Genomic DNA, 57671 nt, shown 5'->3' on the forward strand with positions numbered 1-57671 from the left:
TGCCTCCACCGGAGGCGCCCCGCGCGCGGCCCGGGTCAGTGCGCGGTCATCAGCACCGGGCGCAGCTCGGCCGCGATGTCGGTGTCGCCGCGCCGGTTCAGCCGGTCGAGCAGGGTGCGCGGGTCGGCGGTGGAGTCCTCGCCGTCCTCGCTGATCCGCCGCGCGATGATCTTCAGCGCCTCCTCGGTGGGCGCCGGCGCGGTGTAGCCGATCAGGTGCAGCGCCCGGCTCGTGGGGCCGTGGTCGCTGAGGTCGGCGGCCGGCAGCCGCCGCGCGTCGAGCCGGTCGCCGTTGACCGTGATGAACACCCGGTCGCCCGGCTGCGCCGACAGCCGGCGCAGCAGCGGGCGCAGCGAGTCGAACGCCGCCTCGTCGCGCCAGACCAGCACCAGCAGGTCGGCGCCCGGCGCGGTCAGGCAGAGCAGCCGGCCCGGCTGCAGCCCCAGGTGCGTGGCGTAGCCCGGCGGCACGGTCACCGGAGCCCCGTTGAGGTGGTCGCCCGTGACGTCCACCCGGTGCCACCAGCGGCCGTCGGGCGCGCGGAAGCACCGCGCCGCCGACGCCACCCGCGGCGCCGGGTCGGGCCGCGGCGCGGCCGCCGCGCCGGGCCGGCGGCGGATCGGCAGCCCGTTGGTGGTGGTCGACCCGGCGACCTCGGGAGCCACCCCGGAATGCCCGCCGAACCCGGCCGCCGGGGCCGGCGCCTCCATCGGCACGGCGGGGTCGACCAGCACGTGGCCGTCGCGGATGCTCACACCCGGCGTGCTCAGCAGCCACGCCCGCAGCGACTGCTGGCGGATGCCGATGCGGGCCAGCCGCAGCCCGGCGTCGGTCAGGCTCGGGGCGTCGCCCAGCATCTCGCGGGTCTGCCAGCGCAGGCGCTGGGGGTCGTCGGAGACCAGCCAGCCGTTGTGCATCCGGCGGTCGGTGAACAGGGTGATGACGACCCGCCACAGCGGCGTCCCCAGCGACGGCACGTCCACCGGGTGGTCGGGGTGCGCGCTGATCAGGTGGTCGATGGTGGTGACGCTGCCGAGCTGCTCGGACAGGTCGGCCAGGTGCTGGGTGATGCCCTCGCCCTCCGGCGAGGCCAGCCACCCCAGCAGCCGCTCCTCGACCGTGCGCTGGGCGTTGCGGATGGCCGCGAGGTCGACGTTGAGCTGGTCGGCGAGGAGCCGGATGCTGATGGGGTCGGCCGCGAACAGGCGCTCGGCGGCGACCATGCGCTCCAGGTCGGCCCAGCCCCGGAACAGCTCCTCCAGCAGGTCGACCAGCGGGTGCCGACCCAACTCGGGCGGCTCGGGCGCCGCGCCGGCGGGGTCGTCGCGCACGCCCTTGGGCGGGCCGAACGCGGGCCGGCGCAGTGTGCGGCCGGGCCCCAGCAGCGAGCTGCGGAACCGCCGGGCCGGCCCCTCGGGGTCGCCCGGCACCGGGGCGGCGGGCGCCTCGGCCGCCGCCTGCTGCTCCTCCTCGCGCTGCGCGCGCAGCGCCCGCAGCGTGCGGATGGCCCGCGTGGCCGGGCTCTGCGGCGCCTCCAGGGCGGGGTCGTCCAGGACGGGCGGCGGCGCGCCGTCGGCGGCGGTGTCGGCCCCGGTGGCGCTGGTCAGGTAGGCCAGCGCGTTGTGCACGTGCTCGGGGGCGGCGGCCGGCATCCAGTTGGCGATGGTGCGCACCGCCTCGACCACGAGCACCGGCGAGGGCGCCGGCGCCCGGCCGGTGTCGCCGGTGAACGGGTGCACGGCGCGCCAGGCGACCGTGCTGGCGATCTCCAGGACGCCGCAGCCCGGCGGCAGCCGCCACGCGGCGATCGCGTCGCAGCTCGCCGACAGCAGGCGGTCCCAGTCGCCCGCGGTGGCCAGCACGGCGCCGCGCACGGGTTCGGCGATGTCGTCCAGGTCGACCCGCACGGCGCGCAGCGCGGGCAGGAACTCGCCGAGTTCCAGGTGGCCCCACTGCTCGGCGGCGAGCCGGGCCAGGGCGTTGGCGAGCCAGGTGGGGCCGGCGAGGTCGAGGACGCGGGGGAGCGGCAGCGACCGCCACCAGCCGTCGAGGAGGCGGGCGTGGCGCAGCACCGGGCCGACGGCGGCGGGATCGCTCCAGCGCAGCGCGGGCGCGAGGTCGGTGAGGCAGATCGGGGAGACGGCGTTCATCTGCGGAAGACCTCGACCTCCAGGCATTCGGCTCGTGAACAGGGGCGAACCGCACGGGCATTCGGTCAGTGCCCACCACACTACGTCCACGTCGCCGGGGCCGGGGGCAGGACGGCCGTCCCGGTCGCGACCGGTCGGCGCAGCGGTGCGCGCTTCCCCGAGATCGTACGTGCGACCGGCCACTCTGGGTAGACCCGGGTGGGCGAAATACGTGCCGGTGACCGCACCGGCGCCGGGGCCGGCGGCGGCCGGGCGCGGTGCCGCGGGGACAGCCCGCGTCCGGCCGTGACGTCGCACACACGCGCGGGGCCGGGCCCGGCCCGCCGCCGCGGCCGCGGTGACCGGGGGCGGCCGCTCCCGCACCGCCCCGTCGTCGGTGCGCGGCGGTATGCTGGGCCGCGTACGCCGTGTTCGTGCCTGTCCCCGCCGACTCCGGTCCCCGGGTGGTGCCGAAGGTGACCGCGGCTCCTGTGAGCACCCCCGCGTCCCCCGCCGCACCCCCGGTCGGCCGGGCGCCGGCGGCCGAGTTGCATGATTGGTTGACGTGACTGACCTGGAGATGAATCCCCCTGGAGGCGCTCAGGCGGAGAGCCCGGCGGTCATTCGCTCGTACGTCGCGATCGGTGACAGCCTGACCGAGGGCCTCGACGACGTCGGCCCCGACGGCGAGTACCTCGGCTTCGCCGACCGGCTCGCCGCGCACCTCGGCTCCTTCGCCCCCGACTTCCGCTACGCCAACCTGGCGGTGCGCGGCCGCCGCGTCCGGCACATCTTCGGCGAGCAGCTCGACCAGACCCTCGCGGCCGCCCCCGACCTCGTCACCGTGCACGCCGGCGGCAACGACGTGCTGCGCCCCGGCACCGACCTCGACGCGCTGGCGGCCGAGGTCGAGGCCGGCATCACCCGGCTGCGCGCCGCCGGCATCCGGGTGGTCATGCTGTCCGGGCACGACACCGGCTGGGTGCCCGTGCTGCGCATCTACCGGGGCCGCATCGCGGTGTTCAGCATGCACCTGCGCGCCATCGCCGAGCGCTCCGGCTGCGACATCGTCGACCTGTGGTCCATGGGCGCGCTCAACGACCCCCGCGCCTGGAGCGTCGACCGGCTGCACTTCAATGCCGACGGCCACCGCATCGTCGCCGCCCGCATCGCCGAGATCCTCGGCCTGCCCATGGGCCCGCGCGACGTGTGGGCGCGGCCCTGGGACACCCCGCCCGCGCGGCTGCCGCGCATCCTGCGCCGCCGCGAGAACCGCAAGTGGGCGCGCGAGCACCTGGTGCCGTGGCTGAGCCGCCGCGCCCTGGGCCGGTCCTCGGGCGACGGCCGGCTGCCCAAGCGCCCCGACCTGCTCCCGCTGCTTCCCCCCGCCGACACCGACTGACCCGCGCGGCCGGCCCGCGCCGCGCGCCCCGGCGGCCTCAGCCGCGCGCCAGGCTGCGGATGAGGTCGCCGACGTGCACGATGCCCGTGCACTGGCCGAACTCGTTGACCGTCACCAGGTCGTCGTAGACCCGTTCGCGGTCGCTGCCCGCCGCCCGCAGCGCCGGCATGGCCCGCACCCCGCGCGGTACCGTCCGCGGCGGGTCGGCCAGCCGCCGCGCCGGCCGCTTGGCGTGCAGCGCGTGCCCGTAGGGCCCGGTGATGGCGAGCAGGAAGCGGGCCCGGTCGATCAGCGCGAGCGGCCGCTCGGCGTGGTCGATGAGCACCACGCTGTTCAGCGCGGTGTCGTTGGTGAACGCGTCGAGGACCTCCTCGGCGGTGGCCTCGGGCGGCATGGCCACCGGCGGCAGCGCGAACTCCGCCACCGCCGGGCCCTCGTCGCCGCCGGACCCGGCGGCCGAGGCCACCGCGGCGTCCGGAACGGGGCGGATGCGGTCGCCCGGCTGCCAGGTGTCGTCGGCGAACAGCGGGCCGTGGGCCAGCCGGATGCCCAGCTCCCGCAGGCGCACCACCTGCTGTACCGACGCCACCCCCGCCGCCAGCGGGAAGGTGCCGGTGCCCCGGCCGATGCGGGCCAGCCCGTCGACCACCGCCGTGCGGCGGTCGTCGCCGGGGACGCCCGAGGTGATGTCGGGGTCGATGCGCACCAGGAACGGGTCGGCGTCCAGCAGCAGGTCCGGGGCGATCGCGGAGGTGCCGAACGCGCACCGGAACCCCAGCTCGCGCACGCGGGCGATGCCCCGCACCAGCGCCCGCCGGGGGAGCGCGCCGACGTCGGCGCCGAGCATCAGGGTGACGTCGCGGGGCCGCCGGCCCGCCCGCCGCAGCCCGTGCTCGACCATCCGGAACACGTCGGGGTCGGCGGCGGCGACGGTGGCGCCGCGCATGGGCAGGACGAGCGGCAGCAGCGACTCCAGCTCGGTGACCCGGCGGGTCAGCCGCGCCAGCCGCTCGGCCTGCGCCGCGGGGTCGTCGGGGCCGGCCGCCGGGGTCTCGACCTCGACGGCCAGCACGGCGCCGGAGTCGAGGTCGACGACGGGCCGGTAGAGGGGGGTGTCACCGGAGCCGCCCGCCCGGACGTCGCTCCGGGCGGTGCCGTGGTCGGGGGTTATGCCGTCGGACGCGAGGGACTGGGGAGACACCCCTCCATCTTCACCCGCGCGTCGTCGCGGTGTCAGGGGACATGGTGTCGAGTTTCCGCGAACTTCGCCACCCCGCCCGCGGCCGTTCATCGCCCGCCGTCGACCGGCCGTGGCACGATGTGCCTGGTCAGACACGTGTGGTGCGGGCGGGGGGACCAGGTCGCACCACACGTCGCCGTGCCCGGACGCCGACGGCCGCGCCCCCGGGGGGACGCGGCCGTGCGGACCTGCGGAAACGCCGCCCGCTAGACGCGGCGGAACGCCAGCGCGATGTTGTGGCCGCCGAAGCCGAACGACTCGTTCAGCGCGGCGACGGCGTCGGCGGGCATGTCGCGCACCTTGTCGCGGACGATCTCGACCTGGACGCCGGGGTCGAGGTTCTCGATGTTGATGGTGGGCGGGATGACGCCCTCGTGCAGGGCCAGCACGGTGGCGATGGACTCGACGGCCCCCGCGCCGCCGAGCAGGTGCCCGGTCATCGACTTGGTGGAGCTGACGGCGACCCGGTCGGCCGCGTCGTCGCCCAGCGCGGTGCGGATGGCCACGGTCTCGCCGACGTCGCCCGCCGGGGTCGAGGTGGCGTGCGCGTTGACGTAGGCGATGTCGGCCGGCTTGAGGTCGGCGTCGGTGAGCGCCGCGGTGATGGCGCGCGCCTGGCCGGCGCCGGCCGGGTCGGGCTGCACGATGTCGTGGGCGTCGTTGCTGTAGCCGGCGCCGGCCGCCACCGCGTAGACGCGGGCGCCGCGGGCGCGGGCGTGCTCGGCGGACTCCAGGACGACGATGCCGGCGCCCTCGCCCATGACGAAGCCGTCGCGGTCGACGTCCCAGGGACGGGCCGCGCGCTGCGGGTCGTCGTTGCGGGTGGACAGGGCGCGCATCGACGCGAACGAGGCGATGTTCAGCGGGTGGATGGCGGCCTCGGTGCCGCCGGCGATCACCACGTCGGCGCGGCCGTCGCGGATCATCCGGATGGCGTCGGCGATCGCCTCGGCGCTGGAGGCGCACGCGCTGACCGGGGAGTGCGCGCCGGCGCGGGCGGTGAACTCCAGGGCGACGGCGGCCGCGGGGCTGTTGGGCATCAGCATCGGCACGGTGAACGGCGAGACGCGCTGCCAGCCGCGCTCACGGAACGTGTCGTACTGCTCCAGGATGGTGAGGATGCCGCCGATGCCGCTGGACACCACGGCGCCCAGGCGCAGCGGGTCGACCTCGGGCGTGCCGGCGTCGGCCCACGCCTCCTGCGCGGCGATCAGCGCGAACTGCTGGGTCCGGTCGAGCCGGCGCAGGCGCTGGCGCGGCAGCTTCTCCTTGGGGTCGACCGCCGCGTGGCCCGCGAAGCGCACGGGCAGCGCCTCGGCCCAGTCCTCGGTGATGGCCGTGATGCCGGACCGACCTTCGAGCAGCGCGGACCAGGTCGTGGCGACGTCACCCCCCAGCGGGGTGGTGGCGCCGAGGCCAGTGACGACGACTTCGGTGGTACTCATTGGCCTGATCGCCCTTCTCGTCTCGTGGTCGGGCCCGGTGCGGGGCCGGGGGGTGGTGCGGATGGGGCCGGGAGGGTGCGGTGCGCCGGCCGCGGCCCGCCGCGCGCCGGGGCGCGCGGGGCGGCGGTCGGCGCACCGCGGCGCGCCCTACTTCTGGATGAAGTTGATGACGTCCTGGACCGTCTTCAGGTCCTTGAGCTGGTCGTCGGGGATCTCGACGCCGAACTTGTCCTGCGCGGCGACCGCGATCTCGACCATGGAGAGGGAGTCGATGTCGAGGTCGTCGACGAAGTTCTTGTCGGGGGTGACCTCGTTGGCCGGGACGCCCGCGATCTCGTCGATGATGTCGCCGAGGCCGGCCAGGATGTCCTGCTCAGTGTGGGTGGCCATGGAAAACTACTCCTGATTTCTTCTCGATGTCGTGACGCCGCGGGGCCGGGGCGCGGGCGCCCCGGACGTGGTCCGCGGTTGACTAGGGGATCTGCAGCACCTGGGCCGCGTAGGTCAGCCCCGCGCCGAACCCGAGGGTCAGTACGGTGCTCCCCGAGGGCAGCTCGCCGCGGCCGACCATGCGCGACAGCGCGAGGGGGACGGAAGCGGACGAGGTGTTGCCCGCGGTGACAATATCGCGGGCGATGATCGCCTGCGGCGCCCCGAGCTTGCGGGCGATCGCCTCGATGATGCGCAGGTTGGCCTGGTGCGGGACGAACGCGGTCAGCTCGGTGGGGGCGACCCCGGCCCGCCGCAGCGCCTCCAGCGCCACGTCGGCGAGTTCGGTGGTGGTCCACCGGAACACGGCCTGGCCGTCCTGGTACAGGTACTTGTTCTCGCGGAGGAAGATCTTCTCGGCGCGCTCGCCGGAGCTGCCCCACACCACCGGGCCGATGCCGGGGGTGTCGGCGGCCGACACCACGGCCGCGCCGGCGCCGTCGGCGAAGATCACGCAGGTGGACCGGTCGTCCCAGTCGACCCACTCCGAGAGCTTCTCCGAGCCGATCACCAGCACGTTGCGGGCCGACCCGCCCCGCACGGCGTCGGACGCCACGCCCAGGGCGTAGCAGAACCCGGCGCAGGCGGCGTTGACGTCGAAGGCGCCCGGCGCCCGGATGCCCAGCCGCGCGGCGACGCTGGCGGCGGCGTTGGGGATCTGGTCGGTCTGGGTGCACGTGGCGACGATCACCAGGTCGATGTCGTCGGGGGAGACGCCGCCGGCGGCCAGCGCCTTGCCGCCCGCCGCGACCGCCATGCTGACCACGGTCTCCTCGGGGCCGGCGATGCGGCGCTCGCGGATGCCGACACGGGACCGGATCCACTCGTCGGAGGTATCGACCCGTTCGGCGAGGTCGTCGTTGGTGACGACGTTGCTCGGCTGGTACTCGCCGAGTGCGACGACGCGTGCGCCGCCCGCCGCGGGGGACAGGTTCATTCAGGCACGACCTTCCGAGTCGACAGCGGTGCTGCCCGCGTGTTCCTTGATGAGCTCGCGTGCCGCGTCGAGGTCGTCGGGGGTCTTGACGGCCAGCCGCTCGACGCCGCGCAGGGACCGCTTGGCCAGCCCCACCAGGGTTCCGGCGGGGGGCAGCTCGATGAGCGCGGTCACCCCGAGGTCGGCCAGGGTCTGGGTGCAGGCGTCCCAGCGGACCGGGGAGCTGATCTGGGAGACCAGCCGGTCGAGGTACTCGCGGCCGTCCGCCACCACCGCGCCGTCGCGGTTGGACAGCAGCCGGGTCCGCGGGTCGGCGGCCTCGGTGGTGGCGGCCACCGCGCGGACGCGCTCGACGGCCGGCGCCATGTGGCGGGTGTGGAACGCCCCCGCGACCGAGAGCGGGCGCAGGCGGGCCCCGGCGGGCGGGGCCTCCGCGAACGCGGCGAGCTGCTCGGTGGTGCCGGCGGCGACGAACTGGCCGGAGCCGTTGTCGTTGGCGGCGGTCAGCCCGGCGGTCTCGATGGCGGCCAGGACGGTGTCGCGGTCGCCGCCGAGGACCGCGGTCATGCCGGTGGCGGTGGCGGCCGACGCCTCGGCCATGCCGCGCCCGCGCTCGGCGACGAGGGCCAGCGCGGCCTCGGGGGAGAGCACCCCGGCCACGCCCGCCGCGGTGAACTCGCCGACGCTGTGCCCGGCGACCGCGTCGGCCGAGGCGGGGGCGTCGGCCAGGTCGCCGAAGAGGGCGGTGGCGGCGGCCAGCCCGGCGCCGACGAGCAGCGGCTGGGCGACCGCGGTGTCGCGGATCTCCTCGGCGCCGGCCTCGGTGCCGACGCGCGCGAGGTCGAGCCCGGCGACCTCGGACCAGCGCGCGAACCGGTCGGCCATGCCGGGGAGTTCGAGCCATGGGGCGAGGAATCCGGGGACCTGGGCGCCTTGGCCGGGAGCAACGATTACAAGCACGACATCCACCTTGCCCTGTAGAACATCACCAGCTTGATGCGGACAAGCACGAAGTTTAGAAGGCGGCGTTTGTCGGAGACCTACAAGATGGGTGGTTCTCGGCGCCGATCGGGTGGGACACGTCACGTTGCGGCCGCCGGGGGAGGGTTCGGCGACGGCGCGGTGACCGACGGTGACGTGCGGGCGGCGGGTGGCCGCGTCGTTTCCGCACGTCGCCTGATGCCACCCTAGGGAGGTGTGAGCACACAATCGGAGGAGCCGCGCGGGGCCGCGGCCGAAGGCGCCGACCACGGCGACGCCGTGCGCGCCGAGACCGTGCAGCGGCTGGAGCGCGCCATGGGCACACTCGGCACCGCCGCCGTCGCCCGGATGGAGAGCCGGCTGTCCTGGTTCCGCCGGATGTCGGCGGCCGACCGGTCCTGGGTGGGGCTGGTGGCCCAGTCGGGCGTCGCCGCGTTCGTGGACTGGTTCCGCGACCCCGGGCGGGGCCGGCCGCCCATCACCGTCGAGGTGTTCGGCACCGCGCCGCGCGAACTCACCCGCTCGGTCACCCTGCAGCAGACCGTCGACATGATCCGCGTCGTCATCGACGTGGTCGAGAACCAGGTCGAGGAGCTGGCCGCGCCCGGCGGGGAGCAGCAGCTGCGCGAGGCCGTGCTGCGCTACACCCGGGAGGTCGCGTTCAGCTCGGCCAAGATCTACGCGCGCGCCGCCGAGGCGCGCGGCGCGTGGGACGCCCGGCTGGAGGCGCTCGTGGTCGACGCGCTGCTGCACGGCGACCGCGAGGAGGGCCTGGAGACCTGGGGGTCGGCGCTGGGCTGGTCGCGCACCCCGGTCGTCGCCATCGCCGGGGGCCTGGGCGGCCAGGACCGCGACAGCGTCCTGGAGGACCTGCGGGCCGCCGCCCGCCGGGGCGGCCACGACGTCATCGCCGGGGTGCAGGGCGAGCGGGTGGTGGTGGTCCTCGGCCTGGCCGAGAACACCGCCGCCGACGACGGCGGCGCCCGCATGCGCGCCGCCGAGCCGCTGGCGGACACGTTCGGGTCCGGTCCGGTCGTCGTCGGCCCCCCGGTGGCCGACCTGCGCGCGGCCGGCGGCTCGGTGCGCGCCGCCGTCAGCGGGCTGCGCGCCGCCGTGGCCTGGCCCGACGCGCCCCGCCCGGTGGCCGCCGAGGACCTGCTGCCCGAGCGGGCCCTGGAGGGCGACCCGGCGGCCCGCCACCAGCTGGTCGAGCTGATCTACCGGCCGCTGCTGGGGGCCGGCTCCCCGCTGCTGGACACGCTGTCGGTCTACCTGGAGCACGCCTCCTCGCTGGAGTCCACCGCGCGCATGCTGTTCGTCCACCCCAACACCGTGCGGTACCGGCTGAGCCGCATCGCCGAGCTGACCGGGCACCTCCCCTCCGACGGCCGGGGCTCGTTCGTGCTGCGCGTCGCGGTGACGCTGGGGCGGCTGTCGGAGCGGGCGGGCACGGCCGGGCGGTGACCGGTCGGCCGCGCCCCGCCCGGCCGCGCACCGCGCGGGCGATCGGGGAACTCCGGGCCGCCGCGGGGAGTTAGCGGGGAGGGGGATCGGGGAGGGTACCGGACGGGTCCGACCGCCGTGCGGTCCCGCGCGGAGCCCGACCGTCCCGCCGGGAAACCCGCCGCCGCGGCGCGACAACCCGAGGGCGTCCCCGCGCGTCCAGCCTGTGGGGGATCACCCGGTGTGCGAACACCGAAAAGCGGATAACGTGTGCGGTGAGCGATCCGTCACGACCCGTACGGGTGCCGAGGTCGCGCGGCCGTGCGCGGTGCCCGGAGCGGGCCGGGGATCCCGACAGCGAACCGGTCGTTCAGTGCGCGATTGTTTGGGGGGTGGCATGGCCGTGGTGGTCGTCGGTGCCAAGAGGTGGTTCGAGAGATTGTCGGCGGCGGTGCACCGTCCCACCGAGGCCGGGCGGCTCTGGCGCCAGGTGCTGTTCTTCCTGCCGGCCCCGCTGCCGGTGCTCGCCGTGGTGGCGCTCATCGTCGGCGGCGACTGGTCGGCGCCGGGGGTGACCATCCTGCTGTCGGGCTCGGTGGCGGTGGCGTCGCTGCTGCTGGCGGTGGTCGTCCAGCCCACGCCGCTGCCCGAGGGCCTGTCCGCCGAGGCGTCGGTGCGCCGGTCGCTGCACCGGTTCCGGCAGATCACCGCGCTGCGCATCGCGCTGGCGCTGACCCCCGTGGCCGTCGGCGCCGGGGCCTCGATCGCCGGCGGCGGCCTGTTCCCCCTCGCCGCGGCGCTCGTCCTGGCCTGGCCGCAGCTCGTGCTCGCCTCCCCGATCTTCTTCACCATCACCCGCGCCCGCCGCGCCATGGAGGCGTGGGGCACCAAGGCGTACCTGTGGGCGGCCCTGGCCCAGCCGGCGCCCGTCACCTGGCCGGTGGTCACCGCCGCCGCGGCCCGCTACCGCGAGTGGAGCGCGGCCCGCCGGGGGACCGCCCCGGTCGCCGAGGACACCGGCGGCTCCGCCGCCGCCGACGACGAGGCCGACCCCGCCGCCGCGGCCGCGGTCGACGCCACGGGCCTGCCCGAGCGGCTGGCCGTGCCCAGCGCCGAGCCCCGCGTCGAGCCCGCCCACCTCATCCCCGGCTTCCCGCTGGCGGGCGGCGCCCGCCCGGCGCGGCCGATCCTGCGCAGCGGCGCGGCCCGGCGCAAGGCCCGCCCGGCCCGGCCGGCGCCGCGCCCCAAGGCCAAGAACTAACCGGGTCGGCGCCCCGCCGCCCTCGCCGCCTTCCGGGCCCCGCGGTCGCGACCGCGGGGCCCGCGGCGTGCGCGCGTCCGGGTGGTCCGGGCTCAGCCGGTGCCGAGGGCGGTGAACGCGTCGAGGAGCTGGCGCTCGGCGTCGTCGAAGTAGACCGCGAGCGCGTCGGCCGCCGCGCCGTGCCGCCCGGCCGCCAGCAGCCCGGAGATCTCCCGGTTGCGGTCGAGGTAGGGGGCGTGGAAGTCGCGGGGCGCCGCCATCACGTGGAAGACCAGGCGCAGCTCGGCGAGCAGCTGGCGCATGGTCTCGTCGGCGCGCGGGCTGCCCAGCAGGGCGCCCACCGCGCGGTGGAAGTGCATGTTGGCGGTGCCGATGCCCCACCAGTCGCCGCGCTCGCGGGCGGCCTCGCCCGAAGAGACCGCCTCCTGCACCGCCGCCACCGCGCCGGGCGGGGCGTCCGCGGCGCCCCGCAGCGCCGCCAGCTCCAGGGCGCGCCGGAACCGGAACAGGTCGGCGACGTCGTCGGCGTCCGGCTTGGCGACCGACACCCCCCGGTTGAACTCGTGCACCAGCAGCCGCTCGTGGCCGAGGAGGCGGAACGCCTCCCGCAGCGTGTTGCGGGAGACGCGGAACTTGCGGCTGATGCGCTCCTCGGACAGCCGGGTGCCGGGGGCCAGGGCGCCGTCGATGATGTGTCCGCGCAGCATGTCCGCGACCCGCTCGACCGTGCTGGAGCGCTCCAGTGCCACGTCGGGAAGCCGGTCGATCCAGTCGCCCGCTGTCGCCACACCCACTCCTCGGTTCCGCGTCGCCGGACGGCACCCGCCCGCCCCCATTGTCCCGGATCGCGGTGCGGCGCCGGAGGTGCGGGTGGGCGCGGCCGCGCGCGGGGGCGGTGGCCGCCTCACCCCGGCGCCACGCGTTCTTTACCTCGGGAGACGTGGAGGAAATCGGGGGATTGAAGTATTGTTCCACAATCCAACGACAAAGTGGTCGCGGTCACCCCCATCCCCCTCTCCACCCGCGGAGGACAGCATGAGTCGGACCCCCGAGACCCCCGGCGCGCCGCCGCGCCCGCGGGCGCGGCGCGTCTTCCTGAGCAGCGGCCTGCTCGGCGCCATGTTCCTGATGGCCACCAGCGCCATCGGCCCCGGATTCATCACCCAGACCACGAACTTCACCGCGACGCTCGGCGCCACCTTCGCGTTCGCGATCCTCGCGTCGATCCTCGTCGACATCGCCGTCCAGCTGAACATCTGGCGGGTCATCGGCGTGGCCGACGCGCGCGCCCAGGACCTCGCCAACCGGGTGCTGCCCGGGGCCGGCTACGTCCTCGCCGCGCTCATCGTCTTCGGCGGGCTCGTCTTCAACGTCGGCAACATCGCCGGCACCGCCCTGGGCCTCGACGCCCTGGCCGGGGTGGACGTCAAGATCGGCGGCGCTGTCTCCGCCGTCATCGCGATCGCCCTGTTCCTCATCAAGCGGGCGGGCGCGGCCATGGACCGCATCCTCATCGTGCTGGGCCTGCTGATGATCGGCATGACCCTCTACGCGGCCGCCGTCTCCGACCCGCCCATCGGCGAGGCGCTGCGCCAGTCGGTGCTGCCCGACCGGCTCGACGGTGACGTCTTCCTCGCCACCGTCACCATCATCGGCGGCACCGTCGGCGGCTACATCACCTACGCCGGCGCGCACCGGCTGGTCGACGCGGGCCTGGGCGGCCCCGACAGCGTCAAGCAGGTCACCCGCACCTCGGTCACCGGCATCCTCGTCACCGGCCTCATGCGCATCCTGCTCTTCCTCGCCGTCCTCGGCGTGGTCACCGGCGGCGCCGCCATCCTCGACGCCCCCAACCCCCCGGCCGAGGCGTTCACCCAGGCCGCCGGCGAGGTCGGGCTGCGCCTGTTCGGCGTCATCATGTGGGCCGCCGCCATCAGCTCGGTGATCGGCGCCTCCTACACCTCGGTGTCCTTCGTCGCCACCTTCCACCCCTGGCTGACCAAGTACCGCTCCTGGCTGGTCGCCGCGTTCATCGCGGTCTCCGCCGCCATCTACCTGATGCGCGGCGAGGCGCCGACGACCCTGCTCATCCTCGCCGGGGCCATCAACGGGCTCATCCTTCCCGTCGGACTGGGCATCATGCTCTGGGTGGCGGCGCGCCGCACCCGCGACCTGATGCACGGCTACCGGTACCCGCGGTGGCTGCTCGCCGTCGGCGTCGCGGCCTGGCTGCTCACCGTCTACATCGCCGCGAACTCGCTCACCGGCATCGCGGACCTCTGGCAGTGACCCCGCCGGCGGCCTCCGGGCCGCCGGCCCGACCCGCAAGGAGCCGGGCGTGCGCATCGACATCAACTCCGACCTCGGCGAGAGCTTCGGCCGCTGGGAACTCGGCGACGACGACGCGCTGCTGTCCATCGTGACCAGCGCCAACGTCGCCTGCGGTTTCCACGCCGGCGACCCCACCGTGCTCCGCCGCACCTGCGAACGCGCCGTCGAGCGCGGCGTCGCCATCGGCGCCCAGGTCGGCTACCGCGACCTCGCCGGGTTCGGCCGGCGCTTCATCGACGTCGCGCCCGAGGACCTCGCCAACGACGTCGTCTACCAGATCGGCGCGCTCGACGGCTTCGCCCGCATCGCCGGCGACCGCGTCCGTTACGTCAAACCGCACGGCGCCCTGTACAACGCCATCGTCCACCACGAGGAGCAGGCCGCCGCCGTGGTCGAGGCCGTCCGCGCCTACGACCCCGCCCTGCCGGTCCTGGGCCTGCCCGGGTCGGCCTGGCTCGACCTCGCCGCCAAGGCCGGGCTGCGCACCGTGCGCGAGGCGTTCGCCGACCGCGCCTACACCCCCGAGGGCACCCTGGTCTCGCGCCGCGAACCCGGGGCGGTGCTCGACCGGCCGGCCGAGATCGCCACCCGCTGCCTCGACATCGTCCAGGGCCGCCCCGTCACCGCGATCGACGGCACCCCGGTGCGCATCGAGGCCGACTCGCTGTGCGTGCACGGCGACAGCCCCGGCGCGGTGCGCATCGCCCGCGCCGTCACCGACCGCCTCGTCTCGGCGGGCGTCCGCGTCGCCCCGTTCACCGGGGACGGCGCGTGACCCCTCCGATCGCGCCCGTAGGGCCGCGCGGGGCGCCCCCGGGCGGCCGCGCGGCCGCCGCGCGCCGCGCGGGAGGCCGGGCGTGAACGTCCTGCCCTGCGGCGACACCGGCGTCCTCGTCGAGGTCGCCGACCTCGACGCCGTCCTCGCCCTCCAGGCCGCGCTCGCCGACGACCCGCCCCCGGGCGTCACCGAGGCCGTCCCCGCCGCCCGCACCGTGCTGCTGCGCACCGCCCCCGGGGCCGACCCCGCGGCCGTCGCCGCCGCCGTCCGCCGCCTGCGCCCCCGGCCCGGCCGGCGGGCCGGGGGCGAGGAGATCACGCTCGACGTCCACTACGACGGCGCCGACCTCGCCGACATCGCCGCCGCCACCGGCCTCACCGAGCGCGAGGTCGTCACCGCCCACACCGGGGCGGCGTGGACGGTCGCCTTCTGCGGGTTCGCGCCCGGCTTCGGCTACCTCGTCGGCGACGACCCGCGGCTGCGGGTGCCCCGCCGCGCCGAGTCGCGCACCCGCGTCCCGGCGGGCGCGGTCGCGCTCGCCGGCGAGTTCACCGGGGTCTACCCGCGCAGCTCCCCGGGCGGCTGGCAGCTCCTCGGCCGCACCGGCGCCGACATCTGGGACCTCGACCGCGACCCGCCGGGCCTGCTGCGCCCCGGTGTGCGGGTGCGCTTCCGCGAGGTGTGACCGCGCCGCGCCCCCGCCCACCGGGGGCGCGGCATCCGACCCGCGGCCGGCCCGGCGCGGCCGCCGCGGCAGAGCCGCGACAGAGAGGGGTGGGGCGCGCCGATGGCAGCCCTGGAAGTGCTGGAGACCGGACCGCTGACGACCGTGCAGGACGCGGGGCGGTTCGGGCACGCGCGGCTCGGCGTCGGCCGGTCGGGGGCCGCCGACGCCGCCTCCTACGCGCTGGCCAACCGGCTGCTCGCCAACCCGCCCGGCGCCGCCGCCCTGGAGGCCACCCTGGGCGGGCTGCGCGTGCGGGCGCGCGGCGCCCTCACCGTCGCCGTCACCGGCGCGCCCTGCCCGGTCACCGTCGACGGCAGCGGCGCCGCCTGCGACACCGTCCTGCACCTCGCCGACGGCGCCGAACTCCGGCTCGGCCCGCCGGCCCGCGGCCTGCGCAGTTACCTCGCCGTGCGCGGCGGCGTCGACGTCCCGCCGGTCCTGGGCTCCCGCAGCACCGACACCCTCGCCGGGCTCGGCCCCGACCGCCCGGTCCCCGGCACCGTCCTGCCCGTCGGCCCGCCGCCCGCCGCCTTCCCCGTCCTCGACCAGGCCCCCGTCGCGGCGCCGCCGGAGGGCGACCTGCGGCTGCGCGTCGTGCTCGGCCCCCGCGACGCCTGGTTCACCGCCGACGCCCTGCGCACCCTGCTCGGCTCCGCCTACACCGTCACCGACCGCAGCGACCGCGTCGGCGCCCGGCTGGCCGGACCCCCGCTGCCGCGCCGCACCGCCGGCGAACTCCCCAGCGAGGGCATGGTGCCCGGCGCGCTCCAGGTGCCGCCCGACGGCGAACCCGTCCTGTTCCTCGCCGACCACCCCGTCACCGGCGGCTACCCCGTCATCGCCGTGGTCGCCGCCGCCGACGTCGCCCGCGCCGCCCAGGCCCGCCCCGGCACCCGGCTCCGCTTCCACTGCTGAGCGCCGCCCGCCCCGGACAGCGGAGAGGCCCGCGGCGCGGTGCCGCGGGCCTCCCGAGTGGCCGGACCAGCCGCCGGGCTAGCCGAACAGCTCGTCGTGGGCCGCGAACGCGGTGGCGATGTCCACCTGCGACCAGAACCGGTGGTAGGTGAAGGTCGGGGCCTCGCCGCCGTCCAGGTAGGCCTGGACCTGCGGCCACGCCGGGTCGTCCTCGTAGAAGGACCGCAGCGAGGCGAACGTCGCCCCCGGCTCGATCACGTCGCCGTTGGGCATCGTGCCGGAGAAGCCGTCCGGGATGTAGACCTCGTCGGCGAACCGGGAGTAGTCACCCCGGGTCTCCGGCGTCGCGATCCCCAGGTCGTCCTCGTGGGCGAGCAGGGTGTCGAGCAGGCCCTCGCCCATCTCCCGGGCCTCGGTGTCGCCCGACGCCGCCGCGTAGTACAGCAGCGTCTTGGCCAGGCCGGCGGCCACCCCCACGTCCTGGCCGTGCGAGACGACCTCCACGTGCAGGTCCGCGTTGCCGGTGGGCCGGCCCTCCCAGGTGTCGGGCTGGCCCTCCCACTCCATGTCCGCCGGGACCGCGAAGTCGCCGCCGGCGCCCACCTCGGTGTTGGCCATGGCCCAGGGCACCCACTTGTCGAGGATGGCCTGCGCCCGCTCGTCACCCGTCTCGTAGTAGAGCTGGGCGACACGCTCGATGTCCCACACCTGGAAGCCGAACCACCGGTTGGACGGCGGGTCGTGCCACACGGGCTGGTGGTCGTAGAACATGCCGTAGAACTGCGAGGTGCCGGCCGGCGGGGCGGAGTAGTCGCCCGCCCAGCTGTTGGTGGCGCCGCCCGCGATGCCGCCCTCGGACGACTGCAGCCACTGCAGGAACTCCAGCTGGCGGTCCATGCTGGTGGCCCAGTCCTCGGCGCCCGTCGGCGACTCCGGCTGGAGCGCGTCGACCTCGGAGAGCGCGTAGGCGGCCAGGACGTTCTGGTAGCCCTGGTGCGAGGAGCTGCCGCCGATGCGCCACGCCCACGGGTACTGGGCGCTCTCCATCGCCCCGCCCCACGCGTAGTACCACGACATGAGGTAGTGGGCGCTGTCCTTGCCGGTGCCCGGCGCGCACGTCGCGGCGCCCACGCAGTCGCCGATCCGCTTGAAGTACTTGTCGAACATGGCGTAGCGCAGGTAGTCGCCCATCATCGCCGCCTTGTCGACCGACTCCGCGACCGCGTCGGCGTTGCCCTGCTCCTCGGCCCACTGCTGGGCGAGGTAGGCCACCTGGACGGCCCGCGCGTCGGCGTCGGGGGCGTTGGTGTAGCGCCACTGCTCGGAGTAGGCGCTGTCGTCGGTGAACAGGTCGAGGAACCCGTTGGGGCCGCCGTGGTCGAAGGTCTCGCACGACGGGTGGGGCACGGTCTCCCAGACCGACTCCTGCGAGCCCCGCTGGAAGGTGTTGATGAACGCGGGGGCGTCGTCGGTGCCGTCGCCGCAGAACCCGAACCCGTAGGTGTTGTCCACGTCCAGCAGCCAGTGCATGCCGTAGACCTCGTCGGTGCCGTAGGTGCTGCTCAGCTCCTCGGCCAGCGGGTCGTCGCCCACGGGCACGCCGCTGTCGAGCGCCGACGGGTAGCCCTCGGGCGTGCCGTGCTCGGGGATGTAGGTGGCCGGCGCCGACGGGTCGTAGGAGCCGTTGGTGGGCTGGTCCTCGGTGCCCGGGATGATGAACTCCTCCATCGACGCCCAGGCGTCGTTGAACGGACCCCATTCGCCGGTGACCCGGCCGTAGGCGGCCTCCAGCCACAGGTAGTAGCTGTACGCCTCGGAGGTGGTGGCGTGGCCGTGGTCGGGGGCCTCCACGATCAGCGTCTCGACCGAGTGGTAGGGCACCAGCAGGCCGTCGAACTCGCGGAAGTAGCCGCTCGCCGGGTCCTTGATCTTCTCGTACTGCTCCAGGAACGCGGCCTCGTACTCGGTGGTGTCGGAGTCGACCTCGCGCGCCTCGATGACCGCCGGGTCGTGGCCGGGGGCCGACGCGGTGAACACCGCCGTGCCCGGGTCGCCGCCGTTGTCGGCGGAGGCGATCACGACGTCCTGCTCCTGGTCCCAGTCCTGCGGCGTGAACACCAGTTCGGCGCCCTCCGCGACGGACAGGTCGGCGCTGCCCTCGGTGCGCGCCACCTCGACGGTGACCGCCTCCTCGGGGGCGTTGGACAGGGCGACGCCGACCGCGGCCGTCTGGCCCTGCCGGACGTTCACCGCCCCGCTGCCGGCCACGACTGCGGGGGAGTCCAGCACCTCGACCGCGACGGGGGCCGACTCGGTCTCCGCGCCCGCGTCGTCGACGGCGGCCGCGGTCAGCTCGTGCGACCCGGCCTCGGCGTCCGCCCACTCCAGCTCGTAGGGGGCGGTGTCGTCGGTGCCGAGGACGGCGCCGTCCGCGCGGAACTCGACGCTCTCCACCTCGCCGTCGGCGTCGGAGGCGTCGGCCGCCAGGGCGATCGGGTCGCCGGCCAGGAACGTGTCGCCGTCGGCGGGCGCGGTCAGCTCCACCTCGGGTGCGGCGTTGACGTCCTCGCCGCCGCAGGACACGCCGTTGACCCGGAAGGCGGTGGGCGCGTTGTTGGCGCCGGAGACGCTCGCCTGGAAGCCGACGACAGCGGACTCGCCGGTGCCGAGGTCGGGGTTCCAGCCGGGGTGGCGCACGGTGACGTCGGCGCCGTTCTGGGAGAACTCGCCGTTCCAGCCGTTGGTGATCCGCTGGCCGTCGGCGAAGGACCAGCTCAGCGACCAGCCGTTCACCGGGTCGCCCTCGTTGGTGACGGTCACCTCGGCGGTGAATCCGCTGCCCCACTGGTTCTGGACGCGGTAGTCGACGGAGCAGGCGGCGGCGGCGTCGGCCGCCGCCGGTGCCCCGGGCAGCAGCGCGGCGGCCACGGCCGCCGCGAGGGCGCCGGGTACCAGCCGCCGGTGCCGGTGTGTTCGGGATGGGGGACGCATCTTCCTGGCAACCTCCGTCTTCGGGGGACCATCGGGGGATCCGGAGCGCGCTGCGCGCGCGGCGGGGGCGTGGTGAGGAACGCCGGAAAACGGGTGGAAAGGGGCGGGGCGGCGGACGGCCGCGGAGGCCGGCCGCCGGACGCGGGCGCCGGGGGCCTGGGGTGGAGTGCGCGCCGCGCGGCCGGCGGCCGGGGCGGATGTGGGAGCGCTCCCAGATATGTGGGAGCGCTCCCATGATCAGGGGGCGAGGGTCGGACGGTGACGCGGGCGGGCGCACTGTGTGATCTTCGTCACCGGGAGCGCTCCCATGGAGAGGGTAAACCGCCCGGCGCGACATGTAAACATCCCGTCACCCCGCAGTGACGTATCCTCGCGAGAGCCGGGACCCGCCGACCGCCCGCCCCGTCGACCCGCCCCGGCGCCCCGCACCACCGCCACCTCCGGGGGGACCGCATGCACCGGCCGGCCGCGCCCACCGACCCCGCCGCCCTCGCACCCGGCGACGCCCGCGCCCTCTTCCGCGCCGGGCTCACCGTGCCCACCTCGGGCTACGCCGCCGGATACGCGCAGGCCAACCTCATCGCGCTGCCCCGCGACCTCGCCTTCGACTTCCTGCTGTTCGCCCAGCGCAACCCCAAGTCGTGCCCGGTCCTCGACGTCACCGAGCCCGGCGAGACCGCCGCGTCCATCTTCGACGGGGACCTGCGCACCGACCTGCCGGCCTACCGGGTCTACGTCGACGGCGTCTGCGTCGACGAACCCGCCGACGTCCGCGACGTCTGGCGCGACGACCTCGTGGCCTTCCTCATCGGCTGCAGCTTCACGTTCGAGACCCCGCTGCTGGAGGCCGGGGTCCCCGTCCGCCACATCGAGGCCGGCACCAACGTCGCCATGTACCGCACCGACCGCCCCTGCCGGCCCGCCGGCCGGCTGTCGGGGCCGCTCGTGGTCTCCATGCGGCCCATCCCCGCCGACCGCGTCGCCGACGCCGTCCGCATCACCTCGCGCTACCCGGCCGTGCACGGCGCCCCCGTCCACGTCGGCGACCCCGCCGCCCTGGGCATCACCGACCTCGCCCGGCCCGACTTCGGCGACCCCGTCGAGGTCCGGCCCGGCGAGATCCCGGTGTTCTGGGCGTGCGGGGTCACCCCGCAGGCCGCGGTCATGGCCTCGGCCCCGGCGTTCGCCATCTCGCACGCCCCCGGCCACATGGCCGTCACCGACGCCCGCGACACCGCCTACCAGGTGCCCTGACCTCAGTCCGTCAACCGGTGCCGCACCAGTTCGCGCACCTGGGGTCGGGCGGTCGCGCCCGGCAGGAACTCCTCGGTGGCCCGCCGCAGCAGCGGCGAGTGCGACCACGCCACCTCCGCCGTCCGCCCGTCCAGGGTCAGCTCGGCCAGCGAGTTGTCGTACCAGGGGCCCTGGTCCAGCCGCCAGTCGATCGCGGGCGGGCGCACCCCGGCCGCGCGCGCCATCAGCGCCCCCACCACCCCGGTGATGCCGCGCGCCGCCACCCACGTGGTGCGGCGCAGGGCGGGCGGCATCCAGTTGCAGGTGGGCGAGCACGTGAGCTGCGCGATCCGGGTGGCCGACCCGCGGGCCGGGCCGCCGCGCGCACGCGCCCGCGCCAGGTAGGAGAAGTGCACGTCGCCGCCGAGGAACAGCACGCTCGCCGGGGGCGCGCCGCGCTCGCCCGCCGCCACCCGCAGGACGGCGTCGGTCACCGCGTGGAACGACCGCTGGAACGCCGCCCAGTGCTCCAGGTCGATCTCGCGGCGCAGCCACTCGCCCCGGGGGCGCAGCCGCCGGCCCCACGCGCCCGCGCACACCGCCTCGTTCCACGCCTCCAGGTGGTGCACCCCCTTGGGCAGCAGGAACGGCAGCGTGCTCGCCAGCACCAGGTGGTCGACGTCGCCGGTGAGCTGGGCGTCGAGCCAGGCGGCGTCGTCGGGGCCCAGCATGGAGCGGGCGGTGTCGTCCTCCACGATCCGGCCGCACCGGGTGTCGATCATCAGCAGCCGCGTGGTGCCGACGTCGTAGCGGTAACTCCACCGGTAGCTGACCGGCTCGTCGTGGGCCCGCCAGGCGAAGGCGTCGACGACCGCCGCGGCGTCGCCCTCGGCCGCCGCCACCTTCGGGAACACCGGGTCGGCCGCCCGCTGCGCGGCGGACAGGTTGCCCAGGTGCTGGTACACCCAGTACGCGCCGAGACCCGAGGTGATGCGCGGCCGCCACCACGGGGTCTCGGCGATGTCGCGCCGCCAGGAGCCCGACGTGTTCCAGTCGTCGCGGATGTCGTGGTCGTCGAAGAGCATCAGGCTGGGCACGGTCGACAGCAGCCAGCGCAGGTCGGGGTCGGACCACGCCTGCCGGTACAACTCGGCGTACTCGCCGTAGAACACCACCTCGTCGTCCGGCGGGCGGGCGGTATCGGCGGGGACCGACGCGCGCTCGCGGTTGTCGGCGAGGTACTGCTTCATGCGCGGCTGGATCTCGTCGGCGTACACCTGGTCGCCGATGAGCAGCAGCAGCGACGGCTCCTCGTCGCCGGGGCGGTCGGGCGCCCCGCCGGCGTCGCGCCGCTGGTCGGCCAGGCGCAGCGCGTAGGCGCGCAGCATGTCGACCCCGTAGCGCAGCACGGCGGTGCGCGAATGGTCGGTCGAGGTGTGGCAGGAGCCGAACAGCACCCGCGCTGGGGCGCCGGGGTCGAGGGTGCGCACCAGGCTCGGCGGGTACACCGAGTCGGGCTCCGGCCAGACCGGCGCGTCGTCGAGCCGCACCTCATAGGGGAGCATCGCGCCCGGCGGCAGATCCGCCAGTTCGCACACGGCGTAGTGGTGCCCGTGCACGGTGAACGTGTCCGCGGCGGCGGAGGACGCCCCCGCGGTGACCGTGACCCGGCACGGGGCCTCGGTCTCGACCCAGATCGTGGCGGTCGACTCGGTCACGTGCCGCAGCATCGGACCGAGCCGCAGACCAGTACCCACATCCACTCCCGTCCATCGGGGCCCAGAGCGGCGGGGACGACCCGCCCGGCCCGCACGTCGTCTGAGTATGGCGCCAACCCGGGCCCCCGTCACCCGGGGCCGGCGGCGGGGCCCGCCGGGGGCGGTAGGGGGGTGCCGGACGCCCGGGAGGGGTGGAGCCCCCGTCGACCTGGGTCAGCGCCGCCACGCACGGGGCGGGGGGCGGGGCCCGCCGGGGGCGGTCGGGGGGGGCGGACGCCCGGAAGGGTTGGAACCCCCGTCGACCTGGGTAAGCGTTGCCGCATGCGGACACGACTACTCGACCTGCACACCGGCGGGTCCGAGAGCATCACCGACATCACCCAGGCGTGCGGCGACCTCGCCGCCGAGGCCGGCGGCGACGGCCTGCTGCACGTCTTCGTCCCCCACGCCACCGCCGGGGTCGCCATCATGGAATTGGGGGCGGGCTCCGACGACGACCTGCTGGCCGCGCTGCGCGACCTACTGCCCGCCGACGACCGGTGGCGGCACCGGCACGGCTCGCCCGGCCACGGCAGGTCCCACGTCATGCCGGCGCTGATTCCGCCCTATGCCACCGTTCCGGTCGTGGACGGGCGCCTGCAGCTGGGAACATGGCAGTCCATCGCCGTCGTGGACCTCAACGTCGACAATCCGGATCGCCGGGTTCGGCTCTCGTTCTTGACGTCGCCGCCTGACGGAGCAGGATGGTAGGTGCAGGAACTGCGAGGCGGTGACGCGTTGACGGATCAGGTACCCAGCGTGTGAACTTAGCCAGCAACAGCGGGATCGACCGAACCGGGACCGCGAACGGCCGAGCCCGGACGCAGGAGTCACGGCCGGCAGGACAGGCAAGACGTGGAGGAGGATTTTCGTGAGCGCGACCGCGGGCCAGGCACAAAGCGAACGTGGCCTGGCCGATCGACTCGGATTCAAACCGGGTCAGGTGGTGCAGGAGTACGGCTTCGACGACGACGTGGACGAGGGGCTGCGCGCGTCGATCGCCGAGCGCACCGGCGAAGAGCTGGTCGATGAGGACTACGGCGGTGTCGTCGACGCCGCGCTGTTGTGGTGGCGCAGCGACGAGGAGGACGACCTCACCGACGTCCTCGTCGACGTTCTGGGCGCGGTCGAGGGCGGCGGCATCATCCTGGTGCTCACCCCCAAGGCCGGGCGCGAGGGCCACGTTTCCCCGAGCGACGTCACCGAGGCCGCGTCCACGGCGGGCCTGTCGCAGACCAGCGCCGTGAGCGCGGGGACCGACTGGTCGGGCACCCGGCTCGTCGCCCCGAAGGTGCAGCGCTGAACCGATCCCGCGGCGCCCCGGGCGGCGCTCCCCGAGCGGACCGCCCACCGGCCGGACCGTGAGACGTGCCGCCCGCCCACCGGCGGGCGGCACCGTCCCGCCCCGACCCCACCCGGCGCCACCGGACCGCGCCGAAACGCGCGGGAACGCGCCGGAGCGTGTCGCAACGCGCCGCCCAGCGGGAATGGCCAGCCCCGCCCGAGCGGCCCGATCACGCGCCGGAACGCGCCGCCCAGTGGGCACGGCCCCGCGCCCACACGCGCGGCCCGACCACGCGCCGCCGCCCGGCGACACGCCGCGCCCGGTCGGCCGGGGCGCCCGCACGGATCGGCGCCGCCCAGCGGTCATGGAGCCTGCGCGCGGCTGGTCCACGCGCCGCGACCCGAACGCACGCCACGTCCGGACGCTCGGGCGCCCGAATGGATGGGCGCCCGCACGAATGGAACGAAACGGGGCAGGCAGCCATCGCCCTGGCCGCGTGGCGCGCGCTTCGTCCGAGTACGAGGCATGCGGGGAAAGTGAGGCGTGCGGGGAAGCGCGACGCGCTCACCCGACGGAGGGTCCGCCGCTCCCGACGCGCGACGTACGCCACGAAGGGCGCGCCGTACGGTGGAAGCGGAAGCCACCGGCGTCGACGCCGCGCCAACGGCCATGCGACGCGTACGCCCCGTCCGGAGAGCGGACGGCCTACCAGGGGCACAGCCAGGGGACGCGGCGCGTACGCTCGGCCCTGAGGGCGCGCGCCCACCGAGGGCTGGAACCATGGGACGTGGCCCGCACGCCCTGCCCGGGAACCACCGGCGTCACAGCGGAACTCGACCGGGACGCGGCCGGAAGGCGCACGGCGCCTTCGCCCGCACCGGCATCGGCTGCGTCCCGCCTCTGCGGGCGTCCCTTTCCCCATCGGAAGAGAGAAGCAGGAAGCATGTCCATCGCAACGGGGCGGCCGGCGCCCGACTTCGAACTGTCCGACCAGCACGGCCAGACGGTGCGCCTCGCCGACTTCGCGGGCCGCCGCAACGTGCTGCTGGTGTTCTACCCGCTGGCCTTCTCCGGCGTGTGCGAGGGCGAGCTGACGGCGCTGCGCGACGGCGCGGACGACTTCCGCGCGGCCGACGTGCAGCTCCTCGCGGTCTCGGTCGACTCCATGTTCGCGCACCGGGTGTGGGCCGACCGGGAAGGGCTGGAGTTCCCGCTGCTGTCCGACTTCTGGCCGCACGGCGCCGTCGCGTCGTCCTACGGCGTCTTCGACGAGAACCGGGGCGTGGCCCTGCGCGGGACCTTCCTCATCGACCGGGAGGGCGTCATCCGCTGGAAGGTCGTCAACCCGATCTCCGAACCCCGCGACCCGGCGACCTACCACCAGGCCATCGCCATCCTCGGCGCCGCCGCCCCCCGCCCCTGACCCCCACGCGACGAGCGCACGAACGGCGGGACCCGGTACTATTTCCCGACGGTCCGTCCCACGGGCCGCCCCGCCACCCCGGGGCGCGTAGCTCAGTTGGCAGAGCCCCCGCCTTACAAGCGGGTGGTCGGAGGTTCAAGTCCTCTCGCGCCCACCCCGTAGACCATGAAAAAAGCCCCCTGACCTGCACCAGCAGACCAGGGGGCTTTCGCGTGCCCGGTGGCTGACGGTGGCCGTCAGCGGCCCTCAGCGGGTGTCCACGGCCAATACACGTCGAAGTTCGTCGGCCCGGCCGCGACTCAGGGTCGCCTCGATGAGCCGCTTCGCACGCTCCTCCTCGCCCACGACGCGCTTGCTTCCCAGCGTGCGGGAACGCGGCAGCGTACTCAGCCGACGGTTCGAGCTCACTCCAGGAGGACGAGTTCGGAGAACTTCCAGGTGGTGCCCCTGTCGGTTGTGGAGAGGACGCAGGTGGAGCCCTTCGGGGGCAGCCCTGCTTCGGACGAGGACTCCCAGGTGACCTGGCCGGTCACCTCGTATTCCCACTTCCAGGGGACTGCGCGGGTCACCACGGGCTCGGGGGGTGCGTCGAACCCTGCGGTGAAGGGAGCCTGCGCCGTCTGCCGGATGCGGTCCTCGCATGCCGCGCCGGCGAGCGCGGCCGCGTTCTCCGCTCCGGTGGTCGGGCCGCCGCAGCCGGCGGCGAGGACGAGTACGGCCGTGCCCGCAGTTTGGTGGTACAGGCGCATGGGTGCTCCGAGGGGCGAGGACACGGATCTACCGCTGGATCGGGAGAAGGGGCGGTCTTCGGCCGGTTGCGGACGCGGATCGCGTGTATCGCGCGGAGCGACGGGTGACGCGGTTCGCCGGGGTGGGGGCGGGGCAGCCTCGGGCGTCGCCGCGTCAGGTGGAGAAGCGTCGCGCGAGGTCGCGGAGGCGTGTCGTGGCCGCGGTCGCCTGGTCGACGGTGAAGGCTGCGCCGGCCATCCGGCTGAGGCGCTCCACCTGGTCGGCGAAGCGCAGGTACTCCCGCCGCGCGTGCTCCCGGCAGGCGTGGCAGGTGACGCTCTCGGGGTGGACCGATGTCATGGCGTAGGCCACCTGGATCCCGCAGCCGGTGGTGACCACGCTCGGCGCGTCGGGTGCGTGTCCCACCGTCGACGTGATCACGTTGCGCATATCGGCGCCAGCCTCCACCACCTTCTGCTCGACGTGGATCAGCGCACCGTTCCGGTCCATCACACCTACGCCCTTCCGTCCGAATCGTCCCTGGAAAAGCCTACCGATCGAACACCTCGCCCGAAGTCCGGGGCGCACGCGAGCGGCGGCCGGGCGAGAGCGGCCGGAAATCGGCCGGGGCGGCCGCGCCCCCGGCGCCGCCGGGAAAGTTCGCATGGGACCACGGGAGTGATCGGTGGTACGGGATTCCACCGCCGTCGATAGGAGAAATGAATCTTTTCGGCGAAATACAATCAGGCGCCCGCTGCGTCCGCGCGGGTTTCGGTCCATCGGGATGAGGTGGAGATGTGGCCGGAGACGCCCGAGAGGGGTCGGGGGCGGAACCCGGCCGCTCCGGCGGATCCCCGCGCCGGATGGGCGCTCGCGCGGGCGTATTCCTGCGCCGAATCGCGGGGGCCGTCGCGGAGAGGTGGCGAAAGGTCTCGTGGACGTCTCTCGCGGCGATCGTCTTCTCCGTCGTGCTCGGCCCGGTGATCGCGGGGCTCGCGGTGGCACGCCTGTCGCCGTTCGTCGCCCCACCCGCGCAGCCGGCCGCGTCGGCCCCGCAGGCGGCGCCGACCGCGTCCCCGTCTTCTCCGCCCCCTGCGTCGGAGGCACCGGGCGACCCCGGCGAGGCGCCGTTCGAGGTCACCTCGCTGCGGCCGGTCTACTCCGGCGAGGACGACGTCTGGGTCGGCCGGGACCCGGTGCGGCTGAGCGACGGGGAACTCACCGAGCTGGCCGACCTGCGCGAAACCGATCAGCAGGCGCACGATGACCGGATGGCCGACCACGGTCTGGCGGAGGCGGGCCTGACGCGGTTCGAGGCCGTCCTCCGCGGCGCGGCCCCCGAGGGGACGCGGATCATGGGGATGCGGGCGGCCGCGGAATGCGCCGACGCCCCGGTCACCGGCACCCTGTTCTACTCCCCTCCGGCGGGCGCCGAGGAGAAGCAGGTCGTGTACTTCGACCTCGACTCCGCCGACCCGGTCGCCCAGTCGACCCGGAACGGTTCTCCGACGGGAGAGGCGTACTTCGACTCGACCACGTACCGCCTCGCGCAGGGCGAGGAGGTCGTCTTCGAGATGCACGCGGCCCGCGTATACGGGTACTGCGACTTCCGGATCGAGGTCGACGTGCTGACCGGGGACCGCCGCTCGACCGAGGTCATCGACGACGCGGGCGCCGCGTTCTGGGTCAGCGGCATGGCGACGGACTGGTCCGACTACGGGGCGGCCTACGTCGGTGGTATCGCCGCGCCCCCGAGGGGCGACTGGCGCCCGGCCGAACCCGGCGACTTCCCCGATCCCGCTTCCGCGACCGGTCCCTGAACTCCGCCGGGTGCGGCCGTGGCCGACGGGTATCCGGAGTGCGGCGCGGATGCAGTGTTGCGCCGGAATTTCGCATTCGGTCGGGGAGGCCCCGGTCGAAACGTGGGCGCGCGCGGCAGCGCGGTGTATTCCGGATCGCAGCCATTCCGATTTGCGGCTGGAGGGGAAATCGAGGTGAGGTCGGGAAATCGAAGACGGAGGCCGATCCGGAGGCGGATCGGGTGGGACGGGGGGTGTGGGGGTTCGGACGTGGGTGGACGGAATCGGACGGGGGCGGATGGGGGAAGCCGGGGAGGGCGTGGCCGGAGGGGTGATTCGCCGTGAGGCGCTCTTTCCTCGCAAGGAGGAGGGAATGGTGGAATCCGGGCACGGGGTCGGGAATGGCGCTGTGAATTCCGGGATGATGGGGTAGCTTTCCCGCACGCGGGTTCCACGGGAGGGCGCGCGCCGCCCACGTCCCCGCGCGTCGTGCCGGAAACGGACCGCGTACCCGCTCACATTCTCACGGAACGGTATCCGCACATGATCGATCTCCGCCCCGCAGGATTCCGGGGCCGTATCCTTTCGGCCCCGGTCGCCCCGGTCGCCCCGGCCGGCCCGGCAGCCCTGGTCATCTCCGTCGCTCCAGGCGTTCCGGACGTCCCGGCGGTCCCGGCCGTGTCGATCACGCGAGTGGCGCGGGGCGGCCCCCGCGCCCGGGTCGGAGGCACCCGCGCCTCCGCCGTCCGCGCCTCGGCCGCCCGAGCGCCGGCCGGCCACGCCCCGGCCGTCCGATTCCGTGGCCGGGGCGATGCGGTGGTGGCGGGGCCGGCCGTGGCGCCGGGGATCGGCCCCGGGCCCGCGCACCGTACCGCCCCGGTGCGCCTGGGGGAGGCGGGCGATGGACGGTGACCTGCTCGGACCCACCGGCCCCACCGAGTCCCTGCGCGGCGAGACCCCGCCGACGGTGTACCGCCCCGCCCCCGATGCCTCACCGCACCGGTTGCGCAGAGGCCCGGACCAGGAGGTCTACGGGTGGGTCCGGATGGTGCCCGTCGGCGACGCGGAACCCGCGCCGTGCCCGCACGAGGAGGTGCTGCTCCAGGCCGACAACGTCCGCGCCTCCATCGGCGACGGCCTCGCCGCCCCCGCCGCGCGCGGCGACCGCCCCCGCGCCATCGAGGATCTGGAGGGGTACGAGCAGCGCCCCAACCCCCTCGACGCGCACACGCCCGCCCAGTTCGTGGAGGCCATGCAGCGGTTCCGCGTGTGGTCGGGGGAGTGGTCGCTGCGGCAGCTGGAGCGGTACTGCGGGGGAGCGGTGTCCCGCTCCACCTTCCACACCACCCTGGCGAACACCCGGGAGCTGCCGAAGTTCGTGGTCCTGTGCGCCTTCATCTCGGCCTGCGGCGGCGGCGAGGACGAGATCCAGCGGTGGGTGACCGCGTGGCGGCGGCTCCGCATGCCCGAGGAGGAGGAGCAGGCGCTCCTCCGGCTGCGGACCTGGTCGACCCTGTGACCGGCGGCGCGCCCCTGCCCCCTCGGGGCGCGCCGCCACCTCGCAGAGGCGCGGCCGTCAGGACGCGTCGGCCGCCGGCGGGGGGAAGGGGATGGTGGCCAGGACGGGGATGAGCTGTTCCTCCTCGTAGTCGAGGTGGGCGGTCAGCTCGGTCGACAGGCGGTCGAGTTCGTCACGGAACCGCTCCGGGTCGGCGGTGCCGATGTCGGCGAGCAGTTCCACCAGTTCGCCGCGGATGCGCTCCACGGTGACGTGCTCCGCGCGCAGGCGGTCGATCGCCTCGCCCAGTTCCGGGTGCCGCCGCTCCAGGTCCGGGAAGAGGTGCCCGTCCTCCGCGGTGTGGTGGAAGTGCAGCCCTTCGCAGAACGCCAGGCAGTGCTGGCGGATCTGCAGCCCCAGCCCGGGAGCGGGCGGGGCGCCGTCGCCGGCGGCGGCGCGCGCCGCGAAGTGGGCGTCGGCCTCCTCGCGCACGCGCGCGACCTGCCCGCGCAGCCAGGTGTGGATCTCCACCAACTTGGCGGCGAGGTCGGTGGCCGGCGGCCCGTCGGCGCCGTACGCGACCCGCTCCAGCACGACGACCGGGATCACCCGGTCCGTGCGCTCCTGGTAGTCGGCGTAGCCCGGCTGCTGCGCGCAGACCAGCGCGAACAGCCGGTCGCGCTCCGCCCCCTCGGCGGGAACCGCCACCGCCTGGTACTGCTCGGTCCCGGTCTCGACCGTGACCGTCGGGTGGGCGAGCAGGTTGTGGTACCAGGCGGGGTGCTGCGGCGCCCCGGCGGCGGAGGCCACCACGAGCGTCCGGTCGCCGTCGTACAACCGGACCAGGGGCGCGGTGTGCTGGGCGCCCGACCGCGCCCCGGTGGTGGTCAGCAGCACCAGGTCGGCCCCCTCGAACGGGCCGCCGACCCGCCCCTCGTTGGCGCGGAACTCGGTGATGACGTTCTGGTTGAAATCGGTGGTCGTGCTCAGCGTGCTCTCCAGACATGGTGGTGCCGCGATCGGTGCGGCGGGATGGTGAGGGATGACGGGATGACGTGCCGGCGAGGCGGCGCCCACGCCGAGCGGGGCCCTCGGTGTCCGAAGGGGTTGCGGACGCGCCGCCGAACGGCGGGCGGTCACAGCGGGGACGGCGGCGGTGCGGGGCACGGCCGCGGCGAGGGACGGCGCGCGGGTGTGCGCGGCGGTCGGGTCAGTCCGAGTCGTGCGAACCCATGGGGCACCGTCCTCTGCGATCGGGTGCGGCCCGCTGCCGGAGACCGGCGCGCGTGCGGCACGCCGCTCATTGAACCGACCAGGTACAGCGGTGTCAATCAGGAATGTCCGGATGCGGACGCAACGGGGCAAGGTGGAATAAACCCCGACCCGCTCGGTCGGCGCACCGCGGTGCGCCGGGCGCATCTCCGGCCGACCGAAACCCCGCCGTGCACGGACGATGCGGAGTCGACCGTCCGCCGACGGGCCGCAGGCGGCGCCGGGCTCCGCCACGCTCCGAGAGTGCGGGGGAGAGATCGTTCCGGTCCGTTCCGCCGCCCGATGCGGATTCGCCCGGCCGTCAGAGAGTCCGGATCTGCCGGGGGGCCGTTTTCGCACGCTCCATCGACCGACGCGGTCTCATCCGCCGCCCGCACACGGAACAGGGCCATGTCCGGATACCGACGCGCCGGGCCCGGAGCGGAACGGAACGGAACCCGCCGGCCGGGCGGTGAACGGCGCGGTGGGCTGCGATGGCGGAAGCCGCCTGCCCACCGGCGGGCCCTTCGGTGCCGGGTTCCGCCGTGCGCGCGGGGCGGAAGGGCAAGGGCGTCTTCGCCTTCTGTGCCGCCTGACCTGGGGGTGCCCGTTGCTGGACGGGACATGGCGGGTGTTCGGGCGGACGCGCGGCGAGGTCCGGCGGGTTGCGGTATGCCCGCTCCTGCTCAGCTCGATCCCGGTCGGTGGGGTGGCGGGGGCGTGGTCGTTCGGGGTCCGGCGGTGCGTGGTCGATGGTGAGGGCGTTGCGAACCGGCGGGGCCTTTCGGTGCCGGGTTCCGCCGTGTGGGGGCGGCGGGGGAGGGGTGGCATCGTCTCGTGCGCCGTCCGAGGTGGGTCCGTCCGCTCTCGGGACGCGGCGCGGTGGGTGGGTCCGGGGGACAACGTGATGGGGGCCGGGCGGATGAGATCCGCCCGGCCTATCCGGCTCGGTCCGGCCCGGCCCGATTTCGCTCGGCTCATTCGGGCCGGTCGGGTCCGGGGCGCGGCGGTGCGGGGGCGGGGTCCGGGCGGCCGGGGCCCCGCTGTGCGTGATCGCGGTGGGAACGCGCACGTCCCGGTGGGGCTCGCCGGAGGCCGACCCTCCACCGCGTGTCCGGACGGGGGAAGGACGACCGCGTCCCCGTGTCGACCGACGCGTGTCTCGCGCGCCATCGACGCGGCGCGGCGGACGCGGCCGCCCTCCGGTCACTCCTCCTCGGGCTCCTCCTCGCCGCCTTCGGTGAACTCGTCGACGACCTCGGCGGCGACATAGCCCGCCGCGAGGCCGCCCGCGACGCCCATGGCGACGCCCGCGGCGCCGGACATCATGCCGCCGCCCCCGTGGTGGTCGTCGTCGTGGTGTCCGTGGTAGCCCTGGTGCCCGTACGGCTCGTAGCCGCCCGCGCCGTGGACGGAGCGGTACCGGTCGAGCGCGGCGTCGATCCACGACGCCACCCGGCCGGTCCAGTCGCCGTCCTCGGTGTGCTCGACGCGGAACAGCCCGTAGGAGTCGCCCCCGCCGCCGAACAGGCCGCCCCGGCGGTCGAACTCCAGGATGACGTCCATGCCGTGCGGGTCGGCGACGAACGACACCTCGACCTCGCGCACCGCGTGCGCGTACTCGGGCGACGGGTGGAACTCGAACTCCTGGTACAGCGGGAACTCCTGGCGGGTCCCCCGCAGCCACCCGGTCTCGACGTCGGTGCCCTTGAGGACGAACCCCAGCCGCAGCAGCGCCTCCAGCACGGCGTCCTGCGCGGGCAGCGGGTGGACGTGGACGGGGTCGAGGTCGCCCTTGTCGGGCGCCATGCCGATGACCACGTCGGTGCGCAGCCCGAGCACCGCGCCGGGCAGCGGGCCGCGGCCGGCGTCGGTGAGCGGCGCCTGCCAGGGCACCGGGTAGCGGAACGGCAGCGAGGTGCGCTCGCCGGCGGCCAGCACCAGCGGGCCGGAGACCGGCAGGCGGGCGAACTCGGCGCCGACGGCCTGCTCGCCCTCCGCGCCCTCCACCTCGACCCGCGACGCCAGCGCGACGGCGACCTCGTCGATGCGGGCGTCGGCGTCGCCGCCGAGGAGTTCGACGTGCCCCTCCAGCAGCGCGCCGGGCCGGGTGTCCGGCGCGACCAGGACCGTGTCGACCTTCGGTCCGCCGACGCCGAAGGCCGCGAGAAATCGTTTGAAGCCCATCCTGTCCTTCCCAGGGGCGGTGGATATGTGCGGCGTCAGGGCGTCCCGCCACGGCGGCGGAACGCGTGCCGCACCTGCGCAACGGAGCGCCGCCCGGCCGGGTTCCGCGCCGCCGGTTCGGGGCGCTGCGGACGGCCCTGAGGGGCGGACCGAAACCGGGGGAGGGCGCGGCGGGGCGCGTCCGACGGGTCGGGGGGCGTAGGGCCGTCCGTGTTCAGCCGGTGTGTGGGAGGCCGGGGCGGTCGTCCCGTTCCGTGTCGGCCGCGTCGCCCGCCGGGCCATTCCGCCGCGTCGCCGGCCACCGCTGCGCGTCGCCCTTTCGGCGGCGTGGGGGGCGGTGCTCCGCGACGCGGCGGGGCGGCGGGGGTGGTCAGGGGAGGCTGGGGACCGGGCTGGGGGCGGTGCTGCCGCGGGGGACGAAGCGGGCGGCGGGCGACCAGCGCTCGGCCACGGGGCCGCCGTCGATGAGTTCGATGAGGGACTCCGCCACCGACACCCCGTACTGGTGGACGTCGACGCTCATGGTGGTCAGCGCGGGGGACGCCAGCCGGCACAGGGTGGAGTCGTCCCAGGCGACCAGGCTGACCCGGTCGGGGACGGCCACCCCCAGGTCGGCCGCCGCGCCGAGCCCGGCCACGGCCATGACGTCGTTGTCGTAGAGGATCGCGGTGGGCGGTTCGGCCCGGCCGAGGAGTTCGGCGGTGAGCCGCGCCCCCGCCTCGTGCGAGTAGTCGCCCTCGACCACGACCGGGGCGGGCGCCCCCGCTTCGCGGCACCCGGCGACCAGCGCGGCGGTGCGGGCGCGGGTGTGCAGCAGGTCGGCGGGGCCGCTGACGCGGGCGATCCGCCGGTGCCCGAGGTCGAGCAGGTGGTCGAGCGCGTCGCGCACGGGCGCGGCGTCGTCGGTCTGCACGGCGGGCGCCGCCGGGTCGGGGGGCCAGGTCCCGACGAGCACGGACGGCAGCCCCAGGTCGCGCAGCACGGCCGGGCGGCGGTCGCCGGCGGTCAGGTTGACGACCGCGATCGCCTCGACCATGCGGCGCTCGGCCCACCGGCGGTAGGTGGCGATCTCGGCGTCGTGGGTGGCGACGACGTGCAGCAGCATCGACATGTCGCGTTCGGCCAGGCACTCCTCGATGCCGGCGATGAACTCCATGAAGAAGGGTTCTGCGGCGAGCAGCCGGGCGGGCCGGGCGAGGACCAGCCCGACCACCCCCGAGCCCGCGGAGCCGTGTGCGGACGCGCTCATGTGCGGTCGGTCACCACCGTTGCGATCAGGTCGTTGGCGGAACGGAGCACCGGGGCGGCGGTGAGCTCCGCGGGGTCGATGTCGAGTGCGGTGCGGACGGTGAAGGCGCGGGTCTCGCCTGGGAGCAGGGTGACGAGCATGTCGTCGACCTCGGCGTCGTAGGCCACCCGGTCGGCGAGCAGGGCGACGTCGCGGGCGAAGGAGTCGGCGCGCACCTCGACCCGGTAGCCGCCGGCCACGCGTTCGGCGGTGGCGGTGAGGGCGGGTTCGTAGGCGACGTGGCGGTCCTCGGCGAACAGGTGGACGGCGCGTGCGCCCCCGGCGGTGGCCACGAGCACCTCCCTGTTCGCATCCGCGGGCGTGAGCAGCGACGGGGCCGGTTCGAGCAGGGCGGCGGACCGCGGCGGCACGTCCAGGTCGAGTGTAGCGGCGTCCAGGACGGCGCCCGCGAGCGTGCGCCGCTCCAGGGCCGCGGTGCCGGACCAGGGTTCGGGGGAGTCGTTGACGGCGACGAGGACGGTGCGGCCGCCGCGCGGCTGGAAGGTGAGCAGGCGCGGGGCGTAGGCGCGGCGCAGCGCGTACCACAGGGGTTTGCGCCGCCCGTCGCCGTCGACGGCGGCCCAGGAGGTCACCGGCCAGCAGTCGTTGAGCTGCCACACCACCGCTCCGGCGGTCCGCGGCCACCAGGAGCGGAAGTGCTCGACGCCGAACGCCACGGCGCGGGCCTGGTTGAGCTGGGTGGCCCAGTGCCAGTCGGTGAAGGACTCCGGCACGGGCAGGTGCGGGGCGAGGCCGCGGTGGAGCTTGCCGTTGCCGTCCTCGGCCTTCTGGTGCAGCAGGAACCCGGGGGAGTCCGGGGTGAGCGGGTCGTCGTGGATCCAGTCGGTGAGGGTGGCCCAGGTGGGCGGCCCCTGGAAGCCGAACTCCGAGCAGAACCTCGGGACGTGGTCGCGGTAGGCGGTGTAGTCGAGCCGGTTCCACACCTCCCACTCGTGGCGGGTGCCGTGGTCGGCGTCGTTGGGGTGCACCTCGTCCAGCCCGAACCCGGGGCTGTAGGGGCTGCCCGCGCAGTAGAACCGGGTGGGGTCGAGTTCGGCGACGACGCGCGGCAGCAGGTCGGTGGCGTAGGAGAGCCCCCAGGTGCGGCCGGCCAGCTCCTCGCGCCACCCCCAGTCGCAGAACCCCCACAGGTTCTCGTTGCCGCCGTTCCACAGCGCCAGCGAGGCGTGCGAGGCGAGCCGGGCGACGTTCTCGCGCGCCTCGGCCTCGATCTCGCCGCGCAGCGGCTCGTCCTCGGCGTAGGCGGCGCAGGCGAACGGGAAGTCCTGCCAGACCAGGACGCCGCGCTCGTCGCACACGTCGTAGAAGTCCTCGGACTCGTAGACGCCGCCGCCCCACACCCGCAGCAGGTTCATGTTCGCGTCCACGGCCTGGCCGACGCGCCGGGCGACGCGGTCGCGGGTGACGCGGGTGAGGAAGTGGTCGTCGGGGATCCAGTTGGCGCCCTTGGCGAACACCGGGGTGCCGTTGACGACGATGGTGAACGGGGTGCCGATGTCGTCGGGGGCGGTGTCGACGGTGATCGTGCGGAACCCGATCCGGCGGGCCGCCGCGTCCAGTCCGCCGTCGGGCCCGGCGAGGGCGACGGCGAGGTCGTAGAGCGGCTGGTCGCCGTAGCCGGCCGGCCACCACAGGCGGGCGTCGGGGACCTCCACGGTGAGGACGGCGGAGGTGGCGCCCGGTGCGACCTCGGTGTGCGCCGCGTGCCCGCCGACCTCGGCGGTCAGCCGCAGGGCGGGCCCGCCGGGCGCGGCGCGCTCGATGTCGGCGTGCACCTCGACCCGGCCGGTGCCGTCGGCGCCGACGGTCACCAGTGGGCGCACCCCGGCCAGGCGGGCGGTGCGCCAGCGCTCCAGCCGGACGGGCTTGTACACGCCCGCCGTCTGCAGGTCGGGCCCCCAGTCCCAGCCGAAGCTGCACGCCATCTTGCGGACGGCGTTGAACGGGTGGCCGTAGGCGCGCGGCCGGGCGCCGAGGGCCTGCTCGACCTCCTCCGCGTAGTCCAGGGCGGGGCGGAGGACGACGGTCAGCTCCTCGCCGCCGCCGCGCAGGGCGGGGCGGGCGTCGAACCGGTAGGAGCGGTGCATGTTGGCGGTGGTGCCGAGAAGCCGCCCGTTGAGGTGGACCGCGGCGACGGTGTCGAGCCCGTCGAAGGCGAGGTCGACGCGCTCGTCCGCCTCGGGCGGGGGAGCGTCGAAGGCGAGGGTGTAGGTCCAGGTGGCGCGGTGCGTCCAGGTGAGCCGCTCCTCGGCCCGGTCGAGGTAGGGGTCGGGGATGAGTCCGGCCCGCAGCAGGTCGAGGTGGGCGCTGCCGGGGACCTCGGCGGGCACGGGGCGCCCCGCGATGTGGGCGGGGGCGCCGTCGGCGGCGGTCGTCAGCCGCCAGCCGTCGTGCAGGGTCTGACGGATCATCCGATCCTCCTGGGTCGGGGGGTGCCCCGTGCGGTGCGGCGGTCGGGGCGCTGGTGTGCCGGGAACGCGAGCGGTATCGTTCAGGATTCTTACGCCAGTGAACAAAGTAAGTCAACCGACGCGTACGTCCTGCACAGCGAGGAGCCCCCACTGTGGCACCGGCCGTCTCCCCACCCCCGCCCGACACCGTCCACCTGCGCGCCGCCGGAACCGGGCTGGTGCTCGACCTGTCCGGCGGCACCCTGCCGCGGGTGCTCCACTGGGGGGCCGACCTCGGCCCGCTCGACCCCCGCGCGGCCGCCGACCTGCGGCTCGCCCGCAGCCCCCAGCCCATCGGGTACTCCGTCGACGGACCGGTGGAGGTGGCGGTGCTCCCCGAGCAGTCGGCGGGCTGGCTCGGCACCCCCGGCCTGGCCGGCAACCGCGGCGGCACCGCCTTCTCCCCGGCCTTCCGCGTGACCGCGGTCGACACCGACGTCCCGGCCGACCCGGCCGCCCCCGACGGCGGCGCGGGCGGCCGGGTGGCCGTCCGCGCCGAGGACCCCGACGCGGGGCTCGCCCTGGACATCGAGGTCGAGATGTGCCCGGCCGGCCTGGTCCGCGTGCGCGCCCGCGTCACCAACCTCGGCACCACCCCGTTCACCGTCGACGCCCTCCAGCCCACCCTGCCGGTCCCGCCCGAGGCCGTCGAACTCCTCGACTTCACCGGCCGCCACCTGCGCGAGCGCAGCCCGCAGCGCACCGCCTTCACCCACGGGCTGCGCGTCCGCGAGAACCGCACCGGGCGCACCGGGTTCGACTCCGCGTTCCTGCTCGCCGCCGGCACCGCCGGGTTCGGCGCCCGCTCCGGCGAGGTCTGGGCGGTGCACACGGCCTGGTCCGGCAACTCCCGCACCTTCGCCGAACGCACCTACCACGCCGTGTCCCTGCTCGGCGGCGGCGAACTCCTGCTCTCCGGCGAGGTCGAACTGGGGCCCGGCGACGCCTACGCCTCCCCCTGGCTCTACGCCGCCCACGGCACCGGCCTCGACCGGGTGTCCGCCCGGTTCCACACCCACCTGCGCGCCCGCCCGCACCACCCCGCCCGCCCCCGCCCGGTCGTCGCCAACACCTGGGAGGCGGTCTACTTCGACCACGACCTCGACCGGCTGCGCGCCCTCGCCGACGCCGCCGCCGCGGTCGGCGCCGAGCGGTTCGTGCTGGACGACGGGTGGTTCGGCGGCCGCCGCGACGACCGGCGCGCCCTCGGCGACTGGTACGTCTCCGACGAGGCGTGGCCCGACGGCCTGGCCCCGCTCACCGACCACGTCACCGCGCTCGGCATGGAGTTCGGCCTGTGGGTGGAGCCGGAGATGGTCAACGAGGACTCCGAGCTGGCCCGCGCCCACCCCGAGTGGATCATGGCGCCCGCGCCCGGCCGGCTGCCCGGCCGCGCCCGCTCCCAGCAGGTCCTCGACCTCGCCGACCCCGGCGCGTTCGCCCACCTCCTGGACCGCCTCGACGCCCTCCTCACCGCGCACCCCATCGCCTACCTCAAGTGGGACCACAACCGCGACCTGGTCGAGGCCGGGCACCGGCGCACCGGGCGGGCCGGCGTCCACGGCCAGACCCTCGCCGCCTACCGGCTGATGGACGAACTGCGCCGCCGCCACCCCGGGCTGGAGATCGAGTCGTGCTCCTCCGGCGGCGGCCGGGTCGACCTGGAGGTCCTGCAGCGCACCGACCGGGTGTGGACCTCCGACTGCATCGACGCCCTGGAGCGCCGGCAGATCCAGCGGTGGACCTCCGCCCTCATCCCCCTGGAGCTGATGGCCGCGCACGTCGGCGCCCCGACCGCGCACACCACCGACCGCCGCCACGAACTGGACTTCCGGGCCGGCACCGCGCTGTTCGGCCACTTCGGCATCGAATGGGACCTGACCCGCGCCACCCCCGCCGAACGCGACCGGCTCGCCGCCTGGGTGGCGCTCTACAAGGAACTGCGCGGCCTGCTGCACACCGGGACGGCCGTGCACGCCGACCACCCCGACCCCGCCTACCGGGTGCACGGGGTCGTGGCCGCCGACGGGGCCGAGGCGGTCTACGCGATCGCCGCCGTGGCGACCTCGGCGAACTACCCCACCGGCCCCGTGCGGCTGCCCGGCCTCGACCCCGACGCCGTCTACCACGTGGTGCCCCAGCCGCCCGCCGACACCTGCGACGGCAACGCCGCCCGCTGGGGCGTCCCCCTGCCGTGGTGGACCCCCCAGGGGGTCCGCCTGCCCGGCCGGGTGCTCGCCACCGCGGGGCTCCAGGCGCCGGTGCTGTTCCCCGAACGCCTGGTCCTGCTGCGCGCGCGGCGGACCACCGGGTGACGCGGGCGCGGCCGGGGCGCGCCGCGCGGCGCGCCCCGGCCGCGGTCGCCGGTCAGCCGTCCGGGACGCCCGCCGGAGCGGGCGCGGGCGTCCCGTCGGGCCCGGTCCAGCGGCCCGCCCGGTGGTCGTAGGACAGCCCCCCGGCGTCCAGGGCGCCGCCGTCGGCGGCCGGCGCCGCCCGGGGCCGGCCGCGCGCCTCCGGGTCGGGGGCGGCCGCCGCGAGCAGCCGGGTGTAGGGGTGGCGCGGGGAGAGGATGACGTCGTCGGCGGGGCCGCGCTCCACCACCCGGCCGCCGCGCATCACCAGGACGTCGTCGGAGAAGTGCCGCGCCGTCGCCAGGTCGTGGGTGATGTAGAGGACCGCCAGGCCGTCCTCGCGCTGCAGCCGCGCCAGCAGGTTGAGCACCCCCAGCCGGATGGACACGTCCAGCATCGACACCGGCTCGTCGGCCACCACCACCCGCGCCCCCGGGGCGAGCGCGCGGGCGATCGCCACCCGCTGCCGCTGCCCGCCCGACAGCTCGTGCGGGCGCCGCCCGGCCAGGTCGGGCGGCAGGTTCACCCGCTCCAGCAGCCGCGCCGCGGCGCCCCGGGCGTCCGCGCGGCCCGCCGCCCGGCCGTGCAGCAGCAGCGGGCGCACCAGGTGGTGCTCCACGGTGTGGAACGGGTTGAGGGACGCGAACGGGTCCTGGAACACCATCTGCACGTGGTCGCGGTAGGCCCGGCCGGACACCGGCCGGCCGTCGGGCCCGGTGGCGGTGACCGTCCCCGCGGTGGGCCGCTCCAGGCGGGCGATCATCCGGGCGACGGTCGACTTGCCCGACCCCGACGCGCCCACCAGGGCGACGGTCCGCCCGGGCACCAGGGTGAACGACACGCGGTCGACCGCGCGCAGCGTGGTCCGGCGCAGCCCGGAGCGGTGCGGGAAGTCCTTCACCAGGTCGCGGACCTCAAGCGTGGTCATCGTGGCCTCCCGGGGCGGGGTCGGCGGACGGGTCGGCGGGGGCGCCCGAGCGCACGAACGCGCCCCGGTCGCCGGTCAGGCTGGGGAAGGAGCCCAGCAGGCGGCGCGTGTAGGCGTGGGCCGGCCGCCGGTACACCTCTTCGGCGGCGGCGTACTCCACGACCTCGCCGTCGAGCATGACCGCGATGCGGTCGCTCAGCTCCAGCAGCAGCGGCAGGTCGTGGGTGATGAGGACGACGGCGTAACCCATCTCGTCGCGCAGCCGCAGCACCTCGTCGAGGATGCCGCGCTGCACGACCACGTCGAGCGCTGTGGTGGGCTCGTCCATGAGGACGACCTGCGGCTCCAGCAGCAGCGCCATCGCGATCATCACCCGCTGGCGCATCCCGCCGGAGAACTCGTGCGGGAAGCCGTCCATCCGCGCCGGGTCGACCCCGACCAGCTCCAGCACCTCCGCGCAGCGGGCGCGGCGGGCGCGCCGCCGCATCCGCGGCTCATGGGTGGTGAGCACGTCCTCCAGCTGGGCCCGGACGGAGATCACCGGGTTGAGGGCGTTCATCGCCCCCTGGAAGACCATGGACAGCTTGGCCCACCGGAACCGGCGCAGCTCCTCGCGGTCCAGGGCGAGCAGGTCGATGTCGGTGCCGTCGCGGTCGTGGAAGGTGACCGCGCCCGACACCACCTCGGCGGGCGGGCGGTGCAGCCGGTTGACCGCGTAGGCCAGGGTGGTCTTGCCGCACCCGGACTCCCCGGCCAGGCCGAGGATCTCGCCGCGGTGCAGGGTGAGCGACACGTCGCGGACGGCGCGCACCTCCGGTTCCACCCGGTACACCACGTTGAGCCGGTCGACGGTGAGGACGGGGGAGCCCGCGGCCGGTCCGCCGCCGGGCCGGGGCCGGGTATCGGTGCTCATGCGGCGGCGCTCCTCGCTCGGCGGCGCGCGGCGCGGCGCGGGGCCGCGACGCGCAGCCGCGGGTCGATGATCTCGTCGATGCTGAAGTTGATGAGGGACAGGCCGCAGCCGAACAGCGCGATCAGCAGGCCCGGCGGGACGAACCACCACCACGCGCCCTGCTGCAGCGCGAACCCGTTCTGCGCGTAGAACAGCATGGTGCCGAGGGTGGCGGAGTCGGAGGCGCCCAGCCCGAGGAAGGACAGCCCGGCCTCGGTCAGGATGGCGGCGATGACGGCGTAGACGAACTGCGACGCCAGCACCGGCAGCAGGTTGGGCAGGATCTCCACGCCCACGATGCGCCACGGCCGCTCCCCGGCCACGCGCGCCGCGGCGACGTAGTCGCGGGTGCGCAGCGACAGGGTCTGGGCGCGCAGCACGCGGGCCGACGCCGCCCACCCGGTGGCGGCGAGGACGAGGGCGATCGTCCACCAGCCCCGCTGCTCGGCGGGCACGATGGCGGACACCACGATCACCAGCGGCAGGCTCGGGATGACCAGCATGACGTTGGCGGCCAGCGACGACAGCTCGTCGACCACCCCGCCCAGGTAGCCGCCGAGGATGCCGAACAGCCCCGACAGCAGGGTGGCGAGGACCCCCACGAGCAGGCCGATGCGGACCGACCCCCGGGTGGCGTGGGCGAGCTGGGCGAACACGTCCTGGCCGGTCTCGGTGGTACCCAGCAGGTAGCCGCCGCCGGGCGGGGTCAGGCCGCGGTCGTCGATCGCGCTCGGGTCGCCGACCAGGAACGGGCCGATCACCCCGAACAGGGTGACGGCGGCCACCAGGAGCAGGCCGACGCCCAGGCGCGGGGTCCAGCGCGGCAGCAGCGACCGGGCGCCGCCGCGCGGGCGGCCGCCGGGGGCGGCGGCCGGGGCGTCCTCGGGGACGGGGACGTCGCCGGTCGCCTGGGTGAGCGGGCTGAGGTTGGTCATGGGTGCGGCTCCTCTCAGTCGCGCGCCCGCGTGCGGGGGTCGATGACGCCGTACAGCAGGTCGACGAGCAGGTTGGCGCCCAGCACCGCGACCGTGATGACCAGGAAGATCCCCTGCATCAGGGCGTAGTCGTTGTACTGGACCGCCATCAGCAGCCGGGACCCGATGCCGGGGTAGGAGAACACCTGCTCGGTGACGATGGAGCCGGAGACCACGAACCCCAGCGACACCGCGAACCCGGCGAAGGACGGCAGCACCGCGTTGCGCGCCGCGTAGCGCACCATGACGCGCGAGCCGCGCAGGCCCTTGGCCTCGGCGGTGGTGACGTGGTCGTCGGAGACCGTCGACACCATCATGTTGCGCATCCCCAGCAGCCACCCGCCGACCGAGGAGAGCACGATCGTCAGCGCCGGCAGGGTCCCGTGGTAGACCGCCGACACGATGAAGTCGGCGTTCCAGCCGGGGATGAGCGCCACGTCGTAGCCGCCCAGCAGCGGGAACCAGCGCAGGGTGGAGGCCAGCAGCGCCGCGAGCAGCAGGGCCAGCCAGAAGTAGGGCACCGCCGCCAGGGCGGTGGTGGCGGGCACGAGCGCGTCGACCCAGGTGCCGCGCCGCCAGCCGGCCAGCGCCCCCAGGCCCACGCCCAGGGCGAAGGAGATCACCGTCGACAGGCCCACCAGGACGACCGTCCACGGCAGGGACTGGGCGATGACCTCCGACACCGGTGTGGGGAACACGCTCACCGAGATCCCCAGGTCGCCGCGGGCGAGGTTGCCCAGGTAGGCGGTGTACTGGTTCCACAGCGGCTCGTCGGAGCCGGTGCCCAGCATGAGTTCGAAGGCGCGCCGGGTGGCCGGGTCGACGTTGCCGCCCCGCTGGGCCAGCCGCGCCATCAGGGTGTCCACCGGGTTGCCGGGCAGCAGCCGGGGGAGCAGGAAGTTCAGGGTCACCGCCGCCCACAGGGCGACCAGGTAGAACCCGAGCTTGCGGACGTAGTACCTCACCGCGCTCACTCGCCGCCGGCGGGGGTCAGGTTGAGGTAGATCTGCGACTGGTCGGGGCGGCCCCACACGGCCGGATAGGCGTAGGTGTCCTCCTCGGTGGGCCAGCCGGTGAACTTCTCGGTGTTGAACTCGCTGGTGGTCCCGCCGGTCAGCACCGGGATGTAGGGCATGTCCTCTTCGAGGGCGGTCTGGATGGTGTCGAAGTGCGGCTGCCGCGCCTCGGTGTCCTCCGGCGGGATGCCGCGCAGCGCCTCGATCGCGGCGTCCACCTCGGGGTCGCTGTACCGGGCGTAGTTGGGGTTGGCGGTCTCGCCGACGGGGGCGGTGGTGCCGGTGTCGAAGAAGTAGGAGTAGACGAAGAACGGCTCGGGCGAGGCCCCCTGGTGCAGCGAGTCGAAGAGCAGGTCGAACTCGCCCTGGGCGCGGGCGTCGCCCCACTCGTTGTAGGAGACCCCCTGCGCGGACAGGTCGATGCCGGCCTCGGCGAGCTGTTCCGAGAGGGTGTTGATGGCGGTCACGTAGTCGGTCCAGCCGGAGGGCACGGTGACGGTCAGGGCCAGCCGCTCGCCGTCCTTGGCGAACACGCCGTCGTCGCCGCGCTCCCACCCGGCGCCCTCCAGTTCGCGCACCGCCGCGTCGACGTCGGGCTCCATGGGGGCGGTGGCGTGCTCCAGCTCGTCGGAGATGATGGCGGCGTCCCGCTCGGGCAGGGCGAACCCGGGGGAGATCCCGCTCGCGGTGCCCTCGAAGGCGAGCGCGTCGAGCTGGTCGCGGTCCATGGCGTGGTAGATCGCGCGGCGGACGGCGGGGTCGGTCTGCGGGCCGTCGCAGCCGAGGTCGGTGCTGGAGCAGGTGAACAGGGCCATCTGGTTCATCGGGACGGTGATGGCGCTGTACCCCGGGTGGTTCTCCTCGAAGTTCTCCAGGTCGGGCACCGGGCCGGTGACCCAGTCGACCTGGCCGGCGCCGAGCGCGTCCACCCCGGACTGGTTGCCCGACAGGGCGATGTAGCGGATGTTCTTCAGCGCCGGCTCCCCGCCGTAGTAGTCGGGGTTGGCGGTGAGCGTGAACGCCTGCGGCTGGAAGTCCTGGAGCCGGTAGGGGCCGGTGCCGACGGGCTCGTCGACGCGGTCGGTGACGGGGTCCTCGATGCCGGACCAGATGTGCTCGGGCACGATCCAGGTCTTGCCGAGGAGCTGGGGGGCGTCCATGTAGGCCGGCTCGTCGAAGGTGACCCGCACGGTGGTGGCGTCGACCGCCTCGGCCTCGCCCGCGTAGCCGCCCTGGTTGATCGCGGGGGTGGCGGCGACCAGGTCGAAGGTGTAGGCGACGTCCTCGGCGGTGAAGGGTTCGCCGTCGGTCCACACGGCGTCGTCGCGGACGGTGATGGTCAGCTCGGTGCCGTCGTCGTTCCAGGAGTAGTCGGTGCCGAGGCGGGGGGTGGGGTCGCCGGGCTCCACCAGGTTGTAGACGAACAGCGGCTCGAAGATCGTGCCGGGGCCCTCGTTGGTGGTGGGCGCGTAGGGGTTGAAGTTGCGCTGGTAGTCACCGTTCTGCCCGGTGTAGGCGATGAGGGTGTCGGCGGCCGAGCCGCCCCCGCCCCCGCCGCCCCCGCTGCATCCCGCCGCGGCGAGGACGACCGCGACCGCTCCGACCAGCGCGACCCGCGCGCGTCGGTGGACTCCGTGCGACGCCATCTGCGTTCCTTCCCGTGAGGAGCGGCGCCGGCACCGCCGTCGCCGGGCCCGGACGCGCCGCTCGGGTGAAGGCATTGTTAAGCCGCTGAACAAAGAAAGTCAAGATATCGTGTGACGTGGATTACCGGGCCGCGCGGTGCGGCAGGGGCGGACGGGACCGGCGCCGCGGCCGCCGGGCGCACCGCCCCCGGTGCCGCGCACCCGGGGGCGCACCGGGGCCGCCGCCCGCCGACCTCCGGTCCGGGCGGCCGGAGGGTAACCTCGTGACGTCGACCCGCCGGGCGGCCCGTCCGGGCACCGCCCGACGGGCGCGGGACGGCGAGCGGCGGAGGGGGCGCATGAACGGGGCGGGGCGGTCCATACCCCACGCGAGCAGCCGGGCGGCGGTGCTGGACGTCATCCGCGCCGCGGGCACCATCAGCCGGGTCGGCATCATCGAGGCCACCGGGTTCACCGGGGCCACCATCTCCACCGTCGTCCGCGGGCTCATCGACGACGGCCTGGTCCTGGAGACCGGCCGCGCCGAGTCCACCGGCGGCAAGCCGCGCGTCCTCCTCCAGCTCAACCGGCCGGCCCGCTTCGCCGTCGGGGTCCACCTCGACCACTCCGGGCTGACCTACGTCCTCACCGACCTCTCCGGCGCCGTCGTCGCCCGCATGACCCGCGCCGGCGTCGGCGCCGAGGACCCGCCGCTCGTGGTCGGCCGGATGGCGCGCGAGGTCGACGCGCTCGTCGACGGCGCCGGGGTCGACCGCTCCCGCGTCCTGGGCCTCGGCCTGGTCGCCCCCGGCCCGCTCACCGCCGCCTCCGGCATGCGGCTCACCCCGCCGCCGATGCGCCACTGGGAGGACTACCCGCTGGACCGGGCGCTGCGCGAGGCCACCGGGATGCCCGTCGTCCTCGACAACGACGCCACCGCCGCCGCCCTGGGCGAGTACTGGTCCGGCTCCATCCAGGACACCTCGACGTTCGCCGCCCTCTACATGTGCACCGGCATCGGGTCGGGGCTCCTCGTCAACGGCCTCACCTACCACGGGGCCAGCGGCAACGCCGGCGAGATCGGGCACATCTGCGTCGACGCCGACGGCCCCGAGTGCTGGTGCGGGGCGCGCGGCTGCACCGAGGTCCTGGCCGGGCCCGCGTCGGTCGTGGCCGCCGCCCGCGCCGACCCCGCTCTCGCCCGCAGCGCCGGGCTGACCGGCGAACGCAAGCGCGTCCGGCCCACCGTCGCCGCCGAGTTCGCGTCGGTGGCGCGCGCCGCCCGCCGGGGCGACCCGGCCGCGCGCGCCCTGCTGGAGCGCTCCGCCCGCTACCTCGCGGTGGCCGCCCGCACCCTGGTCACCATCATGGACCTGGAGCTGCTCGTGCTCACCGGCGCCAGCCTGGCGATCGCCGGGTCCACCTACCTGCCCGTGGTGCGCGCCGAACTCGACCGCGCGTTCTTCGCCCGCGGCACCCACGCGGTGGACGTGCGGCTGTCGAAGTCGGCCGCCACCGCCCCCGCGATCGGCGCCGCCACCATGGTCCTGCAGACCGAACTCGTCCCGCTCAACCAGGGGCTGCGGGTGCCCGCCAACCTCGCCGCCTCCGACCCCCACCCCGCCCGCGCCGGCGGCGCCTGACCGGCCGCGGCCCGCGCGGGCCGCGGCCGCCGCTCACGCCCCGGGCGGCCCCGCCACCGCGGTCAGCAGCGCCAGCGGGGTGGCCGTCGCCCACGCCTGCGGCGAGCAGGCGTGCGGGTAGGGCACCGGTTCGGGGTGGTCGGCGCGGTCGTAGCCGGCCAGCACCTCCGGCAGCCGGAACCCGTTGCGGGCCGCCGCCGCCACCAGGCCCTCGGTCAGCCGCCCCGCCTCGGCGGCCAGCCCGTAGCGGGCCAGCCCCAGCGCGATCACGGCGTTGTCGTGCGGCCAGATACCGCCCCGGTGGTAGCTCAACGGGTGGTACGGCCGCTGGCCCGCGGCGAGCGTGCGCACCCCCCACCCCGAGAAGAAGTCCGGCCGCAGCAGCCGCCGGCCGATCGCCGCCCCCCACGCCGGGTCGGCCAGCCCCGAGAACAGCAGGTGCCCGGCGTTGGAGGCCAGCGCGTCGACCCGCCGCCCCGCACCGTCCAGCGCGATCGCCGGGAACCCGCCCGCCTCGGGCATCGGGAAGTCGCGGTGCACGTCCGCCCGCAGCCGGTCGGCGACCGCGGCCAGCCGGCCCGCGTACCCGGGGTCGCCCCACACCCGCTCGGCCAGGTCGGCGGTGCGGCGCAGCGCGTCGTAGGCGTAGCCCTGCGCCTCGCACACCGCGATCGGACCCTCGGCCTGGCGGCCGTCGGCCCAGCAGACCGCCCCCGCCGAGTCCTTCCAGCACTGGTTGACCAGGCCGGCGGGGTCGGGGGTGTACACCAGGTAGCCGGACGCGACCCCGCCGTCGCCCAGCATCCAGTCGACCGCCGCGCGGGCCGCCCCCTCCAGCTCGCGGGCCGGCCCGGTGTCGCCCGCCGCCTCGGTGTAGGCGTGCAGCAGCACCAGGAACAGCGGGGTGGAGTCGACCGCGCCGTAATAGCGGCCGTACGGCACCTGGCCGAAGTGCGCCAGTTCGCCCCGCCGCACCTCGTGCACGATCTTGCCCGGCCGCTCCACCCGCGCCGGGTCGTCGGCGCGCCCCTGCACCGCCGCCAGCGCGCGCAGGCTCGCCGCCGCCGGGCCCGCCCGGTACGGCAGCGCGAACAGCGAGGTCAGCAGGGCGTCGCGGCCGAACAGGGTGAGGAACCAGGGCACCCCCGCCCCCGGGACGAGCAGCGGCGCGCCGTCGGGGCCGGGCACGGGCACCCGCAGCGCCGCCAGGTCGGCGAGCCCCTGGTCGCAGGCGCGCAGCAGGTCGGGGTCGCCGCCCCGGTCGCGCGGGTGCGGCGCGGCGCCGGTGAACTCCGCGGCCTCGGCCGCGTCGGCCGCCGCGACGCGCGCCGGCGGCACCGGCGCGGGGACGGGGCCGGCCGCCCCGTCCGGCCCGGTGCGCACCCGCGCGTTGAGGGTGACGGCGGCCTCGCCGTGGGCGGGCAGCCGCAGCTCCCACTCGGCGGTGCACGCGTCGGACCCGGCGCGCACGGTGTCGGGCGGCGGGTCGGCGGTGACCGTGGTCGACGCCGCCCAGGCGCCCCGCCGGTAGCCGAACACCAGCCCGCCGGGCTCGGCCGACCGCTCGTGCCGAGCGTCGGGCTTGGGGTAGCGGCGGCCGTCGGAGCGGAGCTCGAACTGGTCGGCGAAGTCGGCGTCGGCCAGGTAGCGCAGCCGCACGGTGATCGGCTCGGCCGTGTGGTTGACCACCCGCACCCGCTCCGCCAGCCCGAACGCGTCGACCGCCTGCTCGCGCAGCACCAGGTAGGGCGGTGGGGCGTCGCGGGTGCCCGGCGGCACCAGCACCCCCGGCGCCAGCGGGGTGAGCGCCGCGCCGTCGGCCTTGAGCCGCCACAGGCTCAGGTGGCGGGCGTCGTGGGCGAACAGCCCGTCGGGCGCGGTGCCGCGGGTGCCGTGGACGTCGCCGGTGGCGTCCACGGCGGCGAACACCCCCCGCCGGACCAGCAGCCGCCGGTCGGTCATCACACCTCCCGGCTCAGCAGGTCGAGGACGGTCGCCGCGGTCCAGCTGAAGTCGCGGGTGCCGCGCCCCTCGCCGCTGTAGGGGTCGACGTACTCGGCGAACCCGGTCCGCGCGGCCGCCGCCAGCATGGACGCCCGCAGCGCCGCCGCCTGCGCGGGCGCGCCGTGCCGCAGCAGGCCCAGGTGGACCAGCCACGACATGTTGAACCACCCCGGGCCGCGCCAGTAGCGGCCCGGCTCGAACGCGGGCCCGGTCAGGTCGTAACTCGGTACCAGGTGCACGCCGCCCACCCGGAACCGCTCGCCGAGCGCCGTGCGCAGCAGGTCGGCCGCCACCGGCAGCCCGGGGACGGCCAGCGGCACCAGCCCGGCCACCCCGTACTCGCGGATGGGGGCGCCGCCGATGAGGTCCCGGCACAGGAACAGGCCGGCGCCGGGGTCCCACAGGGCGCCCACCAGCGCCTCGGTGAGGGCCGCCGCGCGCTCGCGGTGCGGCGCGGGGTCGCCCCCCAGCTCGGCGGTGATGTCGGCCAGGGCGTGCTCCGACAGCACCAGCAGCGCGTTGAACGACGGGTCCTCCACGGCGAACCCGAACGGGGTGGCGCGGTCGTCGTAGCCGTGGTCGCGGTAGTCGGCGGCCAGCCGGACGTAGCGGCCGTAGTCGAGGTCGGTGGGCCGGTCGGCGACGTCGGCGTGGTCGAGGTCGCGCCGCCGGAAGCTGCCCGCAGCGGCCGGCTCCACCCGGGCCAGCGGGGCGTCCCACGCCGGGCTGTTGTCCATGCCCGACTCCCACGGGTGCACGACCGCGGCCAGCCCCCGCCCACCCAGGTCGCGGCGGTCGGCCAGGTAGCGGTGCCAGGCCGCGAGCCCCGGCCGCACCCGCTCCAGGAACCCGCGCCGCCGCGACGCCACCGGGTCGGCCCGGTGGGTCTCCCACGCCGCCAGGGCGTGCACCGGCGGCTGCACGATGCCCGACGTGGGCACACCGGGCGGCGCCGAACCCGCCGACGCCGACCGCCAGAAGTCGGGGCCGGGGAAGTACGCGCCGGGCGGCGTGGCCGGGTGGAACGCGATGTGCGGCAGCCGGCCGTCGGCCCACTGCGCGCCCAGCATCGACTCCAGCTCCCGCTGCGCCCGGTACGGCGAGATGTGCCGCAGGCCGAGCATGATGAACGCGGAGTCCCAGCTCCACTGGTGCGGGTAGAGCGTGCGCGAGGGCAGCGTGGAGCTGCCCGTCCAGTTGCCGAGCAGCACCCGGACGGCGGCCCGGCGCAGGTCGGCGTCCGTAGCGGCGGGGGCGGCCGGGGCGTCCGCCGCCACTGGGGCGGCGGTCACGCGGCGACCTTGCGCACGAACGGCGGCACGCCGCGCAGCGCGGAGTCGGGGTCGCCGGACAGCCGGCACTCCACGGCCGTCCACCCGCTGTAGCCGATGGCGTCGAGCGCGGCGAAGAACACCGGCCAGTCGATGTGCCCGGCCCCCGGCTGGAACCGGTTGGAGTCGCTGACCTGCACGTGGCCGATCAGCGGGCCGGCGGCCAGCACCGCCGCCGCGGGGTCGGCCTCCTCGATGTTCATGTGGTAGCTGTCGATGCCGATGCGCACCGCCGGCGACCCGGCGGCGCGGATGAGGTCGGCGGCCTGGTCGATCCGGTTGACCATGTGGTCCTCGTAGCGGTTGAGCGGCTCCAGGAACAGGGTGGTGCCCTCGCGCTCGGCGTGGGCGCCCAGCTCGGCCAGGCCCGCCAGCAGCACCTCGCGGTCCTCGGCCTCGCTGCGCGGCGGCTCGAACGGCGGCAGCCGCCGGGAGAACATGCCGTAGGAGGCGGGCGTCTGCGCGCCCACCCCGCCGATCTCGGCGATGACCGACAGCTGGGACTTCATCTGCTCGACGGCGTCGCGGCGCAGGTCGGGGTCGAACGCGCCGAAGAAGTGCGGCATGTCGACGCACACGGTCGGCAGCACGACCCCGTCGCGCAGGGCGCGGCGCAGCTCCGGCAGCCGGTCGCGGAGCGCGAAGGCGCTCCTGCCGCGCAGTTCGATGCCGTCGTAGCCGGCGGCGCGCGCGTACTCCCACTTGTCCTGCAGGGTGGTGCCGGGCAGCAGCTGCTCCTGGCAGGCCAGTCGCGGTGTGGTGGCGGTCATCGGGGTTCAGAACTCCAAAACGATCTGCAGGGCGTCCTGCGGCCGCTCGTCGAGCAGCCGGTAGGCGGTGGTGGCGTCGGCGACCGGGATCTGGTGGCTGACGAGCGGCTTGACCTCGACCCGGCCGTCGGCGACCAGGTCGAGGAAGGTCTGCTGGAGCCGGTCGACGCTCCACCGCCCGGACAGGCGCGGCGGGACGCCGCCGATCTGCGAGGAGACCAGCTCGATGCGGTTGTGGTGGAACTCCTCGCCCAGCCGCAGGCCGTCGCCGCCGCCCTGGTAGAACCCGGCGGCGACCACGCGGCCGCCCACGGTGGTGGCGCGCACCGCCTCGTGCAGGGCGGCGTAGGCGCCGCTCAGCTCGACGGCGGTGTCGGCGCCGGTGCCCGAGGTGAGGTCGCGGACGCGTTCGGCGACGCGTTCGGTGCGGGCGTTGAGCACGGCCGACGCGCCGAACCGCTCGGCGGCGGCCAGCCGCGCCTCCAGGGCGTCGACGGCGAGCACCCGGCCCCCGCTGAGCGCGGTGAGGCGGGTGGCGAGCAGGCCGATGACGCCCTGGCCGAACACCGCCACGGTCTCGCCGAGGTTGACCTCGGCCGCCAGCACGGCGTTGAGGGCGATGGCGCCCACCCGGGCGAACGCGCCGGCCAGCGGGTCGAGGCCGACGGGCAGCCGGTGGCCGACCATGCGCGCCGCCGGGACCACGCCCTCGCTGCGGTGGCCCCAGATGCCCCACACGAGGTCGCCGACCCGGGGCACCCCGGGCAGGTCGGCGCAGTCGGGGGCGGCCTCCACGACCTCGCCGACCTCGGAGTAGCCCCAGCCCACGACGGGGTACTCCAGCCCGGCGGTGGACTCGTCGAACAGGCGCGACGCCGGGTTCCACGCCCGGGTCAGGTAGGGGTTGGTGCCGCGGTAGGCCGTCAGCTCGGTCCCCGCGGAGATGCCGGAGAAGCGGGTGCGCACTCTGAGGTGGCCCGGTGGCAGCGGCGCCCGCTGGTAGCCGGCGACCTCGACCTGGCGCGGTCCGGTGAACTGGACGACTGTCTCCAACAGGGGCTCCCGTGGACGGGCCGCCGCCGCGGCGCCGGAGGCGGAGTGCGGCGGGCATAACAGTAAAGGTTTCGTCGAAGCTACCTCTATCTTAGGCCTTGTCAATACGCAAAAGTAGTGTTCTCATGATGCGCACCGAAGATGGAGGGGACGGATCGCGGGACCGGCCGGACACCCGGACACCCGCGCCACCGCCCCACCGAATCCCACGTGCGAGAGGCAGACGATGCGAAGGTCCCGCCGCCTGACGGCGCTCGCCGCGTCGGCCGCCGCCGGCCTGCTGCTCAGCTCCTGCGCGGCGCGGCCGGCCGAGGACGACGGCTCGACGATCACCGTGTGGAGCCTGGAGAACATCACCGAGAGGGCGGCCGCCACCCAGCGGATCGTCGACCGGTTCACCGCAGATACCGGCATCGAGGTGGAACTCGTCGGCGTGGACGAGAACCAGCTCGGCCAGCTCATCATGTCCGCCGCGGCCGCCGGCACCCTGCCCGACGTCATCGGGGCCGTGCCGCTGTCGTCGGTGCGCCTCATGGCCGCCAACGACCTCCTCGACACCGAGGCCGCCACCCGGATCGTCGACGACCTCGACCCCGCGACCTTCGACCCCCAGGCCCTGGAGCTGACCACCGAGGGCGACCGGCGGCTCGCCGTGCCCTCCGACGCCTGGGCGCAGCTCCTCGTCTACCGCGCCGACCTGTTCGCCGACGCCGGCCTGGCCCCGCCCGACACCTACGCCGCCATCGAGGAGGCCGCCCGCACCCTCGACGGCCCCGACATGGACGGCATCTCCCTGGCCACCGACCCCGCCGACGCGTTCACCCAGCAGAGCTTCGAATACCTCGCCCTCGCCAACGGCTGCGAACTCGTGGACGGCGCCGGCGAGGTCCTGCTCGACAGCCCCGAATGCCGGCGCGCCTTCGCGTTCTACGGCGGCCTGGTCACCGACCACTCCGCCGAGGGCACCCAGACCGTCGACTCCACCCGCGCCACCTACTTCGCCGGCCGCTCCGCCATGATCGTCTGGTCCTCCTTCCTGCTCGACGAGCTCGCCGGACTCCGCGACGACGCCCTGCCGAGCTGCCCCGAATGCCGCGACGACCCCCGCTGGCTGGCCGACAACAGCGGCGTCGTCACCGCCGTCCAGGGCCCCGACGGCGACGCCCCCGCCCAGTTCGGCGAGATCACCTCGTGGGCGGTCACCACCACCGCCCACACGGGCTCCGCGCGGACCTTCGTCGAGCACATGCTGGACGAGGGCTACGCCGACTGGTTCGGCATGGCCCCCGAGGGCAAGTTCCCCGCCCGCTCCGGCACCCCCGACGACCCCGACCGGTTCCAGCGCGCCTGGGACGCCGCCGACGCCGGCGTGGACACCCGCGCCCCGCTCGCCGACGTCTACCCGCCCGAGGTCCTCGACCAGCAGCGCAACGGCATCGGCAGCATGCAGCGGTGGGGGATCACCCAGGGGCAGGGCCGGCTCGTCGGCGCCACCATGGGCGAACTCCCCGTCCCGCAGGCCGTCAGCGCCATCGCCGGCGGCCAACTCGACCCGGCCGAGGCCGCCGAGCAGGCCGACGCCGACGTCACCGCCATCCAGACGTCGCTCCAGTAGCCGTCCACCCAGCCGTCCACCGCAGCCGTCCACCGCGGTGCGGGGCCGCCGCCCCGCCGCCCGACCGTCCATCCGAGGTGGCCACATGACCCGACCGTCCCCCGGGACCTCCGCCCGCCCCGCCGGCCCGCCCGGCGCCGCCCGCGGCCGGCCCGCCCGCCGCACCACCGCCGCCGCCCGGGAGAACCGGGCCGGCCTGGCGTTCGTCTCGCCGACCCTGATCGTGGTCCTCGCGGTCGTCGTGCTGCCGATCCTGTGGACGGTGCTGCTCGCCTTCCAGCGCACCCGCCTGGTCGACATCCAGACCACCGGCCTGTTCGGGAACTGGACGCTGCGCAACTTCGAGCTCGTCTTCACCTCGCCCGGCTTCTGGTCCTCGCTGTGGACCACCCTGCTGTACACGGTCGGGTCCACCGCCGGGTCGATCGCCCTCGGCCTCGTCGCCGCGCTGGCGCTGCGCCGCCCGTTCCGCGGCCGGGGCCTGCTGCGCGGGTCGATGCTGGTGCCCTACGTGGCGCCGGTCGTCGCCGTCACCTTCGTCTGGGAGGTCATGCTCAGCCCCCAGTACGGCATCGTCAACGAGTGGGGCACCGAACTCCTCGGCTGGGACGCCCCCATCGCGTTCCTCAGCCAGCGCAACGCCGACGTCAGCGTCCTCGGGGTGCAGCTGCCCGTCCCGGTCGCCCTGCTGACCGTCATCGTGTTCGAGATCTGGCGGTACTTCCCGTTCGCGTTCCTGTTCCTGCTCGCCCGGCTCCAGGCCGTGCCCAACGGGCTGGAGGAGGCCGCCACCATCGACGGCGCCGGCCTGTGGCAGACCTTCCGGCACATCCTGCTGCCCCAGCTCATGCCGGTGATCTCGCTGCTGGCTGTGCTCCGGCTGATCATGACCTTCAACAAGTTCGACGACGTCTACCTGCTCACGGGCGGCGGCGCCGGCACCGACGTGGTCGCGGTCCGCGTGTACGAGTTCCTCACCGCGCGCTTCGACGTCGGCGCCGCCGCCGCGCAGGCGCTGGTGCTGGCCGCGGTCCTCACCGTGCTGCTCGGCGTGTACTTCGCGTTCTTCGCCCGCCGGACCCAGGAGGAGGCACAGTGACCCGCGCCGGATTCGAGAAGCGGGTGTTCGGGGCCCTGCGCTGGGTGGTGATCGCCTTCCTCGCGGTGATCACCCTCTTCCCCTTCTACTACATGGCCGTGCTGTCGGTGAAGCCGATCGACCAGCTGCTGCTCGACCCCGGGCGCATCTGGGTGTCGGCGTCGGAGTTCACCCTCGACACCTACCGCACCGTGCTGGCCTCCACCGATGACGGCGGGCAGGGGTTCCTCCGGCTGCTCGCCAACTCCGCCGTGGTGTCGCTGGGCACGGTCGCGCTCACCCTGCTGGCGTCGATCCCCGGCGCCTACGCGGTCAGCCGGCTGAGGTTCTTCGGCGGCCGCCAGGTCAGCGCCCTGTTCCTGGCCGTGTACCTGTTCCCCGCCACGCTGCTGGCCGTCCCGCTGTTCGTCATCTTCGCCCGCATCGGGCTCCAGGGCAGCCTCGTGGGACTCGCCGTCGTCTACATCGCGCAGACCGTGCCCGTGTCGATCTACATGCTGCGCAACTACTTCGCGACCATTCCGAAGAGCATCGAGGAGGCCGCGGCGCTCGATGGCTGCTCACGGCCCGCGATCGTGCGTAAGATCGTTCTGCCGCTCGCCGCGCCGTCGCTGATGGCCACCGGACTCTACGTCTTCATGATCGCCTGGAACGAGTTCCTGTTCGCACTGCTCTTCCTGGCCGCCGACCCGAGCCTGTGGACCGTCTCGCTCGGCCTGCAGCAGCTCGCCAACGGCATCGAGGTGCCCAAGACCGTGCTCATGGCCGGATCGGTCGTGCTCACCGTCCCGGTCGTCGCGCTGTTCTACGCGGCCGAGCGCATGCTGACCGAGGGGCTCACCAGCGGGGCCGACAAGAGCTGACCGCGCCGTCGGGCGCCGCACCACACGCGAGGAGGGAGACGATGGCCACCGCACCCACGAGCGCCGGGAGCATGCTGCAGCTCGTCCGCAGCGGCCAGGCGAACACGCGGCGCGAACTCCAGGCGCTCACCGGCCTGTCGCGCTCCACGGTGGCGCACCGGCTCGACCTGCTGCTCGACGTGGGCTGGCTGGAGGAGTCCGGTGTCGACTCCTCCTCCGGCGGCCGCCCGCCCACCCGGCTCCGCTTCAACGAGGGCCACGCCGTGGTCCTCGCCGCCAGCCTCGACACCACCCGCGCCCGCGCCGCCGTCCTCGACCTCGGCGGGCGCCCCCTCGCCGAGCACAGCGGCGACCTGCACGTCTCCGACGGCCCCGAACCCGTCCTCGACACCCTCGCCGGCTGGTTCACCGACCTGCTGGAGCGGGCCGGGCGCCGCGCCGACGAGGTCTGCGGCATCGGGGTGGCCGTCCCCGGGCCGGTCGAGTTCGAGACCGGCCGCGTCGTCCGGCCGCCCATCATGCCCGGCTGGGACGGCTACCCCATCCCCGACCACCTCCGCAAGACGTTCGACGCGCCCGTGCTCGTCGACAACGACGCCAACATGATGGCCCTCGGCGAACACGCCGCGGGCCACCCCGACTGCCCCGCGTTCGTCCTGGTCAAGGTCTCCACCGGCATCGGCGCCGGCGTCATCGTCTCCGGCGGCGTCTACCGCGGCATCGACGGCGGCGCCGGCGACATCGGCCACATCCGGCTGCACGACCGCGACGACGCCCTGTGCCAGTGCGGCTCCCGCGGCTGCCTGGCCGCCGTCGCCAGCGGCCGCGCCCTCGCCGCCGAACTCACCCGCCTCGGCGTCCCCACCGACTCCGGGTCCGGGGTCCGCGACCACCTCCGCGCCGACCTCCCCGAGGCCGTCCGGCTCGCCCGCGAGGCCGGGCGCCGCGTCGGCGAGGTCCTGACCACGGTCGTGTGCGTCCTCAACCCCGGCGTGCTCATGGTCTCCGGCGACCTCGCCGAGACCCACTTCGTGACCGGGGTGCGCGAGGTCCTGTACCAGCGCGCCCTGGCCCGGGCCACCCGCAACCTGCAGGTGGTCACCGGGCGGCTCGGCGACCGCGCCGGGCTGCACGGCGTCGGCCGCCTCGTGGTCGACCACCTGTACGCGCCCGCCCAGGCGGACGCCCGTCTCGCGGAAGGCACCGCACCATGAGCACACCCGTCCGTGTCGGACTCGTCGGAGCCGGCCCCTGGGCGGCGGACATGCACGCCCCCATGCTGGCCGCCGGACCCGAGACCGAACTCAGCGCGGTATGGGCGCGGCGCCCGGAGGCCGCCGCCGCCCTGGCCGCGCGCCACGGCGCCACCGCCGCCGCCTCGCTCGACGAGCTGTTCGACGCCTGCGAGGCCGTCGCCTTCGCCGTTCCGCCCGGCGTCCAGGCGCGGATCGCGCCGCGCGCCGCCGCCGCCGGGCGCGCCCTGCTGCTGGAGAAGCCGCTCGGATTCACCCTCGACGAGGCCCGCGCCGTGGCCGACGCCGTCGAGGAGGCCGGCGTGGTGTCGATGATGGTGCTCAGCAAGCGCTACCACCCGGAGACCCGCGCGTTCCTGGAGCGCGCCTCCCGGATGAAGGTCACCGGCGCCCGCTCCTGCTTCCTGCACGGCGTCTTCCTCGGTGGGGACATGGCCACGCCGTGGCGGTTGGAGTACGGCGCCCTGCTCGACCTCGGACCGCACCTGCTCGACCTGGTCGACGCGGCCGTCGGCCCCATCACCGGTATCCGCGCGACGGGCGACCCGCGCACCTGGATCGAACTCACCTGCGAGCACGAGAACGGCGCCGTCAGCCAGTCGTCGCTGTCGGGGGCGGTGCGGCTGCCCACCGGCCACACCTCCATCGAGCTGTACGGGCCCGAGGAGACCCTGGTGCTCGACGGCGACGCGATGGACCACGACCAGTGCTGGCCGGTGCTGCGCCGGGAGTTCGCCGCGGCCGTGCGCACCGGCACCCCGCCCGACCTCGACGCCCGCCGGGGCCTGCGCCTCCAGGAGCTGCTGGAACTCGCCGCCGCCGACGCCCACGCGTCCTGACCCGGCCCGGCCGCCGGCCCCGCCGCGGGGCCGGCGGCCGCCGTGCGCGGACGCGCGGACAGGGCGGCCGTCCGCCCTGTTCCGTCCCCCGCCGTGACCGGCGTTACCCCGCGCCGTCCCCCCATCGTGGTGCGGACGTGCTAGGTTCGACGGAAGTTGCAGTCGTGGTTCCCATGGAATGCGTGCGCGCCCGCCCTCACCGGCCAGGGCGCCCCTCCTCCCGGTCCGGTGGTCCTTCCTCCGGTGGGGTGATCATCACGGCGACGCGGAACCCCGCAGATCGCGGGTTCCGGCCGGCCCCTGAGGAGACCGACATGACCACCGGAACCGCACCGCGGTCCCACCACGACCCGGGCTCCGGCCCGTCCGCCACCGGCGGCACCGGAACCCCTGCCGACGACTCCACCCCGCGCCGCCGCGTCCCGGCCGCGCACCCCGGGGCGGGGGCCGTCACCCGGCCCGACCACACCGGTCCGGCCTGACCCCCGGAGCGGCCCACGCCGCACCCCGAGCCCGCCCCGCGCGGGCGCAGCACCGCCGCCCGCGTGCGAGGCGGCGCACCACCCCGGCCGCAGCGCCCCGCACCGCGCGGGCAACGGCCCCCGTCGAAGCCCTTCGCACATCCTCGCTTCGACGTCGTCTTCTCCGGTCCGTTCCCGCGGCCCGCCGCGCGGCTCCGCCGCCGACGGCCCCGGCGCGCACCGAACAGGGAGTTCCCCAGTGAACCGCACCACCATGTCCGCCTCCCGCCAGCGCCCCGCCCGACAGGGCGGCCGCGGCCGGGGCGGCCCCGCCCGCCCGGCCGGGCGCCCCGCGGCCGTCCAGGGCGAGTTCGCCCTGCCGACCACCATCACCCCGCCGCTCCCGGCGGTGGAGGCCTTCGCCGACCTCGACATGCCGGCGGCGCTCACCGCCGAGCTGCTCCGCAACGGCGTCACCGCCCCCTTCCCGATCCAGGCGGCGACCCTGCCGAACTCGCTGGCCGGGCGCGACGTCCTCGGCCGGGGCCGCACCGGCTCCGGCAAGACCCTCGCCTTCGGGCTCTCCCTGCTCGCCCGCACCCACGGGCGGCGGGCGGAGCCGCGCCAGCCCCTGGCGCTCGTCCTGGTGCCCACGCGCGAACTGGCCCAGCAGGTCACCGCCGCGCTGACCCCCTACTCCCGCGCGGTGCGGGTGCGCCTGGCCACCGTGGTCGGCGGCATGTCGCTCACCCGCCAGGCCGCCGCGCTGCGCTCCGGCGCCGAGATCGTCGTCGCCACCCCGGGGCGCCTGCGCGACCTGGTCGAGCGCGGCGACTGCCGCCTGGGCGAGGTCGAGGCGACCGTCCTGGACGAGGCCGACCAGATGGCCGACATGGGCTTCCTG

The 57671-nt window shown here is 75.4% G+C and carries 46 protein-coding genes and 1 tRNA gene (1 of these 47 running past the window's edge); 23 read left to right on the forward strand and 24 right to left on the reverse strand.

Going from position 1 to position 57671, the window contains the following annotated elements:
* Window positions 1-35 precede the first annotated feature (35 nt).
* Complete coding sequence (locus tag NT8_RS03775; RefSeq protein WP_067964290.1) at window positions 36-2150, reverse strand: hypothetical protein; 2115 nt, start codon at window positions 2148-2150, stop codon at window positions 36-38.
* 544 nt (window positions 2151-2694) lie between these two features.
* On the opposite strand from NT8_RS03775, the gene NT8_RS03780 reads away from it, so the two are divergent.
* Window positions 2695-3531 (forward strand): SGNH/GDSL hydrolase family protein, encoded by an 837-nt coding sequence (locus NT8_RS03780; protein WP_067964292.1) that lies wholly within the window; start codon window positions 2695-2697, stop codon window positions 3529-3531.
* 37 nt (window positions 3532-3568) lie between these two features.
* On the opposite strand, the gene NT8_RS03785 is transcribed toward NT8_RS03780, so the two are convergent.
* The 5 genes from NT8_RS03785 to NT8_RS03805 all read right to left on the reverse strand — a co-directional run bounded on the left by NT8_RS03785 (window position 3569) and on the right by NT8_RS03805 (window position 8602).
* Window positions 3569-4732 (reverse strand): EAL domain-containing protein, encoded by a 1164-nt coding sequence (locus NT8_RS03785; RefSeq protein ID WP_245646021.1) that lies wholly within the window; start codon window positions 4730-4732, stop codon window positions 3569-3571.
* 245 nt (window positions 4733-4977) lie between these two features.
* Entirely contained in the window at window positions 4978-6216 is a 1239-nt protein-coding gene (gene fabF, locus NT8_RS03790) for a beta-ketoacyl-ACP synthase II (protein WP_067964295.1), read from the reverse strand.
* Between the two features lie 147 nt (window positions 6217-6363).
* Window positions 6364-6606, reverse strand: a complete 243-nt coding sequence (locus NT8_RS03795) for an acyl carrier protein (RefSeq protein WP_067964297.1) — start codon at window positions 6604-6606, stop codon at window positions 6364-6366.
* A gap of 82 nt (window positions 6607-6688) precedes the next feature.
* Window positions 6689-7642 (reverse strand): beta-ketoacyl-ACP synthase III, encoded by a 954-nt coding sequence (locus NT8_RS03800; RefSeq protein WP_067964299.1) that lies wholly within the window; start codon window positions 7640-7642, stop codon window positions 6689-6691.
* A complete protein-coding gene (locus NT8_RS03805) occupies window positions 7643-8602 on the reverse strand; it encodes an ACP S-malonyltransferase (RefSeq protein ID WP_084468625.1) in 960 nt (319 codons plus the stop codon).
* 237 nt (window positions 8603-8839) lie between these two features.
* On the opposite strand from NT8_RS03805, the gene NT8_RS03810 reads away from it, so the two are divergent.
* Both NT8_RS03810 and NT8_RS03815 read left to right on the forward strand, forming a co-directional pair.
* Window positions 8840-10087 carry a PucR family transcriptional regulator gene (locus tag NT8_RS03810; protein ID WP_067964303.1) on the forward strand — a complete coding sequence of 416 codons (1248 nt, stop codon included), beginning with the start codon at window positions 8840-8842 and terminating at the stop codon, window positions 10085-10087.
* A gap of 376 nt (window positions 10088-10463) precedes the next feature.
* Window positions 10464-11327, forward strand: a complete 864-nt coding sequence (locus tag NT8_RS03815) for a hypothetical protein (protein ID WP_067964304.1) — start codon at window positions 10464-10466, stop codon at window positions 11325-11327.
* Window positions 11328-11419: 92 nt separating this feature from the next.
* On the opposite strand, the gene NT8_RS03820 is transcribed toward NT8_RS03815, so the two are convergent.
* Window positions 11420-12115 (reverse strand): GntR family transcriptional regulator, encoded by a 696-nt coding sequence (locus NT8_RS03820; protein WP_067964305.1) that lies wholly within the window; start codon window positions 12113-12115, stop codon window positions 11420-11422.
* A gap of 247 nt (window positions 12116-12362) precedes the next feature.
* On the opposite strand from NT8_RS03820, the gene NT8_RS03825 reads away from it, so the two are divergent.
* The 4 genes from NT8_RS03825 to NT8_RS03840 all read left to right on the forward strand — a co-directional run bounded on the left by NT8_RS03825 (window position 12363) and on the right by NT8_RS03840 (window position 16078).
* Window positions 12363-13616, forward strand: a complete 1254-nt coding sequence (locus tag NT8_RS03825; RefSeq protein WP_067964306.1) for an NRAMP family divalent metal transporter — start codon at window positions 12363-12365, stop codon at window positions 13614-13616.
* A gap of 49 nt (window positions 13617-13665) precedes the next feature.
* Window positions 13666-14433: a LamB/YcsF family protein gene (locus NT8_RS03830; protein WP_067964307.1), complete on the forward strand. Its 768-nt coding sequence runs from the start codon at window positions 13666-13668 to the stop codon at window positions 14431-14433.
* A gap of 82 nt (window positions 14434-14515) precedes the next feature.
* The gene (locus tag NT8_RS03835; RefSeq protein ID WP_067964309.1) at window positions 14516-15121 is read left to right on the forward strand and encodes a 5-oxoprolinase subunit B family protein; all 606 of its coding nucleotides are present in this window, start codon (window positions 14516-14518) and stop codon (window positions 15119-15121) included.
* A gap of 102 nt (window positions 15122-15223) precedes the next feature.
* Window positions 15224-16078 (forward strand): 5-oxoprolinase subunit C family protein, encoded by an 855-nt coding sequence (locus NT8_RS03840; RefSeq protein WP_067964311.1) that lies wholly within the window; start codon window positions 15224-15226, stop codon window positions 16076-16078.
* Window positions 16079-16156: 78 nt separating this feature from the next.
* On the opposite strand, the gene NT8_RS03845 is transcribed toward NT8_RS03840, so the two are convergent.
* Window positions 16157-19069, reverse strand: a complete 2913-nt coding sequence (locus NT8_RS03845) for a glycoside hydrolase family 48 protein (RefSeq protein WP_067964313.1) — start codon at window positions 19067-19069, stop codon at window positions 16157-16159.
* A gap of 453 nt (window positions 19070-19522) precedes the next feature.
* Between NT8_RS03845 and NT8_RS03850 the strand changes: the two genes are divergently transcribed.
* Window positions 19523-20323 (forward strand): putative hydro-lyase, encoded by an 801-nt coding sequence (locus NT8_RS03850; protein WP_067964315.1) that lies wholly within the window; start codon window positions 19523-19525, stop codon window positions 20321-20323.
* A gap of 2 nt (window positions 20324-20325) precedes the next feature.
* Here NT8_RS03850 and NT8_RS03855 read toward each other — a convergent pair whose 3' ends face one another.
* On the reverse strand, window positions 20326-22059 hold the full coding sequence (locus NT8_RS03855) for an alkaline phosphatase D family protein (RefSeq protein ID WP_067964317.1): 1734 nt from the start codon (window positions 22057-22059) through the stop codon (window positions 20326-20328).
* 282 nt (window positions 22060-22341) lie between these two features.
* Here NT8_RS03855 and NT8_RS03860 point away from each other — a divergent pair, with 282 nt between their 5' ends.
* The 4 genes from NT8_RS03860 (at window position 22342) to NT8_RS03875 (ending at window position 24921) form a co-directional block, all read left to right on the forward strand.
* Entirely contained in the window at window positions 22342-22770 is a 429-nt protein-coding gene (locus NT8_RS03860) for a YjbQ family protein (protein WP_067964318.1), read from the forward strand.
* A gap of 160 nt (window positions 22771-22930) precedes the next feature.
* Window positions 22931-23362, forward strand: coding sequence for a DUF3052 domain-containing protein (locus NT8_RS03865; RefSeq protein ID WP_067964320.1), 432 nt, complete (start codon window positions 22931-22933; stop codon window positions 23360-23362).
* Between the two features lie 925 nt (window positions 23363-24287).
* Window positions 24288-24767 (forward strand): peroxiredoxin, encoded by a 480-nt coding sequence (locus NT8_RS03870; protein WP_067964322.1) that lies wholly within the window; start codon window positions 24288-24290, stop codon window positions 24765-24767.
* An 81-nt stretch (window positions 24768-24848) separates the two neighbouring features.
* A tRNA-Val gene (locus NT8_RS03875) sits at window positions 24849-24921 on the forward strand.
* Window positions 24922-25171: 250 nt separating this feature from the next.
* Here the strand turns inward: NT8_RS03875 and NT8_RS03880 are convergent.
* Both NT8_RS03880 and NT8_RS03885 read right to left on the reverse strand, forming a co-directional pair.
* A complete protein-coding gene (locus tag NT8_RS03880; RefSeq protein WP_067964324.1) occupies window positions 25172-25516 on the reverse strand; it encodes a hypothetical protein in 345 nt (114 codons plus the stop codon).
* 154 nt (window positions 25517-25670) lie between these two features.
* A complete protein-coding gene (locus NT8_RS03885; RefSeq protein ID WP_067964373.1) occupies window positions 25671-26006 on the reverse strand; it encodes a hypothetical protein in 336 nt (111 codons plus the stop codon).
* A gap of 458 nt (window positions 26007-26464) precedes the next feature.
* Here NT8_RS03885 and NT8_RS03890 point away from each other — a divergent pair, with 458 nt between their 5' ends.
* Together NT8_RS03890 and NT8_RS03895 are read left to right on the forward strand one after the other, a co-directional pair.
* The gene (locus tag NT8_RS03890) at window positions 26465-27316 is read left to right on the forward strand and encodes a hypothetical protein (RefSeq protein ID WP_067964326.1); all 852 of its coding nucleotides are present in this window, start codon (window positions 26465-26467) and stop codon (window positions 27314-27316) included.
* Window positions 27317-28196: 880 nt separating this feature from the next.
* Window positions 28197-28814: a hypothetical protein gene (locus NT8_RS03895; protein WP_067964328.1), complete on the forward strand. Its 618-nt coding sequence runs from the start codon at window positions 28197-28199 to the stop codon at window positions 28812-28814.
* A gap of 57 nt (window positions 28815-28871) precedes the next feature.
* On the opposite strand, the gene NT8_RS03900 is transcribed toward NT8_RS03895, so the two are convergent.
* From NT8_RS03900 to NT8_RS03915, 4 genes are all read right to left on the reverse strand, one after another.
* Window positions 28872-29813, reverse strand: a complete 942-nt coding sequence (locus NT8_RS03900; RefSeq protein ID WP_394326563.1) for a nitroreductase/quinone reductase family protein — start codon at window positions 29811-29813, stop codon at window positions 28872-28874.
* A gap of 1437 nt (window positions 29814-31250) precedes the next feature.
* Window positions 31251-32231, reverse strand: a complete 981-nt coding sequence (locus NT8_RS03905) for a sporulation protein (RefSeq protein WP_067964330.1) — start codon at window positions 32229-32231, stop codon at window positions 31251-31253.
* Window positions 32232-32601: 370 nt separating this feature from the next.
* On the reverse strand, window positions 32602-33480 hold the full coding sequence (locus tag NT8_RS03910; RefSeq protein WP_067964331.1) for a LacI family DNA-binding transcriptional regulator: 879 nt from the start codon (window positions 33478-33480) through the stop codon (window positions 32602-32604).
* Complete coding sequence (locus tag NT8_RS03915) at window positions 33477-35951, reverse strand: glycoside hydrolase family 2 protein (RefSeq protein WP_067964333.1); 2475 nt, start codon at window positions 35949-35951, stop codon at window positions 33477-33479. Before NT8_RS03915 ends, NT8_RS03910 begins: the two co-directional genes overlap by 4 nt.
* 152 nt (window positions 35952-36103) lie before the next feature.
* On the opposite strand from NT8_RS03915, the gene NT8_RS03920 reads away from it, so the two are divergent.
* Window positions 36104-38305, forward strand: a complete 2202-nt coding sequence (locus NT8_RS03920) for an alpha-galactosidase (protein WP_067964335.1) — start codon at window positions 36104-36106, stop codon at window positions 38303-38305.
* A gap of 52 nt (window positions 38306-38357) precedes the next feature.
* On the opposite strand, the gene NT8_RS03925 is transcribed toward NT8_RS03920, so the two are convergent.
* From NT8_RS03925 to NT8_RS03945, 5 genes are read right to left on the reverse strand one after another with little or no spacing between them, the layout of a single operon-like run.
* Entirely contained in the window at window positions 38358-39269 is a 912-nt protein-coding gene (locus tag NT8_RS03925; RefSeq protein WP_067964337.1) for an ABC transporter ATP-binding protein, read from the reverse strand.
* A complete protein-coding gene (locus NT8_RS29745) occupies window positions 39256-40182 on the reverse strand; it encodes an ABC transporter ATP-binding protein (RefSeq protein WP_067964340.1) in 927 nt (308 codons plus the stop codon). The genes NT8_RS03925 and NT8_RS29745 overlap by 14 nt, the downstream gene beginning before the upstream one ends.
* On the reverse strand, window positions 40179-41156 hold the full coding sequence (locus tag NT8_RS29750) for an ABC transporter permease (RefSeq protein ID WP_067964342.1): 978 nt from the start codon (window positions 41154-41156) through the stop codon (window positions 40179-40181). The genes NT8_RS29745 and NT8_RS29750 overlap by 4 nt, the downstream gene beginning before the upstream one ends.
* Before the next feature lie 14 nt (window positions 41157-41170).
* Window positions 41171-42160, reverse strand: a complete 990-nt coding sequence (locus NT8_RS03940; RefSeq protein ID WP_067964344.1) for an ABC transporter permease — start codon at window positions 42158-42160, stop codon at window positions 41171-41173.
* Between the two features lie 5 nt (window positions 42161-42165).
* Complete coding sequence (locus NT8_RS03945; RefSeq protein ID WP_084468627.1) at window positions 42166-43857, reverse strand: ABC transporter substrate-binding protein; 1692 nt, start codon at window positions 43855-43857, stop codon at window positions 42166-42168.
* Between the two features lie 386 nt (window positions 43858-44243).
* Between NT8_RS03945 and NT8_RS03950 the strand changes: the two genes are divergently transcribed.
* Window positions 44244-45479: an ROK family protein gene (locus NT8_RS03950; RefSeq protein ID WP_245646022.1), complete on the forward strand. Its 1236-nt coding sequence runs from the start codon at window positions 44244-44246 to the stop codon at window positions 45477-45479.
* Window positions 45480-45512: 33 nt separating this feature from the next.
* Here the strand turns inward: NT8_RS03950 and NT8_RS03955 are convergent, their stop codons facing one another.
* The 4 genes from NT8_RS03955 to NT8_RS03970 are packed head-to-tail and all read right to left on the reverse strand — an operon-like array spanning window position 45513 to window position 50637.
* A complete protein-coding gene (locus NT8_RS03955; RefSeq protein ID WP_067964348.1) occupies window positions 45513-47441 on the reverse strand; it encodes an amylo-alpha-1,6-glucosidase in 1929 nt (642 codons plus the stop codon).
* A complete protein-coding gene (locus NT8_RS03960) occupies window positions 47441-48775 on the reverse strand; it encodes an MGH1-like glycoside hydrolase domain-containing protein (RefSeq protein WP_067964350.1) in 1335 nt (444 codons plus the stop codon). The genes NT8_RS03955 and NT8_RS03960 overlap by 1 nt, the downstream gene beginning before the upstream one ends.
* Window positions 48772-49584 (reverse strand): sugar phosphate isomerase/epimerase family protein, encoded by an 813-nt coding sequence (locus NT8_RS03965; protein WP_067964352.1) that lies wholly within the window; start codon window positions 49582-49584, stop codon window positions 48772-48774. Before NT8_RS03965 ends, NT8_RS03960 begins: the two co-directional genes overlap by 4 nt.
* Window positions 49585-49590: 6 nt before the next feature.
* Window positions 49591-50637 carry a zinc-dependent alcohol dehydrogenase gene (locus NT8_RS03970; protein WP_067964354.1) on the reverse strand — a complete coding sequence of 349 codons (1047 nt, stop codon included), beginning with the start codon at window positions 50635-50637 and terminating at the stop codon, window positions 49591-49593.
* 226 nt (window positions 50638-50863) lie between these two features.
* Here NT8_RS03970 and NT8_RS03975 point away from each other — a divergent pair, with 226 nt between their 5' ends.
* From NT8_RS03975 to NT8_RS04000, 7 genes are all read left to right on the forward strand, one after another.
* A complete protein-coding gene (locus tag NT8_RS03975; RefSeq protein ID WP_067964356.1) occupies window positions 50864-52252 on the forward strand; it encodes an ABC transporter substrate-binding protein in 1389 nt (462 codons plus the stop codon).
* Window positions 52253-52337: 85 nt separating this feature from the next.
* The gene (locus NT8_RS03980; protein WP_067964358.1) at window positions 52338-53351 is read left to right on the forward strand and encodes a carbohydrate ABC transporter permease; all 1014 of its coding nucleotides are present in this window, start codon (window positions 52338-52340) and stop codon (window positions 53349-53351) included.
* Window positions 53348-54214 (forward strand): carbohydrate ABC transporter permease, encoded by an 867-nt coding sequence (locus NT8_RS03985; RefSeq protein ID WP_067964360.1) that lies wholly within the window; start codon window positions 53348-53350, stop codon window positions 54212-54214. Before NT8_RS03980 ends, NT8_RS03985 begins: the two co-directional genes overlap by 4 nt.
* 41 nt (window positions 54215-54255) lie before the next feature.
* Complete coding sequence (locus NT8_RS03990) at window positions 54256-55428, forward strand: ROK family protein (protein ID WP_067964362.1); 1173 nt, start codon at window positions 54256-54258, stop codon at window positions 55426-55428.
* A complete protein-coding gene (locus NT8_RS03995; protein WP_067964364.1) occupies window positions 55425-56306 on the forward strand; it encodes a Gfo/Idh/MocA family protein in 882 nt (293 codons plus the stop codon). Before NT8_RS03990 ends, NT8_RS03995 begins: the two co-directional genes overlap by 4 nt.
* Before the next feature lie 314 nt (window positions 56307-56620).
* Window positions 56621-56788, forward strand: a complete 168-nt coding sequence (locus NT8_RS29120) for a hypothetical protein (protein ID WP_157515503.1) — start codon at window positions 56621-56623, stop codon at window positions 56786-56788.
* Between the two features lie 238 nt (window positions 56789-57026).
* Window positions 57027-57671, forward strand: partial view of a DEAD/DEAH box helicase gene (locus tag NT8_RS04000; RefSeq protein ID WP_067964365.1) — the 5' portion only. Its footprint extends 861 nt past the window's final position; the window shows 645 of its 1506 coding nt (coding positions 1-645); it begins with the start codon at window positions 57027-57029; its stop codon lies off the right edge, out of view.

It is taken from the genome of Nocardiopsis trehalosi NBRC 14201, assembly GCF_001552555.1.
GTDB classification, from domain to species: domain Bacteria; phylum Actinomycetota; class Actinomycetes; order Streptosporangiales; family Streptosporangiaceae; genus Nocardiopsis_B; species Nocardiopsis_B trehalosi.

What these genes read in the sequence shown, in the direction of transcription:
- NT8_RS03775 (WP_067964290.1), bottom strand. Translation starts at nt 2,150, where the DNA reads ATGAACGCCGTCTCCCCGATCTGCCTCACCGACCTCGCGCCCGCGCTG.
- fabF (WP_067964295.1), bottom strand. Translation starts at nt 6,216, where the DNA reads ATGAGTACCACCGAAGTCGTCGTCACTGGCCTCGGCGCCACCACCCCG.
- NT8_RS03795 (WP_067964297.1), bottom strand. Translation starts at nt 6,606, where the DNA reads ATGGCCACCCACACTGAGCAGGACATCCTGGCCGGCCTCGGCGACATC.
- NT8_RS03800 (WP_067964299.1), bottom strand. Translation starts at nt 7,642, where the DNA reads ATGAACCTGTCCCCCGCGGCGGGCGGCGCACGCGTCGTCGCACTCGGC.
- NT8_RS03815 (WP_067964304.1), top strand. Translation starts at nt 10,464, where the DNA reads ATGGCCGTGGTGGTCGTCGGTGCCAAGAGGTGGTTCGAGAGATTGTCG.
- NT8_RS03825 (WP_067964306.1), top strand. Translation starts at nt 12,363, where the DNA reads ATGAGTCGGACCCCCGAGACCCCCGGCGCGCCGCCGCGCCCGCGGGCG.
- NT8_RS03840 (WP_067964311.1), top strand. Translation starts at nt 15,224, where the DNA reads ATGGCAGCCCTGGAAGTGCTGGAGACCGGACCGCTGACGACCGTGCAG.
- NT8_RS03845 (WP_067964313.1), bottom strand. Translation starts at nt 19,069, where the DNA reads ATGCGTCCCCCATCCCGAACACACCGGCACCGGCGGCTGGTACCCGGC.
- NT8_RS03850 (WP_067964315.1), top strand. Translation starts at nt 19,523, where the DNA reads ATGCACCGGCCGGCCGCGCCCACCGACCCCGCCGCCCTCGCACCCGGC.
- NT8_RS03860 (WP_067964318.1), top strand. Translation starts at nt 22,342, where the DNA reads ATGCGGACACGACTACTCGACCTGCACACCGGCGGGTCCGAGAGCATC.
- NT8_RS03870 (WP_067964322.1), top strand. Translation starts at nt 24,288, where the DNA reads ATGTCCATCGCAACGGGGCGGCCGGCGCCCGACTTCGAACTGTCCGAC.
- NT8_RS03880 (WP_067964324.1), bottom strand. Translation starts at nt 25,516, where the DNA reads ATGCGCCTGTACCACCAAACTGCGGGCACGGCCGTACTCGTCCTCGCC.
- NT8_RS03885 (WP_067964373.1), bottom strand. Translation starts at nt 26,006, where the DNA reads ATGGACCGGAACGGTGCGCTGATCCACGTCGAGCAGAAGGTGGTGGAG.
- NT8_RS03895 (WP_067964328.1), top strand. Translation starts at nt 28,197, where the DNA reads ATGGACGGTGACCTGCTCGGACCCACCGGCCCCACCGAGTCCCTGCGC.
- NT8_RS03905 (WP_067964330.1), bottom strand. Translation starts at nt 32,231, where the DNA reads ATGGGCTTCAAACGATTTCTCGCGGCCTTCGGCGTCGGCGGACCGAAG.
- NT8_RS03910 (WP_067964331.1), bottom strand. Translation starts at nt 33,480, where the DNA reads ATGAGCGCGTCCGCACACGGCTCCGCGGGCTCGGGGGTGGTCGGGCTG.
- NT8_RS03915 (WP_067964333.1), bottom strand. Translation starts at nt 35,951, where the DNA reads ATGATCCGTCAGACCCTGCACGACGGCTGGCGGCTGACGACCGCCGCC.
- NT8_RS03925 (WP_067964337.1), bottom strand. Translation starts at nt 39,269, where the DNA reads ATGACCACGCTTGAGGTCCGCGACCTGGTGAAGGACTTCCCGCACCGC.
- NT8_RS29745 (WP_067964340.1), bottom strand. Translation starts at nt 40,182, where the DNA reads ATGAGCACCGATACCCGGCCCCGGCCCGGCGGCGGACCGGCCGCGGGC.
- NT8_RS29750 (WP_067964342.1), bottom strand. Translation starts at nt 41,156, where the DNA reads ATGACCAACCTCAGCCCGCTCACCCAGGCGACCGGCGACGTCCCCGTC.
- NT8_RS03945 (WP_084468627.1), bottom strand. Translation starts at nt 43,857, where the DNA reads ATGGCGTCGCACGGAGTCCACCGACGCGCGCGGGTCGCGCTGGTCGGA.
- NT8_RS03955 (WP_067964348.1), bottom strand. Translation starts at nt 47,441, where the DNA reads ATGACCGACCGGCGGCTGCTGGTCCGGCGGGGGGTGTTCGCCGCCGTG.
- NT8_RS03965 (WP_067964352.1), bottom strand. Translation starts at nt 49,584, where the DNA reads ATGACCGCCACCACACCGCGACTGGCCTGCCAGGAGCAGCTGCTGCCC.
- NT8_RS03975 (WP_067964356.1), top strand. Translation starts at nt 50,864, where the DNA reads ATGCGAAGGTCCCGCCGCCTGACGGCGCTCGCCGCGTCGGCCGCCGCC.
- NT8_RS03980 (WP_067964358.1), top strand. Translation starts at nt 52,338, where the DNA reads ATGACCCGACCGTCCCCCGGGACCTCCGCCCGCCCCGCCGGCCCGCCC.
- NT8_RS03990 (WP_067964362.1), top strand. Translation starts at nt 54,256, where the DNA reads ATGGCCACCGCACCCACGAGCGCCGGGAGCATGCTGCAGCTCGTCCGC.
- NT8_RS03995 (WP_067964364.1), top strand. Translation starts at nt 55,425, where the DNA reads ATGAGCACACCCGTCCGTGTCGGACTCGTCGGAGCCGGCCCCTGGGCG.
- NT8_RS29120 (WP_157515503.1), top strand. Translation starts at nt 56,621, where the DNA reads ATGACCACCGGAACCGCACCGCGGTCCCACCACGACCCGGGCTCCGGC.